The 57,671-nt window shown below is 73.1% G+C and carries 43 protein-coding genes and 3 pseudogenes (1 of these 46 running past the window's edge); 18 read left to right on the top strand and 28 right to left on the bottom strand.

Features of this window, described 5'->3' with window-relative positions; translation table 11 throughout:
• Positions 1-15, bottom strand: the start of a protein-coding gene (locus QMZ92_RS22955) for a dihydrofolate reductase family protein (protein ID WP_283299306.1). The gene continues 582 nt to the left of window position 1, outside the view; 15 of the gene's 597 nt are visible here — the first part of the coding sequence; it begins with the start codon at positions 13-15; its stop codon lies beyond the left edge, outside the window.
• A gap of 179 nt (positions 16-194) precedes the next feature.
• Complete coding sequence (locus tag QMZ92_RS22950; RefSeq protein WP_093660046.1) at positions 195-428, bottom strand: metallothionein; 234 nt, start codon at positions 426-428, stop codon at positions 195-197.
• Positions 429-791: 363 nt separating this feature from the next.
• Between QMZ92_RS22950 and QMZ92_RS22945 the strand changes: the two genes are divergently transcribed.
• Both QMZ92_RS22945 and QMZ92_RS22940 read left to right on the top strand, forming a co-directional pair.
• Entirely contained in the window at positions 792-2,234 is a 1,443-nt protein-coding gene (locus QMZ92_RS22945) for an RCC1 domain-containing protein (RefSeq protein WP_283299305.1), read from the top strand.
• A 163-nt stretch (positions 2,235-2,397) separates the two neighbouring features.
• Positions 2,398-2,643: a hypothetical protein gene (locus QMZ92_RS22940; RefSeq protein ID WP_283299304.1), complete on the top strand. Its 246-nt coding sequence runs from the start codon at positions 2,398-2,400 to the stop codon at positions 2,641-2,643.
• A 178-nt stretch (positions 2,644-2,821) separates the two neighbouring features.
• Here the strand turns inward: QMZ92_RS22940 and QMZ92_RS22935 are convergent, their stop codons facing one another.
• On the bottom strand, positions 2,822-4,471 hold the full coding sequence (locus tag QMZ92_RS22935; protein WP_283299303.1) for an FAD-binding oxidoreductase: 1,650 nt from the start codon (positions 4,469-4,471) through the stop codon (positions 2,822-2,824).
• A 58-nt stretch (positions 4,472-4,529) separates the two neighbouring features.
• On the opposite strand from QMZ92_RS22935, the gene QMZ92_RS22930 reads away from it, so the two are divergent.
• Positions 4,530-5,192 (top strand): TetR/AcrR family transcriptional regulator, encoded by a 663-nt coding sequence (locus QMZ92_RS22930; protein ID WP_283299302.1) that lies wholly within the window; start codon positions 4,530-4,532, stop codon positions 5,190-5,192.
• 202 nt (positions 5,193-5,394) lie between these two features.
• Here the strand turns inward: QMZ92_RS22930 and QMZ92_RS22925 are convergent, their stop codons facing one another.
• The 4 genes from QMZ92_RS22925 to QMZ92_RS22910 form a co-directional block, all read right to left on the bottom strand.
• Positions 5,395-7,008: an FAD-binding oxidoreductase gene (locus tag QMZ92_RS22925; RefSeq protein ID WP_283299301.1), complete on the bottom strand. Its 1,614-nt coding sequence runs from the start codon at positions 7,006-7,008 to the stop codon at positions 5,395-5,397.
• Between the two features lie 169 nt (positions 7,009-7,177).
• On the bottom strand, positions 7,178-8,140 hold the full coding sequence (locus QMZ92_RS22920; RefSeq protein WP_283299300.1) for a GNAT family N-acetyltransferase: 963 nt from the start codon (positions 8,138-8,140) through the stop codon (positions 7,178-7,180).
• Positions 8,141-8,210: 70 nt separating this feature from the next.
• Complete coding sequence (locus QMZ92_RS22915; protein ID WP_283299298.1) at positions 8,211-11,048, bottom strand: SpoIIE family protein phosphatase; 2,838 nt, start codon at positions 11,046-11,048, stop codon at positions 8,211-8,213.
• Positions 11,049-11,272: 224 nt separating this feature from the next.
• Positions 11,273-12,391: a PP2C family protein-serine/threonine phosphatase gene (locus QMZ92_RS22910; protein ID WP_502962116.1), complete on the bottom strand. Its 1,119-nt coding sequence runs from the start codon at positions 12,389-12,391 to the stop codon at positions 11,273-11,275.
• 234 nt (positions 12,392-12,625) lie between these two features.
• Between QMZ92_RS22910 and QMZ92_RS22905 the strand changes: the two genes are divergently transcribed.
• Positions 12,626-13,084 carry a GNAT family N-acetyltransferase gene (locus QMZ92_RS22905; RefSeq protein WP_283299297.1) on the top strand — a complete coding sequence of 153 codons (459 nt, stop codon included), beginning with the start codon at positions 12,626-12,628 and terminating at the stop codon, positions 13,082-13,084.
• 106 nt (positions 13,085-13,190) lie between these two features.
• Here the strand turns inward: QMZ92_RS22905 and QMZ92_RS22900 are convergent, their stop codons facing one another.
• From QMZ92_RS22900 to QMZ92_RS22860, 9 genes are all read right to left on the bottom strand, one after another.
• Positions 13,191-14,273: a class I SAM-dependent methyltransferase gene (locus QMZ92_RS22900; RefSeq protein WP_283299296.1), complete on the bottom strand. Its 1,083-nt coding sequence runs from the start codon at positions 14,271-14,273 to the stop codon at positions 13,191-13,193.
• Complete coding sequence (locus QMZ92_RS22895; RefSeq protein ID WP_283299295.1) at positions 14,270-15,523, bottom strand: glycosyltransferase; 1,254 nt, start codon at positions 15,521-15,523, stop codon at positions 14,270-14,272. The genes QMZ92_RS22900 and QMZ92_RS22895 overlap by 4 nt, the downstream gene beginning before the upstream one ends.
• Positions 15,520-16,374 carry an alpha/beta fold hydrolase gene (locus QMZ92_RS22890; RefSeq protein WP_283299294.1) on the bottom strand — a complete coding sequence of 285 codons (855 nt, stop codon included), beginning with the start codon at positions 16,372-16,374 and terminating at the stop codon, positions 15,520-15,522. Before QMZ92_RS22890 ends, QMZ92_RS22895 begins: the two co-directional genes overlap by 4 nt.
• A gap of 3 nt (positions 16,375-16,377) precedes the next feature.
• Positions 16,378-16,701 (bottom strand): acyl carrier protein, encoded by a 324-nt coding sequence (locus tag QMZ92_RS22885; protein WP_283299293.1) that lies wholly within the window; start codon positions 16,699-16,701, stop codon positions 16,378-16,380.
• A complete protein-coding gene (locus QMZ92_RS22880) occupies positions 16,698-21,734 on the bottom strand; it encodes a type I polyketide synthase (RefSeq protein WP_283299292.1) in 5,037 nt (1,678 codons plus the stop codon). The genes QMZ92_RS22885 and QMZ92_RS22880 overlap by 4 nt, the downstream gene beginning before the upstream one ends.
• A 1-nt stretch (position 21,735) precedes the next feature.
• Complete coding sequence (locus QMZ92_RS22875) at positions 21,736-29,103, bottom strand: SDR family NAD(P)-dependent oxidoreductase (protein ID WP_502962117.1); 7,368 nt, start codon at positions 29,101-29,103, stop codon at positions 21,736-21,738.
• A gap of 814 nt (positions 29,104-29,917) precedes the next feature.
• On the bottom strand, positions 29,918-30,388 hold the full coding sequence (locus QMZ92_RS22870) for a GNAT family N-acetyltransferase (protein ID WP_283299290.1): 471 nt from the start codon (positions 30,386-30,388) through the stop codon (positions 29,918-29,920).
• A 307-nt stretch (positions 30,389-30,695) separates the two neighbouring features.
• A complete protein-coding gene (locus QMZ92_RS22865; protein ID WP_283299289.1) occupies positions 30,696-30,932 on the bottom strand; it encodes a chaplin in 237 nt (78 codons plus the stop codon).
• 150 nt (positions 30,933-31,082) lie between these two features.
• On the bottom strand, positions 31,083-31,586 hold the full coding sequence (locus tag QMZ92_RS22860; protein WP_283299287.1) for an NUDIX domain-containing protein: 504 nt from the start codon (positions 31,584-31,586) through the stop codon (positions 31,083-31,085).
• A gap of 603 nt (positions 31,587-32,189) precedes the next feature.
• Here QMZ92_RS22860 and QMZ92_RS22850 point away from each other — a divergent pair.
• Positions 32,190-32,780 (top strand): annotated as a pseudogene (locus QMZ92_RS22850) (VWA-like domain-containing protein); the annotation flags it as partial.
• A 36-nt stretch (positions 32,781-32,816) separates the two neighbouring features.
• Here the strand turns inward: QMZ92_RS22850 and QMZ92_RS22845 are convergent.
• Complete coding sequence (locus QMZ92_RS22845; protein ID WP_283299286.1) at positions 32,817-33,869, bottom strand: phosphotransferase; 1,053 nt, start codon at positions 33,867-33,869, stop codon at positions 32,817-32,819.
• Positions 33,870-34,185: 316 nt separating this feature from the next.
• Between QMZ92_RS22845 and QMZ92_RS22840 the strand changes: the two genes are divergently transcribed.
• The gene (locus tag QMZ92_RS22840) at positions 34,186-34,365 is read left to right on the top strand and encodes a hypothetical protein (RefSeq protein ID WP_283299285.1); all 180 of its coding nucleotides are present in this window, start codon (positions 34,186-34,188) and stop codon (positions 34,363-34,365) included.
• Positions 34,366-34,579: 214 nt separating this feature from the next.
• Here the strand turns inward: QMZ92_RS22840 and QMZ92_RS22835 are convergent, their stop codons facing one another.
• From QMZ92_RS22835 to QMZ92_RS22825, 3 genes are all read right to left on the bottom strand, one after another.
• On the bottom strand, positions 34,580-34,738 hold the full coding sequence (locus QMZ92_RS22835) for a hypothetical protein (RefSeq protein WP_283299284.1): 159 nt from the start codon (positions 34,736-34,738) through the stop codon (positions 34,580-34,582).
• A gap of 6 nt (positions 34,739-34,744) precedes the next feature.
• Positions 34,745-34,924: a hypothetical protein gene (locus QMZ92_RS22830; RefSeq protein WP_283299283.1), complete on the bottom strand. Its 180-nt coding sequence runs from the start codon at positions 34,922-34,924 to the stop codon at positions 34,745-34,747.
• A 150-nt stretch (positions 34,925-35,074) separates the two neighbouring features.
• On the bottom strand, positions 35,075-35,755 hold the full coding sequence (locus QMZ92_RS22825) for an adenosylcobinamide amidohydrolase (protein ID WP_283299282.1): 681 nt from the start codon (positions 35,753-35,755) through the stop codon (positions 35,075-35,077).
• A gap of 618 nt (positions 35,756-36,373) precedes the next feature.
• On the opposite strand from QMZ92_RS22825, the gene QMZ92_RS22820 reads away from it, so the two are divergent.
• Positions 36,374-36,787 carry a hypothetical protein gene (locus tag QMZ92_RS22820; RefSeq protein ID WP_283299281.1) on the top strand — a complete coding sequence of 138 codons (414 nt, stop codon included), beginning with the start codon at positions 36,374-36,376 and terminating at the stop codon, positions 36,785-36,787.
• A gap of 387 nt (positions 36,788-37,174) precedes the next feature.
• Positions 37,175-37,375 carry a DUF4236 domain-containing protein gene (locus QMZ92_RS22815; protein ID WP_283299280.1) on the top strand — a complete coding sequence of 67 codons (201 nt, stop codon included), beginning with the start codon at positions 37,175-37,177 and terminating at the stop codon, positions 37,373-37,375.
• A gap of 100 nt (positions 37,376-37,475) precedes the next feature.
• On the opposite strand, the gene QMZ92_RS22810 is transcribed toward QMZ92_RS22815, so the two are convergent.
• On the bottom strand, positions 37,476-38,063 hold the full coding sequence (locus QMZ92_RS22810; RefSeq protein WP_283299279.1) for a tellurite resistance TerB family protein: 588 nt from the start codon (positions 38,061-38,063) through the stop codon (positions 37,476-37,478).
• 310 nt (positions 38,064-38,373) lie between these two features.
• Here QMZ92_RS22810 and nhaA point away from each other — a divergent pair, with 310 nt between their 5' ends.
• Entirely contained in the window at positions 38,374-40,260 is a 1,887-nt protein-coding gene (gene nhaA, locus QMZ92_RS22805) for a Na+/H+ antiporter NhaA (protein ID WP_502962115.1), read from the top strand.
• A 106-nt stretch (positions 40,261-40,366) separates the two neighbouring features.
• Here nhaA and QMZ92_RS22800 read toward each other — a convergent pair whose 3' ends face one another.
• Positions 40,367-40,948 (bottom strand): fasciclin domain-containing protein, encoded by a 582-nt coding sequence (locus QMZ92_RS22800; protein WP_283299278.1) that lies wholly within the window; start codon positions 40,946-40,948, stop codon positions 40,367-40,369.
• Positions 40,949-41,294: 346 nt separating this feature from the next.
• Here QMZ92_RS22800 and QMZ92_RS22795 point away from each other — a divergent pair, with 346 nt between their 5' ends.
• Positions 41,295-41,498, top strand: coding sequence for a hypothetical protein (locus QMZ92_RS22795; protein ID WP_283299277.1), 204 nt, complete (start codon positions 41,295-41,297; stop codon positions 41,496-41,498).
• Between the two features lie 116 nt (positions 41,499-41,614).
• Here QMZ92_RS22795 and QMZ92_RS22790 read toward each other — a convergent pair whose 3' ends face one another.
• Complete coding sequence (locus QMZ92_RS22790; RefSeq protein ID WP_283299327.1) at positions 41,615-44,989, bottom strand: pyruvate carboxylase; 3,375 nt, start codon at positions 44,987-44,989, stop codon at positions 41,615-41,617.
• A 513-nt stretch (positions 44,990-45,502) separates the two neighbouring features.
• The gene (gene katG, locus QMZ92_RS22785; RefSeq protein ID WP_283299276.1) at positions 45,503-47,734 is read right to left on the bottom strand and encodes a catalase/peroxidase HPI; all 2,232 of its coding nucleotides are present in this window, start codon (positions 47,732-47,734) and stop codon (positions 45,503-45,505) included.
• Positions 47,735-48,208: 474 nt separating this feature from the next.
• Here katG and QMZ92_RS22780 point away from each other — a divergent pair, with 474 nt between their 5' ends.
• Positions 48,209-48,619 carry a Fur family transcriptional regulator gene (locus QMZ92_RS22780; protein ID WP_283299275.1) on the top strand — a complete coding sequence of 137 codons (411 nt, stop codon included), beginning with the start codon at positions 48,209-48,211 and terminating at the stop codon, positions 48,617-48,619.
• A 244-nt stretch (positions 48,620-48,863) separates the two neighbouring features.
• Here the strand turns inward: QMZ92_RS22780 and cpt are convergent, their stop codons facing one another.
• Entirely contained in the window at positions 48,864-49,397 is a 534-nt protein-coding gene (cpt, locus tag QMZ92_RS22775; RefSeq protein WP_283299274.1) for a chloramphenicol phosphotransferase CPT, read from the bottom strand.
• A gap of 188 nt (positions 49,398-49,585) precedes the next feature.
• Here cpt and QMZ92_RS22770 point away from each other — a divergent pair, with 188 nt between their 5' ends.
• Positions 49,586-50,182 (top strand): HD domain-containing protein, encoded by a 597-nt coding sequence (locus tag QMZ92_RS22770; RefSeq protein WP_283299273.1) that lies wholly within the window; start codon positions 49,586-49,588, stop codon positions 50,180-50,182.
• 268 nt (positions 50,183-50,450) lie between these two features.
• On the opposite strand, the gene QMZ92_RS22765 is transcribed toward QMZ92_RS22770, so the two are convergent.
• Both QMZ92_RS22765 and QMZ92_RS22760 read right to left on the bottom strand, forming a co-directional pair.
• A complete protein-coding gene (locus QMZ92_RS22765) occupies positions 50,451-50,915 on the bottom strand; it encodes a winged helix DNA-binding protein (protein WP_283299272.1) in 465 nt (154 codons plus the stop codon).
• A complete protein-coding gene (locus QMZ92_RS22760; RefSeq protein WP_283299271.1) occupies positions 50,912-51,403 on the bottom strand; it encodes a MarR family winged helix-turn-helix transcriptional regulator in 492 nt (163 codons plus the stop codon). The genes QMZ92_RS22765 and QMZ92_RS22760 overlap by 4 nt, the downstream gene beginning before the upstream one ends.
• Positions 51,404-51,967: 564 nt before the next feature.
• Between QMZ92_RS22760 and melC1 the strand changes: the two genes are divergently transcribed.
• The 6 genes and pseudogenes from melC1 to QMZ92_RS22730 all read left to right on the top strand — a co-directional run bounded on the left by melC1 (position 51,968) and on the right by QMZ92_RS22730 (position 57,150).
• Positions 51,968-52,438 carry an apotyrosinase chaperone MelC1 gene (melC1, locus tag QMZ92_RS22755; protein ID WP_283299270.1) on the top strand — a complete coding sequence of 157 codons (471 nt, stop codon included), beginning with the start codon at positions 51,968-51,970 and terminating at the stop codon, positions 52,436-52,438.
• 37 nt (positions 52,439-52,475) lie between these two features.
• Positions 52,476-52,855 (top strand): annotated as a pseudogene (locus QMZ92_RS22750) (tyrosinase family protein); the annotation flags it as partial.
• A gap of 101 nt (positions 52,856-52,956) precedes the next feature.
• Entirely contained in the window at positions 52,957-53,532 is a 576-nt protein-coding gene (locus QMZ92_RS22745) for an AMIN-like domain-containing (lipo)protein (protein ID WP_283299269.1), read from the top strand.
• A gap of 172 nt (positions 53,533-53,704) precedes the next feature.
• Positions 53,705-55,933 (top strand): telomere-associated protein Tap, encoded by a 2,229-nt coding sequence (tap, locus tag QMZ92_RS22740; RefSeq protein ID WP_283299268.1) that lies wholly within the window; start codon positions 53,705-53,707, stop codon positions 55,931-55,933.
• 98 nt (positions 55,934-56,031) lie between these two features.
• On the top strand, positions 56,032-56,892 hold the full coding sequence (locus tag QMZ92_RS22735; protein WP_502962114.1) for a Mu transposase C-terminal domain-containing protein: 861 nt from the start codon (positions 56,032-56,034) through the stop codon (positions 56,890-56,892).
• 75 nt (positions 56,893-56,967) lie between these two features.
• The gene (locus QMZ92_RS22730) at positions 56,968-57,150 is read left to right on the top strand and encodes a hypothetical protein (RefSeq protein ID WP_283299267.1); all 183 of its coding nucleotides are present in this window, start codon (positions 56,968-56,970) and stop codon (positions 57,148-57,150) included.
• Positions 57,151-57,261: 111 nt separating this feature from the next.
• On the opposite strand, the pseudogene QMZ92_RS22725 reads toward QMZ92_RS22730, so the two are convergent.
• Positions 57,262-57,555, bottom strand: a pseudogene (locus tag QMZ92_RS22725) (transposase); the annotation flags it as partial.
• Between the last annotated feature and the right edge of the window lie 116 nt (positions 57,556-57,671).

The raw sequence follows: 57,671 nt of genomic DNA, 5'->3' as shown, positions 1-57,671 counted from the left end.
GATCACGATGCGCATGGGAGTGACTCCTCTTCCTGCTCCGACGGACTGCTTCAAAGGAGACGGTGCGCAGCGCGAAAAGTCATCGCACGCCCTCGGCCCCACGGGTATGACATGGAGCACAGTAGGCGCGTGGAGCGCGGCGTACGGGTCCCTGCGCCGCCGGCGCAACTCCCGCCGCGGCCGCGCGGTGCGGCTCAGGCGTGGTCGGCGAGCTCCGCGACGCCCTTCTGTCGGGCGCAGTGCGCACAGCAGTAGAACTGCCCGTCGGCCTGCAGTCCGTGGCCGAGGATCCGGCACTGGCAGTTCTCGCAGATCGGTGCCATCCGCTGGGCCGCACACTCGATGCTGTCGAACGTGTGCACCGCTCCGGCGGCGTGCACCTCGAACGACATCTCGTAGTCGTTGCCGCAGACTTCGCACTTGGCCATGGCTGTGCCCTTCGAGCTCTGGGGTGTATGTGCCTGGAACGTAGCGAGCGGCCCGTACCGGACGCCGCCGACACGGACGAGCGCACGGCCGACGGGCCTAAACGCACCACCCGCCCGGCCCCACCCCGCGCGAGCGGTCCGCGCCCACCGCCACGAGCGCGCGTGCCCACGACCCGGAGGCCGCCCGCCCCCGCCTCGCCGCTCGCCCCGACGGGTGCCCGGCCCGACCGGGCACCGGGAGACGGGTTCCGCACGTGTCGTGCCGGACGGTACGGGGGTGACTGGTATGCCTGTGGCTGGTTTCTTCAGATTTCGTACCGCAGGGGAGGCGGTGGGGCGGGACCGGACGAGAGGGAGAGTGTCATGGGTGAAGCGCATCCGCCGGCCCGCGGTGCCGCAGGACGTAACCGTACGGTGCTGGCCGCCGCGCTGGTGGCGACGCTGGTCTGGACGCCCGGCGCCTTCGCGGCCGACCCGTTCGGCGGTGGCGCCGCGCCGTTCGCGCAGGCGTGGGGCGACAACGAGGACGGCCAGCTCGGCACCGGTGACAACGCCGACAGCACCGTGCCCGTCGCCGTTCCGGAACTGACCGGAATCGGGAGTCTCGCCGCCGGCTTCGGGCACAGCCTGGCCCTGCTGCGGGACGGCACGGTGTGGGCGTGGGGGGACAACGACAACGGCCAGCTGGGCAACGGCACCGAGACCGACAGCAACGTTCCCGTCCGGGTCCCGGGCCTCACCGGCGTGAAGGCCGTCGCGGCCGGCGACGACTTCAGCCTGGCCCTGCTGCGGGACGGCACGGTCCGGGCGTGGGGGGACAACGACAACGGCCAGCTGGGCAACGGCACCGAGACCGACAGCAACGTTCCCGTCCGGGTCCCGGGCCTCACCGGCGTGAAGGCCGTCGCGGCCGGCGACGACTTCAGCCTGGCCCTGCTGCGGGACGGCACGGTCCGGGCGTGGGGGGACAACGACAACGGCCAGCTGGGCAACGGCACCCTCGCCGACCGCTCCCTCCCCGTCGAGGTGCAGAACCTCTCCGGCGTGAAGGCCCTCGCCGGCGGCGACAACCACGCCGCCGTCCTGCTGCGGGACGGCACGGTGTGGGCGTGGGGGGACAACGACAACGGCCAGCTGGGCAACGGCACCCTCGACGACAGCACCATCCCCGTCCAGGTGCAGGGCATCACCCGGGCCAGGGCCGTCGCCGCGGGCGGCAACCACAGCCTCGCGGTGGTCAGGGACGGCCGGGTGCTGTCCTGGGGCGACAACTTCTCCGGCCAGCTGGGCAACGGCACCAACATCGACAGCACGACCCCGGTGGAGGTCCGGACACTCACCGGGGTCAGGGCCGTCGCGGCAGGTCTCGGCCACAGCGTCGCACTGGCGGGCGACGGCACCGTGTGGGCCTGGGGGGACAACGCCTCCGGGCAGCTGGGCAACGGCACCCTCGACGACAGCACCATCCCCGTCCAGGTGCGGGGCCTGCGCGGGGTGACGGGCATCTCCACCACGGAGGACCACAACCTCGCGCTGACGTCCTCCTGCCGCTGCGGCGGTGCCGGTCTGCCGAGCCCGCCGTCCTGCCGCTGCGACGACTGGCTCGGAGGGCTCCCGGGCAGTGGCGAGGACGACCCCGGCGACGAGCCCGGCCCCCGGAGCGTCGTCCACGCCTGGGGCGAGAACGGAGAGGGCCGGCTCGGCAACGGCGGTACCGCCGACAGCAGCGTTCCCCTCGCGGTGACCACCACGATCGGGAAGGCCGGACTCATCGCGGCAGGCGGTGAGCACAGCCTGGCGGGCTGAGCAGCCACCGGCACCGGGGCGTACGGGCGGCCGTGCCGGCCTCCCCGGGGAGGCCGGCACGATCCCACTCCGGGCACTGCCGGACTTCGGGCACCGCCGGATCTCCGGCACGTCCCGGGGCCCCGGCCCGCGGCGGACGGTGACCCCGGGTAACCTCCCCCGTATGAGCAGGCGTCCCCGTGGTCGTGAATGGCCCCCGCAGGTCGAGGAACTACCGCCTCCCGCCGACCTGGTGCATCACGGAGCGCTGCAGATCACCGAGACCGACTGCGAACGCTGCGGGACGCGTCTGTCCGGCCTCAACGGCCGCTACGCGTGCGGGGTGTGCGGGTGGACGAACCCGTGGAACGACGGGCACCGCGATCTGCCGAGCGCCGAGGAGGACCCCGACCACCCGCGCCGGCGGTAGCCCGCGGGGCGGGCGGCGCAGCCCTCCACCGCTCCCGGGCCGCGGCACCAGCGTGCGGCTCGCACAGCGGCCTCGTCCGCGCAGTCGTCGTCGGCCCGCCCCGGGTCGCCTGCCCGGTCCGGCACGGGGCGGGCCGGCCTCTGCAGGGCCTGCCGATGCCGCATCGACCGAGGGGCCGTCAGGCCGGCGCGTTCTCGTCGCGCACCGCGCCGGGCCGATCGGCGGGGTCGAGCAGAACGCCGGGGTTGAGGATCCCCGCCGGGTCCAGGACCTGCTTCGCGGCGCGCAGGGCGAGCGCGAACGGCTCCGGACGCTGGCGGTCGTAGCCGGGGCGATGGTCGCGTCCCACGGCGTGGTGGTGGGTGACGGTCGCGCCGAGATCGCCGAGCACCTCGATCGCGGCCGCCTTGATGTCGTCCCACACGGCGACCTCGCTCCCGCGCCGCGCCGCGGCGATGACGGTGAAGTACGGTGCGGCGCCGTCCGGATAGACGTGCGTCAGACGGCAGTTGACCATGGCCTCGGCGCCCGTCGCCTTCCGTACGGTGGCGCCGAGTGCGCGGCGTGCGGTGTCGACGAGCAACGGGAGCCGGTCCCAGGTGCACGCCGTCTCGAAGGTCTCGCTGATCACGCTCATCCGGGCGAGCGCGTCGCGCAGATACGGCATGCGCAGGAACGCGGACCGCCAGGTGCCCGCCGCCGCGTCGCCGCCGTCCCCGCCGGTGGGACCCGGTAGGCCACCGTGCTCCCGGGCGAGCTCGACGAGCTCCGCGAGCCGTCCGTCCACGGGCCGGTCGGCTGCTTCGACTCCGAGGACGAGCGCGCTCCGGCCGTCGTCGGAGACCTGGGCGAGGGCCGCCTCCGCCGGGTCGAGCAGCCGGCAGTTGGCCGGATACAGCCCGGACTGGGAGATCGCGCGCACCGCGCTCAGCGCCGCGTCGAAGCTTTCGAAGAACACCGTGGCAGACGCCCTGTGCCGAGGGCGGTCCTGCAGGCGCATCCATGCCTCGGTGATCACTCCCAGGGTGCCCTCGGAGCCCAGGAACAGGCGGTCCGGCGACGGACCGGCGCCGGAACCGGGCACTCTCAGCGACTCGTTGACGCCCGCCGGCGTCACCACCCGCAGCGACTCCACGAGATCGTCGATGTGGGTGTGGAGCGTGGCGTAGTGGCCGCCCGCGCGGGTGGCCAGCCAGCCGCCGAGCGTGGAGAACTCGAAGCTCTGCGGGAAGTGGCGCAACGTCAGTCCGTGCGGCCGGAGCCGGTCCTCCAGGGCGGGGCCGAGGACTCCGGCCTGGATCCGTGCCGCACGGCTCACCCGGTCGATCTCCAGCACCCGGTCCAGCCCGGTCAGGTCCATCGACACGACACCCCGGTGCATACCGGCCCGGTACTCGACGCCGCCGACGACCGAACTCCCCGCCCCGTAGGGAACGACGGCCACGTCCGCGCCCGACGCCCAGTCCAGGACGTCCGTCACTTCCCGCTCCGACCGGGGACGGGCCACCAGGTCGGGCGCGGGCCGCAGGTCGCGGTACAGGGCACGGACGACATCGCGGTACGCCTTGCCGTACGTGTGGCCCGCCCGTTCCTCCGGCGCGTCCGACATGAGGTGTCCGAGCGCGGCCGGAGCCGCGACGCGGGACGCGGGCAGGTCGAGGTCGGCGACGCCGGGCACCGGCAGCGGGGTCTCCGCCGCGCCGGGCACCAGGGCTCCGAGGGCCGTGCACTCACTGTCCGGCAGGGCCTCTTCTTCGGCGCCCCATCCCCACCAGGAGCGACGGGGACGGGGACCGGCGAACGGGGAGGGGGAGCTGAGGAGATCCATCGATCTTCCCTCTCAAGAATTTACCGTCTGGTAATTTACCGTAACGTATAGTCCTGTCATGGGTACTGCAAGGGGTCAGGCGACACCCGGTTCCGATGAGGGGCGCGACGGGCGCGGCGCGGGCACGAAGGGCGTACCGCGCGCCCGCCGGGAGGAACAGATCATCGCCGCGGCGATGGAGGAGTTCGGCCGCAGCGGGCATGCCGGCGCGTCCATGGCGGCGATCGCCCGGCAGGTGGGCGTCACCAAACCGATGCTCTACACCTACTTCGGCTCCAAGGACGGCCTCTACCTGGCGTGCCTGGAACGTGTCGCCGCACGGCTGCTCACGGCGATCGAGGACACGATGACCGCCGGCCGGCCGCCGTCGGCCACGCCGCTGGCCCACGCGGTCCTCACGGCGCTCTTCACCGCCCTGGAGGACGAACGCCATGCATGGTTCGTGCTCTACGACCGGACGCTCCCGCCCGGATCGGATCTCCGCTCGGCCGCGCAGCGGCACCGAGCGGCCGTCGACGGCCTCGCGGCGGAGGGCACGGCCGCGCTGCTGGGACGCAGGGGCAACAAGGACCCGCTCGACGCGGACGCCCTCAAGCACGTGTGGACGGGCACGGTCAGCGCACTGGTCGGCTGGTGGATCTCCCACCCGGAACAGTCCGCGGGGGACATGAGCGCCCGCTGCGCGCGTCTGCTCTCCGCGATCCGTGACGACGCGTACTGATGCTCCTGTCCGAACGCCGCGGGGAGGCGTCGCGTTCGGACGCGACGGCAGCGGACCCCGGCGCCCCTGGCCGGCCGGCTTACCGTCCTCGGGCGGCCCCGTCGGCGCGGACTTTCCCCCCGACGGTGCGTCCGGCCCCACTCCGACGGCGTGGCTCGGGAAGCGCCCCCGGGCCGCTTCCCGGATCGGCGGCGGGCTCGGCTCAGAACGACTGCGGGTGACGGAACAGCCGCCCAGGGTCGTACGCCGCCTTCACGCGGGCCAGCCGCTCGGCGTTGGCCCCGAAGTACGAACGGCGCCAGTCGCGCAGCTTGGGATCGGTGTAGTTCTGGTACGCCCGGCCGCTCGCCCACGGCCGCATCGCCGTGTGCGTGCCGTCGAGCCACGCCTGGTGGCGTTCGACCGTGGCGGCGGCCGCGTCGTCCGGCCAGGACACGATGTACTGCGCCAGGAAGAGCGCGTCGCGGTGGACGAAGGCCGTGGCGTCCGGCCTGACCCGTCCCACCGCGCCGCCCAGCGCGTCGAGGGCGACGCTGCCCGCGCCGCCCCCGGTGAGAGCGGCCAGCCGCTCCACCCGGTCGAGCAGCGCCTTGACCCCGTCCGCCGGGATGCGCCTGGTGTAGAAGTCCGAGCGTGCGGCGTACGATTCGCGCGCCACGCGTCCCTGCGGGTTGCGGCCGGGCAGTGTGCCCTTCTGATGGGACTGGGCGATGGTGAACCCCGACACGCCGCCCATCACCTTCATGGCGTCCATGAAAGGGCGGGTGCGCACCGACACCGACCGCGCCGGCGCGCCGACGGCGTCGGCCAGCCGGTCGAGCCGGTTTTCCAGGTCGCCGCGGTCCGTGAGCGCCAGGCCCCCGACCCGTACCGACCCGGGCCTGCCGCCCACCGGAGCGGAGAGATGCAGATTCGCCCAGACACCGTCCGGCGCGGTGGGCGCCCACTCCTGCCACTCGCGCACCGCGGCGGCGGCCTGCGGCCACGGCCAGCTCAGGAAGAACGTGGTGCACGGCGGCGCCGCGTGGGTGCGCATCCGCAACTCGGTGACCACGCCGAACTGGGCGTTGCCACCCCCGCGCAGGGCCCAGAACAGGTCAGGGTCGTGCGCGGCGTCCACCATGCGTATCCGCCCGTCGGCGGTGACGATCCGGGCGCCGACGACGCTGTCGCTGGTCAGACCGTACGCACGGCTGACCACACCGATACCGCCGCCCAGCGCCAACCCCGACACCCCCACGGTGGGACAGGACCCCGCGGGCACGGTCCGCCCGCGAGCCGTCAACCGGGCGTACACGTCGATGAGTTTGGCCCCGGCGCCGATCGTCGCGGTCGTCCCCGACAGCGAGACGCCCGCCATCCGCTGGACGTCCACGACGAGACCCGGCCCCGAGGACCATCCCGCGTAGGAGTGGCCGCCGCTGCGTACCGCGACCGGCACCTGGTGACGCTTCGCGAACTCCAGGCAGCTGCGGACGTCCTCCGGCCTGGCGCAGTACGCGACCGCTGCCGGCCGCAACCCGTCGAAGCGCGGGTTGAAGAGCTTGCGGGCGGAGTCGTAGTCACGGCTGCCGGGCCGTACGAGAGACCCGTCGAGCCCACGGGCCAGTGCCGTCCAGTCCCCGGCGCGAGGCGCCCCGGCCGCCCGGGGAGCGGGGACCGCGCGCGGGGGGCCGGCGGACGCCCCCGCCGCCCCACTGCCCGCCGCCACACCCAGCCCGGCGGCGATCCCCGCCCCGAGGACGCCGCGCCGACTCAGCGCCCGCGCCCTCGCGCCGTCGGAACCCGTCCGCTCCCCGTCGCCCCACCGCACCACGCCGCGCCCCTCGCCCTTGCCGTCGTTCGCCGTCCGGTGGGGAGGATGACGAGCGTGCCGCGGAGGTTCCCTGCGGCGGTGACGTTTGCCGGCGTTCGGCCCGGGGGCGGTCGCCGCAGCCCACTTCCCCGCGGTGGGTGCTCCTGGCGGCCCGCTGCGGAACCGTGCCTCAGGACGCCACGGGCAGGGTCAACTCCCAGGTGTCGACGGCGAAGTCGAGCGTCATGCCGTGGCCTTCGTAGAGGGCCAGGGCCCCGCTGCTGTTGTCGGTGTCCACACCGAGGCCGATCCGGTCCCGCCCCATCGCCGCGTAGTGCCCGAAGGAGTGCCGCAGCAGATGCCCCCCGAGTCCCCGGCCCCGGGCCTCGCGCAGGACACCGAGGTTGCCGATCCAGCCCGAGGAGGCGCGGTTGTCGTGCGTCCGCACCACCGCCGCGTCGCCGATGCCGTCGACGTGCGCGATCCAGACCAGCGACCAGTCGGCCAGGTCGGCGCCGATGTCGTCCAGCCACTGCCCGTACGTGCGCGGCTGGAAGTCGAAGTGGTCGGCGAACGACGCCTGGAGCAGGGCGTGGGCGCGTCTGCGGTCCTCCTCCGCCGCGCAGGCGCGCAGCGTCACACCGGGAGGAGGCGCGGGCACCGGGTCGGCGGTTGCCGACAGCGGCCGGGTCAGCACGTTGTACCGGCGAACCGGATGCCAGCCCCGTCCGCGCAGGGCGTCCACGTCCGTCGTGGGCTTGGAGTTGAGGTGCATGTGCACCACCGCTCGCGACGCCCCGTTGAGCGCCGCCCGCTCCACGGCGCGGGACTCCATCAGGTCGAACAGGTGGCTTGAGGCCCGCTGCCAGTCCGGGAGCGTGTACTGGTCCATGTCGATCCGCTCGTGGCCGGAGTCGTCCCACAGCAGCCCGTACCCGACCAGCCGGTCCCCGTCGAACAGCAGCCAGGAGTCGCGCTCCAGGTTCACTTCCGGATGCTTCAGATCGGCTTCGAGCTCCGTCAACGAGGTGTCGGGACGGCCGATTTCCAGCACGTCGATCTCATTGAGGAGGGCGCACACGGCCTCCGCGTCGTCGAGCTTCACCGGACGCACGGTGGTACCGGGCGGCGGCGGGGTGGGGTGCGTGGTCATGGAGGCAACTGTCGGCCGCCCCGGGCCCGCACCGCAACGGAGATTCCGGCGGCTCCCCGCCCCGGACGGCTCACATCAGCGTCTGCTCGGTCCAGATGGTCTTGCTGGTCGGAGTGTGCCGGGTGCCCCAGCGCTGGGTGAGCTGGGCGATGAGATAGAGCCCGCGGCCGTTCTCGTCGTACGTGTGGGCGTGCCGCAGATGCGGACTGGTGCTGCTGTAGTCGGTGACCTCGGTGGTGAGTGTGGTGTCGGTGTGGATCAGACGCAGCTGGATCGGGGGCTTCCCGTAGCGGATGGCGTTGGTGACGAGCTCGCTGACGATCAGCTCCGTGATGAAGCTGGCGTCCACGAGTCCCCAGACGGCGAGCTGCTCGGCCGTGCGGTGACGGGTATCGATGACGACCGCGGGGTCGTGCGGGAGCGTCCATGTGGCGACGTGCTGGGGGTGGAGCGTCTTGGTGCGGGCGATGAGGAGGGCGATGTCGTCGGTGGGAGGGTGGGTGAGCAGCGTCGTCAGAATGCGGTCGCACGTGGTCTCGAGGCCGGACGACGGGTGGGCGAGTGCCGTGAAGAGCGTGTCCAGGGTCTGGTCGATGTCGGTCTCGCGCGGGTTGAGCAGGCCGTTGGTGTAGAAGGCGAGCAACGTGCCCTCGTCGAGCGTGGTGGTGGTGGTCTCGAAGGGGAGGCCGCCGAGCCCCAGGGGAGGACCCGCGGGGGTGTCGAGGAAGTACACGTCGCCGTCGGGGGTGGCGGCGGCCGGTGGCGGGTGGCCGGCGCGGGCGTGTGTCAGGTCCCGGGAGATCGGATCGTAGATCGCGTACAGACAGGTGGTGCCGATGCCCGTCGTGGTGTCGGCGGTGGCCGAGGACTCGTCGGTGGACAGATGCAGTACGAGGTCGTCGAGCCGGGTGAGCAGTTCGTCGGGCGGGAGGTCCACATCGGCGAGCGTGCGGACCGCGGTACGCAGTCGGCCCATGGTGGCGGAGGCCCGGATGCCGTGGCCGACGACGTCGCCGACGACGAGGGCGACGCGCGCGCCGGACAGCGGGATGACGTCGAACCAGTCGCCTCCCACGCCCGCTTCGGCACCGGCGGGCAGATAACGCGTGGCGATGTCGAGGGCGGGCTGGTCGGGCAGTGTGTGCGGGAGCAGGCTGCGCTGCAGGGTCATGGTGGTGGTGCGTTCGCGGGTGAAGCGGCGGGCGTTGTGGATGCCGGTGGCGGCGCGGTGGGTCAGTTGCTCGGCCAGCTGGAGGTCGTCCGGTGTGAACGGCTGCGGGTTGCGGTTGCGGGTGAACAGCGCCACCCCGAGCGTGGATCCCGCCGTGAGCATCGGCACGGCCATCAGCGTGCGCGTACCGGCCTCGTCCAGCCGTGCGGCCTCGGGATCGGTGGCCCTCCACTGGACGAGGGAGGGGTCGTCCATCCGGTACACGGCGCTGCGGCCCGTCGTCAGGCACCGGGTCAGCGGGGAGTGGGCGGGGTGGGTGACGGGCTCCGGGTCCGCCGCCGGCACAGTGCCCGGCGGATGTGAGCGGTAGGCGGTCCGGCGCAGTGGCAGGGGGCCGGTCGGACGGCTGTGACGAGGGGTTTCGTACAACTCGACGGCAGCGGTGTCGGCGAGCCGGGGCACGGCGGCGTCGGTGAGTTCCTGCGCGGTGCGCTCCAGGTCGAGAGTGGTGCCGATCCCGGCGCCCGGGTCCTCCAGCAGCATCCGCTGCCGGGTGAGGTGGTGTTCGGGCTCCTCGGTACGGGTGTGGGCGGTCAGACACACGGCCCGGACGCCGCCGTCGTCCGTGAGCGGTGTGACGGTGGCCGGGCTGCCGGCCTCCGAGCTGTTGTCCGTGGGACGCAGCACGGTGGGGGTGTGCTGGGGCCTGCCGGTCCGGAGCGCCAGGCCCATGGAGCGCTCGGTCTCCTCGCTCACCGGGCCGGGAACGATCTCCGTGAGCCGCAGCCCGCGGATCCGCGCCTCGGGCAGGGACAGCGCGCGCTCCATTGCGGAATTGGCGCGCAGCAGCCGCAGGTCGGTGTCGAAGACCGCGAGCATGCACGGGGACTGGGCGAAGGCCCAGGCCCCCAGCGCCTCGTCGGTGACCGGGCCGGGGGGCGGTGTCCCCCCGGCGGAGGTGCCGGGGTGCGGTGCGGCGGAGGGTGTGCCGGCGTACGGCGTCTCACCGGCGGTGGTGCCGGGGTGCGGTGCACCGGGACGGGGGCCCGCGTGCGACGGCGTCGCATCGGGCGGAGGCTCGCCCGCCGGATGTTTCCGGGCCCCGGGCCCGGCGGCCGGCGCGTCGACGGCAGGCGCTCCGGGAGCCGGTCCCTCGGCAACGGGCGCGCCGCGGCCCGGCACCGCGCCGGCCTCGGAGCCAGCGGCCTCGGCGGCCGGGGCAGTCGAGTCCGACCGCCCCGCAGGTCCGGGCGCCGGCTCCTGCGGGGCCGGGGCGGTGGAGCCGTCGTCCGCCGTCGCGGTGCTGGTCACGAGCCACTCGGTGATGCCGCTGGTGGTGGTCCGGCGGGTGGCGCTCAGCGGGAGCGCGAGTTCGTGGCCGTCCCGATGGCGCAGGGGCAGGGTGCCACCGAGGTCCGTGGGCCACGGGGGGCCGGGCGGTGCGACCGGAGCGGCGCCGTGCGCGAGGAGACGGGCGGCGGGCCGTCCCATGATCTCGGCGGGCGCGTACCCCAGCAGCCGGCGGGCTCCTTCGCTCCATCCCGTCACGACACCCTGCTCGCTGATGACCGCCGTGGCGGTGGGCGGCGGACGCCCGGGGACCGGCCCGGCCGTGTCGGGGCGGTCCCCGGGGACGGTGGGGGGCGGCTGGGTCGGGTCGGGCCGGTCGCCGGCCGGGACGGGAGGTGGCTGCGCGGTGCCGGGAGGTTCGCCCGGTGAGGTGGGAAGTCGTTCCATCGCCGCTCATCTCGCCCCTTTGCCCATTGCGCGGCTCCCGCTGCCCGCCAGGGGGAGCTCGTGGCCAGGGCTCTCGTCACCAGCATGATCCTGGGCGGGGCGGAACACCAACGCGGACGGCCCCGGGACGTCTCGGCCCGCACGGTCCCCCGGGCGCGGGGCCCGGGGCGGCCGTGGCGTGCGGGGCCGTCCGCGTGGGTGACGGTGCCATGGCGCCCGGATGCCTACGCCGCCGTCCCCGGCCCTCGGCTGTTGGGGCACCTCACGGCGAGGGCGGCGATGTCGTCGTCGAGCCGCCCGCCGCTGTAGCGGAGCAGGTCCTGGTGGAGCCGGTCGAGAAGCTCCCTCGGCGCGGCGGGGCCGTTGTGCCGCATCCACTCCGGCAGCGGGAAGAACTCCCCGGCGCGGTCCCGGGTCTCCGTCACACCGTCCGTGTAGAGCAGAAGGTGGTCGCCGGGGTCGAAGGGGACGGTGTCCACGTAGTAGTGGTCCCCGATGAGCGCCGCCAGGTTCAGGGGCGGTGAGGGGGTGGACGGCTCCAGGACGCGGATCTCGCCGCGGTGCACGAGCATGGGCGGGGGATGCCCGCAGTTCAGGATCCGGATCGCGCCGCCGTCGTGGGGGATCTCGACGAGTATGGCGGTGGCGAAGCGCTCGGGCAGTTCCTGGGTGGGGAACGCGGCGCTGTAGCGGGTGATGCTGGTCTCGAGTCGCCGGGTGATGCCACGGAGATCGGGCTGGTCGTACGCGTTCTCCCGAAAGCAGTTGATCACCGCCGATGCCGCGCCCACCGCCGACAGGCCCTTGCCCCGCACATCGCCGATGAGCAGGCGCACGCCGTACGGGGTGTCTGCCACCTCGTAGAAGTCGCCGCCGATCCGGGCCTGCTCCTGGGCCGCCAGGTACAGCGACTCGATCTCGACGTCGTCGATACGGCTCGGCAGCGGGCGCAGCAGCACCTTCTGGGCGGCGTCGGCGACGAGCCGTACGTGGAACAGCGCCTCCTCGCGCTGGATCCTGACGTGGCTGGCGTACGCGGCCGCCAGCGTCACCAGGATGATCGCGGCGGCCGTGTACGGCGTTCCCAGATCGGTGTACAAGAAGCTGAGGCTGATCATGACCAGCAGGCAGAAGGTCCCCAGCAGGACCGTGGCGAGGACCGGCCACAACGCCGCGGCGAGAGCGGGTGCGGCGGGCAGGAGACGGCTGAAGGCCTTCTCCCTCGGGGTGGAGAAGGCCAGGGAGGAGATGAGGATCGTGAGAATGGCCGGCGACAGCAGGACAGCCGTCCACCGGCCTCCGTAGAAACGACGAGGGCGCCGCAGCCGACCGAACATGATCACAAAATGCATCATATCCGGGCATAGGACTCGCCGATATGTGGTCGTGACGAGCCGATGTCCACCGAACGCGAACACTTGCGGCCGAAGGCGTGCGGCCGGTCGGCGGGGCCTGACCCACCGGCCCCGGTACGCACGCCCATGGAATCCGTGCACGTGCGGCGTGGGAAACGGCCCTACGGCCCGCGTGGCATCCTGTGCCTACCTGCAGACCGTGCGAGTGCGAGGAAACCCACCGTGACGTCCGACCCGGGTCTCGAAGTACGCCCCCTCGCTCCCGGTGACCGGGAGGCCTGGGAGCCGCTGTGGCGGGCGTACCTGGATTTCTACGAGCACGCCCTTCCGCCGGAGGTCACCGATCTGACGTGGGCCCGGTTCGCCGACCCGGCCGAGCCGGTGCGGGGACTCGGGGCGTGGACCGGCGCCGGACTGGCCGGCATCTGCCACTACGTGCTGCACCGCTCCACCTGGGCCGCCGGCACGTACTGCTGTCTGGAGGACCTGTTCACCGCACCCGCCGCGCGCGGCCGGGGCGTGGGCCGGACCCTCATCGAGGCCACGGCCGCGGCGGCGCGCGAGGCCGGCGCGGAGAGGATCCACTGGCAGACACACCGGGACAACGCCACCGCACGAGCCCTCTACGACCGTGTGGCCCGGCACGAGGGATTCCTCGTCTACGAGCGCCCGCTCGACTGACCGGTCGAGCCTCCGTCGGGGCCGTACCCCCCCCACGGCACGATCCCCACGACACGTCGCTGACCCGCAGGGGTGGCGGGATCCGCGAGCCGGCGGCAGCGACGTGTCAGTCCTTGCGGGCCACCACGCGGTACGCGTTGCACAGCCCGAGACGTCCGGTGAACGGTGCGACCGCCTGATCGAGGAGCGCCGCCGCCACCAGCGCCGGGACGCCCGCCAGCAGCGCCGCGCCGCGCAGTGCCCGGTGCAGTGGGCCGACGGGCGGAAGCCACGGGAGGTCGTCCCGCGGCGCGGCTCCCTCCAGGGCCAGCCACACCGCCGCCACGAGGTCGACCGGCTCGTGTGCCGACCGGTGCTGCTCGGCCACCACCGTGAACCCCAGTTCCGCCAGCGCGCCGCGGAGATTGCCCACCGGCATGAGATGGAGGTGCTGGGGCTGGAGCCAGGGAAGCCACCAGCGGCCGAGCAGTCGCGCGTACCCGCTCTCCGGGTCCGGCACCTCCACCACCAGGTGTCCGCCCGGGCGCAGCGACGTCCGGGCCGCTTCCAGTTCGTGCAGCGGTTCCGTACTGTGCTCGAGGTAGTGGAACAGGCTGACGACGTCGTACTCCCCGGCGAGGTCCGGCGCCAGTTCGGTGAAACCGCCCCGGAACCCCCGCTCGACCCGCCCCCGCCGTTCGGCCAGTTCCGCCCCCTCGGAGCGGTCGAGCCCGTCGAACACCACATCCGGCAGGACCGTCCGGGCCACCTCGCAGAAGTGCCCGTGCCCGGTGCCCACGTCCAGCCACCGTTTCGCGCCGCCGACACAGGGCCGTACGGACTCCGCGCGGCGCCGGTAGGACGCGGTGCGCCCGCCGAACATCCCGTCCAGCTGCTGCTCGCCGAGGCCGTCGTAGAAGTCGCGGTAGTAGAAGGCGAGCCCGCGGGCGTTCAGCCGGGGGTTCTGGAAGAGGTGGCCGCAGGAGTGGCAGCGGTCGACCCGGAACCGGCCGGGCTTGTGCTGGAGCAGGTCCGGCGTCCGCAGATGCCCGCCGATCCGGACCGACCCGCACCACGGGCAGCCGTGGCGCAGCGGTTCGAAGAACGCCTCGGGCCCCTCGGCCAGCTCGGCCTCGTACTCCGGCCGGAGTGCGGTCACCGTCTCCCGCCTGGTCCGGCGTCTGCGGGACCGCACCTCGCGCGACGTCATCCCTCCTCCTTGTCCCGGAACTCGTCATCGAGCAGCTTCTCGAGATGGTCCGCCGCGGCCGCGGCTCCGCCCGCCGCGCGCAGTGCCGACCCGACGGCACGGGCGGCGGCCCGGTGGCCGGGACCTTGCAGCACGGCATCCACAGCCGCTCCGATACGGGCGGCGCCGGCCCGGCCGAACCGGACGCGGACCCCGGCCCCCGCGTCGCACACCTGCGCGGCGACGACCGGCTGGTCGTCGCGGATCGGCGCCACGACGAGGGGAACGCCGTGCCACAGCGCCTCGACCACCGTGTTGTGGCCGGCATGGCACACGACGGCGTCCACGTGCCCGAGCAGCGCGAGCTGCGGTACGACGGGGAGGGCGAGCAGATCGCGGTCCGGTCGGGCGGCGGCCGTCCCCTCGCTCGTACCCGGGGCGGCACCGCCCGGGAGGGTGATGCCGGGACCGCCGAGGACGCCCTCCGGGTCGACGACGACGGCCTGCAGCCGGTCCGCCCGCGCCCGCAGGGCCTCGGCGCATGCGGTGAGGAATCGCCCTCCCGCGTCGGTGTTCGCCGTGCCGAGCGTGACCAGGACCGTCGCCCGCCCGGGGTCCAGCCACTCCCACGGGAAGTCGGCTGCCGAGGGACGGGCGGCCAGCGAAGGGCCCACCCAGCGGATCCCCTCGCCACCGCGGGCGGGCCGCCCGGCCAGCTCCGGAGCGGAGAAGGCCAGCACCAGACGGGGGGAGAACCGCGGATCCGCCGTGCCCTCCGGGTCCCCGATGCGCAGCCGCAGCTCCCGCAGCAGCGCGTCGTTCCAGGCGGCGACCTTCGGCATGGCCGCCAGCGCGTCCGTGAACTCGGCCGGCGTCGTCGCCGACGTCGCCCACGGCACCCCGAGCCGCTCCGCGACCAGCGCACCCGCCGGTGCCTGCTGGTCCGCCACGACCACATCGGGCCGGAAGGCCAGCACCGCGTCCCGTACGCCGTCGGCCATCGCGTCCGCGAGCGGCACCAGGAACCGCTCCCACAGGAACCTGAGGGCCTCGGGGCCCCGGATGTCCGGCGGCCGGACGGGACGGTCCGCTTCGGCCCACGACACCGGCGACGGGAAGACGTGAGCGTCCGGCCCGGCGAGACGGCGGACGATCCCGGGCACCCCCGCCCAGGCCACCCGATGGCCCCGGGAGACCAACTCCGCGGCCACCCCCACCAGCGGATTGATGTGCCCCACGAGTGGCGGGACGACGAACAGGCAGCGGCTCACGGGACGTTCACCTCCACGGGTACGGCAGCCGCCCTGCCGGCCCCGTCGCGGCGTTCGGCGGACCCGTTCTCCTCGATCCAGCCGAGGACGAGGTCGCGCACCCGGCCCGGCGCCTCCACCAGCACCGAGTGCTCATGGCCGGGGACCAGCACCGTCCGGCTGCGCGGCATCAACGACCGCAGCCACGGGGCCTGTTCGCTGAGATCGGAGTCGCCCCCGTAGACGGCGAGCACCGGGCGGTCCAGGGAGCGGAGGGCGTCCTCGGAGACGAGGTCGCAGACGGTGACCTCCGCGGCGATCGAGGTATCGCGCACCAGGCGGCCCGCGGCCCTCGCCAGCCGGGCCGTGTGGTGGCCGCGGTGGCTCGCGATCCAGTCGATCGCCTCGCTCTCGTTGACGGTCATCTCGTGCCGTACCCGCTCCAGCAGTCCGGCGATCTTGCGCGCCCAGGAGGCCGTGGCCGGCTCGGACTCGACGACCGAGATGCTGGCGACCCGGTCCGGGCGGCGCAGGGCGTAGCCGAACGACACCGTGCCGCCGAAGGAGTTGCCGACCAGATGGACCGGACCGGGGACCTCCAACCGGTCCAGCAGCGCGCCGAGATCGTCCACGAACCTCCCGAGTCCGTAGCCGCCTGCCGGTCTTCCACTGCGGCCGTGCCCCCTGTGGTCGTACATGACGACGTCCAGCCCGGCCGCCGCGAACGCGGGCGCGACGGTGAAGTAGTAGCTGGCCAGACTGTCGGTGAGCAACCCGTGCAGCAGGACGACGGTCTCCCGGCCCGGTCGTCCGTCGCCGGGACCGAGGCGCTGGACGTGCAGACGGACACCGGCGACATCGATGAGCGCCATGGGTCAGGCCGCTCCCGCGCTCTTCAGGCACCTCGCCACGTGTTCGACGAGCCGGCCGACGGTGAGCTCGATGATGTCGTCGAGCTCCATCGAGGCCACGAACTCGGCGAAGTTGACGTCACGCCCGTACCGGGCCTCCAGATGACCGGCCAGGGTCACCAGGTCGATGCTCTCGAACTCCAGGTCCCTGCTGAACCGGGTCTCCATCCCGACCTCGGTGCCGTCGAGACCGTCGTCCTCGAGGACGAGCGCGATCATGGCCGTGATGTCGGCGAGTATCGCGTCCTCGTCCGCCCCTGACGGACCGGTCCCCTGAGTCGTGGTCACGTTCTGTTCCCCTCCTCGTGCCTGTCCCCGTCCCGTTCCGGTCCTTCGGTCCACGCCACGACGTATGAGCGCGGGGGAAGACCCGGCGGATTGGCCACTTCTTCGCACCGGATCCGGTACACGCGGACCGGGGTGCCCGGAGCGCCGCGCACCTCGACCGTCAGCCGGTCCCCGGACGCCGCCACCACGGCGAAGCCCTTGGGGCGGCCGCCGAATCCGGTTCCCTCCGCCTTCGCCGCCGCCTCCTTCGCCGCCCAGAAGCGGGTGAACCACAGCGCGTCGCAGGCTCCTGCCGCCGTCCCCGTACCGGCGCTGCGGTCCGCCAGCAGTTCGCGTTCGGTCGGAGCAAGGGCGGCGGCCAGCGTCGCCCCGGACGGCTCGGCGATCTCCTCGATGTCGATACCGGGTCCGGTCACCGCACCGCTGCCCGGGACCGGCGGGCACGGGCGCACGATCGCCACCGCCGCCTCGGCCCGGTGGGCGAGGGAGACGGCCAGCGGCGGGAGCGTCCGCCCGTGGGTCCCGGTCACCCGGGGCCGTCCCCGGTCGTCGTTGTCGACGCGCAGTTCCGCGGGGAAGACCGGTCCCTCGCCCCGCTGCCACAGCCACTGCCGCACGGCGTCCTTGGCGGCGATGCGGCCCAGCAGCCACTGCCGGCGGCCGCGCGGCGTGTGCTCCTCGTACCGGGCGCGTTCGGCGCCGCCGAGCATGTTGCGCATGATCAGGTCGCGTGACGCCAGGTCCGGCCAGCGCTCGTGGACCAGGGCCCAGCCGCCGGGGCGGGCCGTCGACAGCGTGTGGCGCTCGGGAAAGCGCTCGACCGGGCGCGTGTGCGGATCGTTGTCGAACCGGCGGTCCTGCCAGCCTCCGAGCTCCGCCCAGACCCGGCCTCCGGATGTGAGCAGGGCGTCCGCCTCCAGGAGGTCGGAGGTGAGCGAGGTGACGCGGACCAGGCACTCCACCTCGCTGCCGGGCCGCGGGGCCGGGCCGAAGAACCGCATGTGCCGCATCCGGACGGGGAACACGACCGTACGTTCGGCGGCGGTCGCCATGATCCAGTAGCCGAGGACCTGCCCCACGTTGTCCAGCAGCGCACCCGGCGCCGGTGGCGTGGTCAGCACCGCGCGGACGTGCCGCTCGCCGATGCCCCGAAGCGCCGTGACCCCCTGGTACGCGGGGCCGTGGAACATCCAGCGCTCGTCGTACAACTGGGCCGCGGAGTGGCCGGGAGTGCGTTCGTCCCGGAACGCCGCCGGATCCCAGGGAGGCGGCGGCGGGGGATGGCTCGCGGCGAGCTCGACCACAGCGCGTGCGTGCGGTCCGAACGACACCGCCAGGCGCCCGGGGCCCGCGGGGGCCGTGGTGACCTTCACGTCCGCGGGCTCGGCGGCGGTCAGCCACCGGTCGAACCGGGCGTCGTGCACGGCGACGGCGCGCATACCGGGGGCGCAGCGCTCGGCCGCCTCCATCACATGGTCGACGATCGTCGTGGCCGGCACGACGGGCCAGCGGTCGGCCACTTCGGGCCAGTCCGCACGTTGCCGGAAGAAGCAGTGGTCGAGCAGGTACGGCATCGCGTCGGTGCCCACCCGGACCGTGTACTCCGAGCGGGCGGAAGGCGTTGCGCCCGGGGTGGTACCCGTGCGGGGCAGGACCGGGCGCGCCGCGGGAGGCGTGCGGCGGGCCGGGACGGCGGCAGGGACATGCGGTGTGTCGCCCCGACGGTGCGCCGGTGAGGGCCGGCGGGCGGCGGCCTCGATGAGCTCGGCCGCGGTGGCCGCCGTCTCCCGCATCAGCGCGTTGAGCTCCGCGAGAGCCGGGAACCGTTCCGGTCCTCCGGCCCCGGGGACGGACTCCCCGGGCCGGTGCATGCCACCGCGGGCCGAGGAACTCCCCGCCGAGCCGTCGGCCATGGCGTGTTCCGCCGCGCCTCCGCGCGTCGTCCCGGCGCCTGTCGCACCGACACCCGCCGTACCCGCACCCGCCGGGCCGCGCGGGGTGTACGCGGACGCCGCGGCCGCCGAGGTGACCGGGCCGGCCGTGGAACCCTCCCGTCCGGTCGGCAGCGACAGCCGCAGCGCGGCGAGCGTCCCCGGATCCAGGGAGACCAGTCCGCCGCTCAGGTCGAGACGCACCGGAGGCCGAGGAGTGACGCCGCCGCCCCAGGCCGCACGGGAGGCGGGCCGGGACGTCGTGGCGTCGGCATCGGCACGCGACGAGGAGGCCGGGCGCCCCGGCGCCCCGGCCGGAGCGGTGGCATGGCGGTCGATCACGTCCGGGTCGACCGCCGCGCCCTCCGCCCACAGCGCCACGGCCACGCGTCGCAGCTGCGAAAGGCCCGGACGGTGCGGAGTGTTGGCGGCGACGACGAGATGCTCCCGCCCCGACAGCGTGTCGCCGATGAGCGACCCGAGTGCTCCCGTACCGACCTGGACGAAGGCCCGGAACCCCGACGCGTACAGTGACTCGGTCAACTGGCGGAAGCGCACGGGCTCCAGCAGATGGCGGACGAACAGTTCCCTCACGGCGGCCTCGTCACGGGGGAACGGGGCTGCCGTCGTGCCGGACCAGACCGGCACGGTGGGCGTGTGCAGCGCGAAGCGCTCGGCCGCGGCGCGGAACGGGCCCAGGGACGGCTCCAGCATGGGCGTGTGGAATCCCGAACGGAACGGCAGCACCCTGCACAGCACGCCTTCCGCCCGGAAGGCGCGGACGAACTCCTCCACCGCGTCCGGCGGTCCGCACACCATCGACTGGCTCGGCGCGTTGTCGTGGGACAGGGTGACCGGCAGACCGAGGGCCGCCAGTTCCGCCCGTACCCGGTCCGCGGACGCCCCCACGGCGGCGAAGGCGAGGTCCGGCACCGCCACCGAGTCGGGGTCGAGCGAGGCCATGAAGTCGTCCACGGCGCGCTCGGAGTACAGACCCGCGACCGCCATCGCCGTCCACTCGCCGATGCTGTGCCCGGCCACCGCCTCCGGCACCACGCCCATCCGGCGCAGGGCGGTGTCCAGGAGCCTGCCCACCGCCACCACGCCCAGCCCGTGCCGGCCGATGTCCCCGACGCGGGCCGCCGTCGCACCGCCGGCCGGCCCCGGCCGCGCCGGCCCGAACCGGGCGGCGACGTCGTCGACGCGCGGCTCGAACTCGCTTTCAAGCCCCGGGAAGACGAAGGCGATCCTGCCCGGCCGCTCGCCGCCGAGCAGCGGGTACGGGGAGAACCACACATCGCCGCGGCCGTGCCACGCCCGGCCCTTGGCGGTGACCCGGCGGGCGAGCGCCAGCCGTTTCGGTGTCGGATCGACGACGCCGAGGCGGGCCGAGTCCCCTCCCGGGTTCACCGGGGCGGCGGGCCCCGAGGCCAGCAGCGTCGAGTCGTCGGTGTCCAGCACGGCAGCGAGGGCCTCCGGCGTCCCGGCGGTGAGCAGCAGCACGCGCTCCCGTTCGATCACGGCGGTGGCCGCGGCCGCCCGGCCGGTGCCGCCCCGCCCCTCGTCGGCGGTTGCCGGGAGCCCGGCGGCCCCCGGTTCCGGCGGGGCCGTGAACGCCGTTGCCTCCGGCGCCTGTTCGAGGACGACATGGGCGTTCACCCCGCCGAACCCGAAGGCGTTCACCGCCGCCCGGCGCGGCGTCCCCCCGGGGCCGGGATCCCAGGGCGCCGCCCCGGCCAGTGGACGGAAACGGGTGTCGGCCAGCGCGGGATGGGGATCGTCGCAGTGCAGGGTCGGCAGCAGCACCGCGTGGTGCACGGCGAGAGCCGCCTTGACCAGGCCGGCGACCCCCGCGGCGGGCATCGCGTGGCCGATCATCGACTTCACCGACCCGATCACCGCGGTCCGCCCGCCTCCGGGGTCGTCCGGTGGCCCGAAGACCTCGGCCAGCGTGCGCAGTTCGGCCGTGTCCCCGGCGGGAGTGGCCGTGCCGTGCGCCTCCAGCAGTCCGATCGACCCCGGCTCGGCGGGGTCCAGCCCGGCCGCCTCCCAAGCCCGTCGCACGGCGCGGATCTGCCCGCCCGGATCGGGGCTGACCAGTCCGGCCGTACGCCCGTCGCTGCCGACCGCCGTCCCCCGGACGACCGCGTAGATCCGGTCTCCGTCCCGTACGGCGTCCGCCAGCCGCTTCAGCACGACCACGCCCGTGCCCTCGCCGATGAGGATGCCGTCCGCGTCCCGGTGGAAGGGGCGGATGCGCTGGCTCGGGGACAGGGCGCGGAGTTGGGAGAAGACGCTCCACAGGGTGATGTCGTGGCAGTGGTGCACGCCTCCGGCGAGCATCAGGTCGCACCGGCCGGACGCCAGCTCGCCCACCGCCTGGTCCACGGCGACGAGCGAGGAGGCGCACGCGGCGTCAACGGTGTAGGCGGGACCGCGCAGATCGAGCCGGTTGGCCAGCCGGGAGGCCGCCAGATTGGGGACGAGGCCGATGGCGTTCTCCGGCCGGTCGGGACCGAGCCGTTCGGTGAACGCCTCCCGTACCCGGGCCAGCTGGTCGGTGCCGAGATGCGGCAGCAACTCCCCGAGTGTGCGGACCAACTGGGCCGCGGTGCGGACCCGCTGGTCGAGGCGGACCAGCCCCGGTGTCAGATAGCCGCCCCGGCCCAGCACGACACCGACCCGTTCCCGGGCCGGCAGCCGGTCCTCGCCGCCGGCGTCCGCGATCGCGGACGCCGCCACCTGGAGTGCGATCAGCTGGTCGGGCTCCGCTCCCGGCACCGAACTCGGCATGATGCCGAAGCGTGTCACGTCCACGTCCGCCAGCGCGTCCACGAAGCCGCCGCGCCGGCAGTACACCTGGTCCGCCGCGGCCGGCCCGTCCGCAGCTGAGGGCCGGTAGTAGGCGGCGTCCCAGCGGCCCTCCGGCACGTCACCGACGGCGTCGAACCCGGCGGTGAGATTCCGCCAGTACGCCGTCAGGTCCCGGGCGCCCGGCAGCAGTACGGCCATCCCCGTGATGGCGACGGGAACGGCGTGGCGGCTGCCCCCGGCCCGCTCGCCGGTCCGGTCCGTGCCGGCCCTTGACCCCGCACCGGTCATGTCACCACTCCGAGGCGGTGTGGACGACCGCCCCGGCCGCCGGGTCGCCCCAGGCGAGCTCCCGCAGCAGCGCCAGCGGCCCCTCTTCGGGGTCGATCAGGGCGATTCCGCGCCGGGCGTACTCGCGGGCGAGCTCGGGGCCGACCATTCCGGTGTGGAGTCCGCCGGGAGCCCAGGGCCCCCAGTGGACCGTCAGCACGCGCTGACCGGTGCGGGCCCGCCACCGCTCGCCCAGGGCCTCCAGGGCGTCGTTGGCTGCCGCGTAGTCCGCCTGGCCCCGGTTGCCGAACACCGCGGAGACACTGCCGAACAGCACGACGAACCGCGGTCCCTCGTCGGGCAGTTCGCCGAGTGCCGAGAGCAGCGAGACGGCCCCCGCGACCTTGGTGCCGTACACCCGCTCGAAGGACTCCGGGGACTTCTCCGCGATGAGCCTGTCGTCGATGACTCCCGCGGCGTGGACGACCCCGTCGAGACGCCCGTGGTCGGCGTGGATCTCCTTCACCGCCTGCAGCACGGCGGCGGAGTCGCGGCAGTCGACGCTGCGGTAGCGGACCCGGCTCCCGGCGGCCTCGAGCGCGGTCAGGGTGGCGGCCATCTCCCGCTGGGCGAGGAGCAGTTCGGCCGCCCGGTCGATCTCGGCGGGGGAGGAGTACCCGCCCCGCACCGCGAGCACGCGCCGCAGCGCCGCCCTGTCGCCGGCCGCCGCCGTCTCCGGATCCTCCGGCCCGGCGGGGGCGGGCGTCCTGCCGATCAGTTCGACACGGCACCGGGAGGCTCGGGCGAGTGCGACGGCGAACGCCGCCGTGATGCCCCGGGCCCCTCCGGTGAGCAGGACGACCGAGTCCTGGTCGAGTCCGAGCGCCGCCGCCTCCGCGGCCCCGTCCCCGGCGGGTCCCGCACCGGTCGCCGCCGTCATCCCGAAGGGCGCCTCGACGGGCTCCCACGTGTGCACGCCGTCCGCGTCGCGCACCACGGCCGGTGCCCCGCAGGCCGCGGACAGCTCCTCGACCACCGCGTCCGCGACGCCCTCCGGCGTCCGCGGCATGCGCGCCCCGCTGCCCGGATCGAGGTCGATCACGGTGGGACCGGTGTCCGGGCACTCCCGGGCGATGGTGCGGAAGAGCCCGCGCAGCCCGGCCGAACGCTCCGTCACCAGGCCCTCGTCGGTGAGCCGTACGGCGAGAAGCCGTGCGGGGCGGCAGGCCAGCGCTGCCTTGACGACCGGGAAGGCCGAGGGCAGGACCGGCGGCCCGGAGGCGGCCAGCGGGTCGAGCAGGACCACGCCGTCGAGCGGCCCGTGGCCGTTCTGCGGCGGCAAGCCTTGTTCGGCGTCGAGGACGGCGGACACGGCACCGTGCCGTTCCAGCGCCGCGGCGAGCGCCCGTGCCGTGCCCGCGAGCTCACCGTCCCCGTCGCCCAGCAGCACGAACCTCCGTCCCCGCAGAGCGGCGGGCGTCGCGGCACCAGGACTGCCGTTCAGCGGCACCTTGCGCAGTTCCAGTCGTTTGGGTGCGGCGACGAGAGGGATGTCCGCTCCGGGCGCCGCGGCACCGCCGTCGTTCCCGGAAGGGAACCGTGGAGTCTGCGTCGTCGGTGCCGCTGACATCGCCGCCTCAGAGCCCGTTCCGGTACCGGTGGCCGCAACCTGGTACTTGCCGTTGCCGTTGCCGTTGCCGTTGCCGTTGCCGTTCCGCTCCGGGGCCGGGGCGGCCGGCGTTCCCGGTACGGCGACGGGAGCCGCCGGACCAGCGTCCGGTTCGGTTCCGGCACCGGGCAGAAGGGCGCAGATCCCGGCGGCCAGGGCCTCGGCGGTTCTGGCCCGGGAGAGCTCCTCCATCGCGGCGTCGTCCAGCGAGCCGGCGTCGGCGGGCGCCGCTCCGGCCCGGATCAGCCGTCCTGCCAGTTCGCCGACGATCTCGGTTCGCTTGATCGAGTCGATGCTCAGATCCGCTTCCAGGTCGAGGCCCGGCTCGACCATGTCGGCCGGATAGCCCGTGCGCTCACTGATGATGTCCACGATCAGGCGCAGGACGTCGTCACCGGACGGCGGCCCGGCCGGATCCGCGCCGCCAACGGGGGCGCCCGTCCGCTCCTGCCCCGCGAGGCGGCCGGGTCCGGTCGCGGCGGCTCCGGCCTCCGGGGACGTGCCGACGGACTCCGGCTCCCACGCCTCCGGGCGTCCCGTCTGCAGCGCGGGAGCGAGCGGAGGGCCGGCCGGGGCGGGCAGGGGGTCACCGGGCACCCGCCCGCCGAAGTACGTCAGCAGGACGTCGCGCTGGGCCGCCACCATCTCCCGGCTCGTTCGCAGGAATTCGGCTATCAGCGCGTCCTGGCCGGTCGCGGCGCCCTCGGGCGTCCGGTCCCCGTGATGGTCCGTCACAGTCGTCTCCACGACACGTCGGGCCGGTGCCAGCGCACCGGGCAGGAGTTCGCCGGACGAGGTGCGGACGAGATGCCCGTCGACCGTCCAGCCGGGCTTTCGGCCGTTCTCGGCCCGGCCCGGGTCCACCGCGTCACGGCCCCGGAACATCCAGTCCGTGGCCACCGGCACCCCGGCCACCGCGAGCCGGGCCAGGGCGTCGAGGAGTTCGGGCAGTCCGCTTCCCGGCCGTGGCGCGCACGCGACGGTGCGGTGCGGCCGGTCACCGAGGATCTCGGCCACCAGCCCGGTCAGCACCCGGCCCGGGCCGCACTCGACGAAGACCCGCGCGCCCGCCTCGTACATCGCCTCGATCTGCTCGGCGAAACGCACCGGCGCACCGATCTGCGCGGCCAGCTCCGCACGGATTTCCTCGGGGCCGTCGCCGTAGGGCCGGGCGGTACGGTTCGACCACACCGGGAACTCCGGTGGCCTTACGGGGTGTTCGGCCAGCACGCGCGTGAATCGCTCCCCGGCTCCCGCGACCAGCGGGCTGTGGAACGCGCACGCCACCGGCAGGCGCTTCGCGCCGAGACCTGCTTCGCGCAGCAGCCCCAGCGCGGCCTCCACCTCGGCGGTTGGACCGGAGATCACCGACTGCCGTGGAGTGTTGTGGTTGGCCACGACGAGCCCGGGGCCCAGGAGCCCGCCCGCCGCGCGGTCGCCGTTGCTCTCGCTGTCGCCGCTGTCGCCGCTGTCGCCGCTGTCGCCGCTGTCGGCGTCGTGGTGACTGCCGTCGGCCCTCGGCGCACCCAGGACCCGCTCGACGTCCGCCGCGGACGCGCGCACCGCCGCCATGGCCCCGGGATCGTCCCCGGCGGTCGCGAGGATCGCAGCCGCGCGCTCGGAGCTCAGCGTCAGCAGCGTCTCCGGGTCGAGGGCGCCGGCGGCGCCGAGGGCGACCAGTTCGCCGTAGCTGTGGCCCGCCGCCATGTCGGGCACGACCCCGGCCCGCGTCAGCAGCGCGTGGGCGGCGAGGTCCACCATGCCGAGCGCGGGCTGGGCGGCCCGGGTGTCGGTGAGTGCGGCGGTGGCGCGCCCGCGCGCGGCGTCCGTGAACGCGGCCGGGGGATGCAGCGCGGTGGCCGTGCCGCGGTCGAGCGCGAGGAGGTGCTGCAGTTCGGGGAAGGCCGTGAAGAGGCCGGCGAACATGCCCGTCCGCTGGCTGCCCTGCCCGGGGAACAGGAAGGCGACCTTGCCGCCGCTGCCCCCGCCCCGGGGCACGCAGTCCGGCGCGCCGGCGGTGTCCGGGGCGCCCGCCGCCGCCTCGTCGCCGGCGAGGTGGACCCCCGCACCCGGATCGTGCTCGCCGTCGAGGGCTCGGCGCAGCCGCAGGCACAGTTCGCCGGGATCCTTCGCGACGACGGCGATCCGCACCGGACCCCGGTCCGTCGCGGCGCGCCGCGAGGCGGCGAGCGCCAGGTCCCGCAGTCGCCACCGACTCGCCCCTTCCGCGGCCGGTGACGCCGTCTCCAGCAGGTCCTCCGCGGCCCGGCGCGCGGCCGCCCGGTCCGCCCCGCGGAACAGGAACAGCTCGGCGGGCCACGCGTCACGCCCGTGCGAGGGCGGCAGCTCCCCGCCGTGCGCGCCCAGCACCACATGGAAGTTGGTGCCTCCGAAGCCGAACGCGCTCAGGCCCGCCACGCGCCGCTCGGCCGGTGCGCCCCACGGCAGTGCCTCGCGGTGGAAGACGAACGGGCTGCGGTCCTCGTGCCAGGCCGCGTTGGGCTGTTCCAGATGCAGGGTGGGCGGCCGGACGCCGGTGTGCAGGGCCATCACGGTCTTGATCAGCCCGGCCAGGCCGGCGGCGCACTTGGTGTGTCCGATCTGCGACTTGACCGATCCGAGGACACAGCCGCCCGGCTTCGCGCCTGCGGCCCCGAACACCTCCGTGAGGACGCCGAGTTCGGCCCTGTCGCCGACGACCGTGCCCGTGCCGTGCGCCTCCACCAGTCCTACGTCCGCAGGCGACGTACCGGCGTTGCGGTGCGCACGTTCCAGTGCCCTGCGCTGACCCTCCGGGCGCGGCGCAGTCAGCCCGAGGGACCGGCCGTCGCTGGAACTGCCGATGCCCTTGACGACACCGTAGATGCGGTCGCCGTCCCGCTCGGCGTCGGCCAGCCTCTTCAGCACCACGCACGCCACGCCCTCGCCGAGTGCGATCCCGTCGGCCGAGCCGTCGAAGGCCCGGCAGCGGCCGGTGGGGGAGAGGGCGTGCACCGAGGAGAACAGCACGTAGTCGTTGACGCCGTTGTGCAGATCGGCGCCTCCGCACAGCATGATGTCGCTGGTACCCGCGACCAGTTCCTTGCAGGCGACGTCCATCGCCGCGAGGGAGGAGGCGCAGGCCGCGTCGACGGTGAAGTTCGGACCGCCCAGATCGAGCCGGTTCGCGATCCGCCCGGAGACCACGTTCGCGAGCATTCCGGGGAAGGAGTCCTCGGTCAGCGGCGGAAGCTGTTCCTCCAGTCCCTTCGGCACCTCGCCGAAGTACGACGGGAGCACCGCGCGCAGCGTCGTCGCGTTCGAGAGGTCGCTGCCCGGTTCGGCACCGAACACCACGCCGGTCCGCGTCCGGTCGAACACCCGGCCGCCCTCGCCGAGCCCCGCGTCGTCCAGCGCCCGCCGGGCGGCTTCGAGGGCCAGGAGCTGCACGGGCTCGATGCTGCCCAGGGAGGCGGGAGGAATGCCGTAGCGCAGGGCGTCGAAGGGAATCGGCGGCAGGAACCCGCCCCAGCGTGAGGTGACCGTACCGCCCGCCTCGACGCCGTGCACACCGGGATCCCACCGGTCACGGGGGACTTCCCCCACCGAGTCGACCCCGTCGAGGACGTTGGCCCAGAAGGAGGCCAGATCGGGAGCGCCGGGGAACATGCAGGCCATGCCGACCACCGCCACGTCCAGCGGCTGCGGGGGCTCCGGTTCGGCCGTCGCTGCGCTGTCCGGGCCGGGTCCGGGCCGGGCCGCCGGGTCGGCGGCCCGTTCGGTGAGCAGGCGCGCCGCTCCGTCGGTCACGGCGGAGTGCAGCCGGGCGACGGTGGTCGTGGCCGTGCGCAGCACCGCCACCTCGCCGGCCATGAACATGCCCTCCGCCAGCTGGCGTTCCTCGTCGACGGGCCCGAGGGCCCCGCCGTCGGCGCGTTCCACGCCCTTGGCGGCGATCCGCAGCCTCCCGACGTTCAGCCGCTCCAGCCGTTCCCAGACCTCCCGCTCGGCCAGTCCCTCCTCGCGCATGCCGGCGGCCAGCGTGCCGAAGTCGTCGCTGAACGGGCTCGGCACACAGCGCGTGGCGTGACCGGGTGCCGTCTCCAGCAGCGCCGTGCGCTCCGCCGCGAGCACCCGGCGCTGGAACAACGGCCGGACCGCACCGTGTGCGACCGCCTCCTCGGTGAAGAGATATGCCGTGCCCATGAGAGTGCCCACGGCGCAGCCGCGCGCCGTCAGCGGCGCGGCGAGCGCGGCGGCCATCGCGGCGGAGCGCTCGTCGTGGATCCCGCCCGCGAGGAACACCTCGATCCGTTCGGCGGCGGCCCGTGCCGTGGTCTCGTCCGACTGCCGGGCGAGACCGTCGAGGAAGTCCTCCAGCACCGCCATCTGGGCCTCCCAGAGCGGGAAGCTGTTCCGGGGACCGACGTGACCGCCGCACTCTGCGCCCTCGAAGACGAACCGGCGGGCCCCGGCGTCCAGGAACTGCCGCAGCAGACCCGGTGAGGGGACGTGGAGGAACGTCCTGATCCCGGCCTCCTCCAGCACCCGTGCCTGCGAAGGCCGGCCGCCGGCCACGATCGCGTGGGTGGGCCCCGCCGCCCGGACCGCCGCCAGTTGTGCGCTCCTCGTCTCCTCGGGGGCGAAGCCCAGGATCCCGACCCCCCATGGTCTGCCGTCGAGGGCCCGCCGTGCCTCCTCCAGCATCGTCCGGGACCGGTCCGCCCCGGCGAGCGCGAGGGCGATGAAGGGAAGGGCCCCGTCGTCGGCGACGGCGGCGGCGAACGCGGCCCCGTCGCTCACCCGGGTCATGGGGCCCTGGGCGACCGGCAGCCGGGTTCCCAGGGCCCGGCTCATCGCCGAGTCCGTCCCCAGCGCCCTTGCGGCGGCCTCGCGTTCGCCGTCCCGTACGGCGCACCGCACGGCACCGAGCACCGCCCGGACCGCGCGGCCGGTGTCGCCCCACCGCTCGGCGAACCGGGTGGCCAGAAAGGCGTCCTGTCCGACCGGCAGGCGGTGTACGGGAGAAGCGTCGTCGGCGGAGGACCGGGCCGCTGGCCTCCGCCGGCGCAGCGTACGCCGGCCGCCGGACACCGCGGTCTCCGTGCCGTCGCAGGTCCGCAGCACGGCCGCGACCGGTTCGGGCAGCTGTGACTCGGCCAGCAGCGCGAGCTGGGTGTCGAGCACCACCCCGGCGGCGCCGCCCACGACGGCGGCGGCGGCGGTCCGCGGCGCGATTCCTCCGCAGGCCCACACCGGGACCCCCGGCTCCGCCGCGAGCAGCTGCTGGAGGAGTACGAAGGTGCTGAGCTCCCCGACGGGGCCTCCGCACTCGCTGCCGCGGGCGATCAGCCCGCCGGCCCCCGACTCCACGGCCCGGCGTGCTGCCTCCAGCCCGGTGACCTCCACGAGTACTCGGAGTCGGGGGTCCCGGGGGAGCGCGGACAGGTCCCAGGCGGAGTCGGGCGCGAGCACCACCGTGTCCGGCCCGCCGGGGGATCCGCAGTCCCCAAGGAGGTCATATGGGCCCGGTTCGCAGCGCGGGCCGATCCGTACCCCCCAGCGTCCGGGGGGCCATCGGCGCAGTGCCGCCAGGGCCTCTCTCGCTTTCCGGTTCCCCGAACCCAGGTCGAGCACCCCGAGTCCGCCGGCGCGGCTCACCCCGGCGGCGAGACGGGCGTCCGGTTCACCGAAGGGGGTGATTCCGATGACCAGGTCCACGTGGTGCTCTACCGAATTCATCATTCCCCGAAAAGGCTTTGGTGTTGCCCGGAGTTAAATTTCGGTCGATCGGTGGCGCGGGACGTGCAGGGTCTCGCAATGCCCGCGGAAATCAATTCGAGTCATTCGCGCAGCGGCTTGAAGATAGCGGCAAGTTACTCAAGGGTCAACCATCGGTCAATGGTGCTGACCGGCCCGTCGGTACAGTCGCGAAGAGGGGTGGAAAACGCGGACATGGCGAAATGGGGCAGCAGGCCCGGAAGGTCGGCAACCCAAGAACGCCACGGAATTTCGAGAGGGGGAAGGAGTTGAAGGCGCGGGGGAAGATGTGGGGGATTCCGGCGGCGCGGCCCGCCATACTGACGCGTCGCTCATGCGGTGTCAACATGATCGTCGGGACTTTCTGGCGGTTCACAAGTCAACATTGGCTGATTGTGAACGCCCGGCAACCGGGCGCACCGTGAACAGGGCGAGCGCTTTCCGTGAGTTCACCTGGCGGTGAGTCCTCGCGTTGGCCTCCGGGTGCCGTGGTCCCCCTTTTCCGGAAGGAATGCGTCCGGCCGAATTGCGACGACGGGCCGGCGCAGGGAGCAGGAGCCCGTCCGGCCGGAAACCGGGACGGACCGCCCTGCACGTACCCGGTGCGTCTGCGAGGGATGCGGGGACACACCGCGTCCGACGGAGCGGTGCCGGGGCGAACCGCGACACCGAGTCCGGGTCGCCCTGGATCCGGCATCACGGGGTGTGCGATTCCGGGGGAGGCGGCCGGTCCGCGGCGCACGCGGCAGCCGTGCGGGCCTGGAGGGCAGCCGTCGGCGTGCTGTGCCGTGCGGGCTCAGCGAGCGGGAAAGGCGAGCCGCAGGACGATCTCGCCGTCGTCGATCTCCCCGGTGGGCTCGAAGCCGAACTTCCGGTAGAAGGGCCACGGTTCGCCCTCGCCGGGCTCGTAGCTGGTCAGCAGTTCGGTGGCCCCGTCCGCACGGACCAGGTCGGCGATCTGTGTCAGGGCCTCCCGGCCGATGCCCCGCTTCTGGTACCGCTTGTCGACGAGGAGGCGCCAGAGGAAGTGCCGCCCCCGGTAAGGGCCGGTGGGCGGTTTCCACGCCAGCATCACGAAGCCCACCGGCTCCTCGTCCCGGTACACGGCGCGGTACCAGGGATTGGCCTCGGGCGTCTTCGCCGCCTCCTTCAGCGACTTGGACACCGAGGCGACGAACTGCTTCTGGTCGCGCCGTACGCGGAGGGAGCGGACGGCTTCCCGGTTGTCGTCTGTGATCTCCCGCAGATGCACACCTGGGGACCGCATGACGCACCCCTTTCCGCTTCCGGCGGCTCCGAGGTCCGGGCCGCTTCCGGTGCCGCCGTGGGACGGCGTTCGCTCGTGCGTGCCCGGCACCGAGGAGGCCGGGCGGGCGTTTCCGCAGCGTATGCGACGCAGGCGAGCCCGAGCGGGACTGGCACGCCGGGCTGTGACCGCCCGAGGCGGCTTCCGGAAAGCGCGAGGGCCGGACCCCCGGTACGAGGGTCCGGCCCGTACGGGTCCCGACGACTGCCGGCGGGCCGGCCGTCCCGGGGCCCGGGGCGCACCGGGTTCCCGGTGCGGCGGGGTGCGGTCAGCCGTTGAGGCAGGCGTTGCCGGCGGCCGGGTTGAGCAGGCTGATGACACCGAGTGAGTTGCCGCAGAGGTTCAGCGGCACGTGGAGCGGGACCTGGATGACGTTGCCCGACAGCACACCCGGGCTGCCCGCGGCCGCGGCCTCCGCCCCACTGTCCGCCACGGCGCTGCCGGCGCCGGCGACGACGCCGGCAACGGCGAGGGCGGCCACGGTGGACGCGATGCGCATGCGCATGATCTCTCCTAGAGGGTCTCGACGAAACGAGTCGGCCACGATCACACCGGACCGGTGCGGCCGTCTCCCGGCATTCGGCGGCCCGGGGGCGTGTCGCCACCCTCCCTCTCGCTGGATGTTCGATTGGCTTCGAACCGTTGTGTGACAGGCTCAGTCGTCCCAGTCCCAGGCGTCGAAGTACGCCGTCACGCCCGTTCGGCGCGCCTCCAGCACGGCGCGCAGCCGCGCGAAGTCCCGCTCCGGCATGTGCGCCCGCCACTCCTTCGGCGAGAGGACGCGCACGGCGTCGTGCTCGGCCGGGTCCAGGGTGATGCCCGCGATCCGTTCCGCCGTGAGCCGGCCGCCGTCGAAGACGAACCCCACCGTGCTGTACGGCCACTCCGCGCCCGGCAGGCCGTACACGGCGGCCAGGAGCCGCGTGGGTCCCTCGACGACCATGCCGGTCTCCTCCCGGCACTCCCGCACCGCCGTCTCCCACGGTCGCTCACCCGGATCCATCGTCCCGCCCGGCCACTGCCAGGGATGCGCCTGCGAGTACACCGCCCTCAACTGCACCGGCCGGTCGTCCTCGTCGGTGAAGAACAGGCAAGCGAAGGCGGTCGCCTTCATCAGCGTCTCGGCATACTGCTCCGGCGGCAGCCACGTCGCACTCACGACGTCCTCCCGCCGCACCGTGCCGGAAACCGGGCTGCCGTTGCGTGCGCCGGACCGCCCGTCGGTCCGTCGCCCGCACACCGGGACACCGCCGGGTGGGGTGCCGGGGGCTGCGGAACGGCGTTCCCGCCGGGGTCGTCTTCGGCGCGCAGTGTGGTCACGTTCGGCCTTTCTCGCGGTGTGGAGGTGCGGGGCTGCGGCGGGTTTCCGTGTCGACTCGAGCTGTCGTACGTCGTGTTCGGGACCGCCGTAGGGCATGGGACCCGAACCGTACGAGGCCGGCAAGCCGTCCCTGGAACCGCCTCGGGACCGGCGCCCGACGGGATCAACGACGGGGAGCGGCCGTTCGGACGGCCGGTTTCGGACGTAGTGGCAGCGCTGCCCGGCCCGGCAGTGGCGAGCAGGGGCACCACCACCCCTGCCGTACAGGGGACACCGCAGTGCAGCCGGATGGCCGAAACGCCGAGCACGTGGCTCCGGCTCCGGAACGCTCCCGCTGCCGGGAGCCGGAGCGGGCGTCCACCGGCGACCCCGCGGGTACCGTCCTTCCGGAGCCGGGGGACCTGCGTCAGGCCGCGCTCGACGGAGTCGTCGCGGCGGTCCGCAAGCGCCCGGGGCGCTCCCGCTGGGACGCCGCGTGGGCGCTCCTGGTCCGGGCCGTGGAACGACACCTGCGGAAGGCCGTCGCGTCGCCCGGCCGGAGTGCCCGGCGCCGTTCTGCCCGTCTGCCCGGGCTTCGGCGCACCCCGTCGCGCGTCTGCGTGGTCGTCGACGCCTCCGCATCGGTCAGCGACACCGAACCGGGCAGCGCGCTCCTGGAGGTCGCCGCCATCGCCCGGGCCGTCCGCGGCCGTTGCGACCTGGTGGGCGTGGTGCCGTGCGACGCGGCGGCCCGGTCCGTCCAACCCTTGTGCGGTGCCGATGGCATCCCCCTCGTCGGTGGGGCGGCACGGATCTCCACACGGCCTTCGCCGGGGCGCTTCCGGAGCGCCCCGGCCGGCCGTCGTCGTCGCCCTGACCGACGGGCAGACCCCCTGGCCCGGCACACGACCACCGTGCCGGACCGTCGTGGGCCTCTTCCCACGGCACCACCCGTCGGGGGCTGCGAACGAGGACGATCCCCACTACGTGCCGGACTCGCCGCCCGCCCGGGCGCGGGTGGTCACCGCCGGGGCCGGCGGCCCGGTCCGGTGAGCCCCCACGCGCGGTGGACTCCCGCCGGGCGAGGGTTCACCGCGGCCCGGACGGTGTGACACCCCGGCGCGAGCGCGCCGGAGCCCGGACAGGCGGATCGTTGCGGAGCTCCATCAGCCAGCGAACCCGCTCCGCTGCTCCTGTGTCGCCTGACGTGCCGTACGCCGCGGGGAACAGCCGGCCCCACGAACAGGCGCGTCCGAGAGCGCTCAGACGCCATGCGAGGCCCACCGCCCGTCGCAGCTCGGCTGCCGTCGACCCGGCCCCGGTCCACGGTTCCAGATAGGCGTCGCGCAACCGGGGCAGCACCTCGGGGCCAAGGCGTTCACTCGCTCTGCGGGCGGGCACGAGCAGGCTGCAGAAGGGGTGGGAGACGGCCGCGTCGCCCCAGTCGAAGAAGGTGAACCGGCCCGGCTCCCGGACGAACAACTGGGCGTCGTGCAGGTCGGAGTGGTCCAGGGAGTCGGCGACACCCACGGCCGCGAGTTCGGCGCACCAGTCCACGAGCCGCGGCCGGAGCTGCTCGAGGTCCCGGCGCTCGTCGGAGCCCGGCGCGGTGTTCTCCGCGACCAGCCGGTCGAAGAGGTCAGGCAAGGCGGCGGTACGAGCGCCGGGGACGCCCAGCTCCTCCATCTCCCGTGCGCGGGGAACGAGTGCACGCTGCATGGTCGCGTACTGGCGAAGGACCTCTTCCCAGGTGCCGGGCCCGACGGCCTCCCGTCCGAGTACGTTCCTGAACAGTTCGCCTCCGTCGGGCAGCAGCGACCACCCGCGCTCCGCGTCGACGGCCAGCGGCTCCAGCACGTGCTCCGGCACCCAGCGGGCCAGCGCCGCGCTCAGCGCGCCCTCGAAGGCACTGGCCGGAGGGTTGGCCTTGAACCAGACGGTGTTGCCTCCCCGGACCGGGATCCGCACCAGGACCGACCAGGGACGCAGTCGCACCTCCCACCGGCCCGTCGCCCGCAGACCGCGTGCGGCCAGCACCTCCGCCACCCAGCCGACGGCCGCGCCCCGCCAGGCCTCCTGCTCCCAGGGGGTCACCGCATCGTGGTACTGCCCCCGGTCCACGCTCACAGTTGCCTCATGCATCGCGCCATCCCAGCACCGGGACCGGAGCGGGGCCACCCGTTTTCCCCGGGGGCGACGGTGCGGGCTTCCCGCGCGGCCGGCCCGGAAGCCGGAACACGCCGGAGGGCCCGCGTCGGGTACATGCACCCCGAAGCCCGGCCGGACCCGGGCGACGGCCGGAAGCGGTCCCGCACGTCACGGGGCAGCGCCCGCTCCCGTGCGCCGGACCGGTACGGCCGCTTCGTCGCCGTGGCGTCACTCCGGCAACCCGGGACTGGAACCGGGAACCGGGGGGGCATACGGGCTCCACACCCCACGGAACGAGGGAGCCCACGCCATGCTCGGTACAGCCGCGGCCGTACTCTTCTTCATCGCCTACCTGATCAGCGCGGCGGACATCGCCACCCATCAGGCCTTCACCTCGGGGAACGTCATGCTGCTCGGTCTCGCGCTGCTGGCACTGCACGTCGCCGGGGTCGGCGCCGGCCGGCGGTCCGGCCGGGCCCGTCGCCGCTGACGGCACCGGCCCTCGACCGCGTCCGCAGGCGCACTCCCCGGACCGCCCCCGCGCCGTGAGAGGGCGTCACCCGGCGGTCGCGGGGTACCCGCGGGACGTGACCGAACGGCACCCCCCACGGGGCGGGGCGGCCCACCGACATACGCGCCGCACCCGGCCGTGACCACGGCGGATCCGGCGCCCCGTTCCGGGGAGCACACCGCTCCCCGGAACCTCACCACCCGCAGGCCGGGACGACCTCGATCGTGACGGCCGCGGCGGACGCCTCGACCGCCCCCGCCTGGATGCACATGACCGCCATGGCGGTGGGTTCGCTCGTCCTCGTCCGCAGTCTGGCCAGGCGCAACGGCTGCCCCGGCCGCCCGGACGACACGACTCCTCAGTCGTCGGAGTCCCCGCCTGCGCGCGTCCGTCCCGAGCGGCCCACCAACTCGGCCGCCGCCAGGGTCCCGGCCGCCACGATCCGCGCCCAGCGCGGGCCGCCCCGCGCCGCCCACACCACACAGCCGCACCCGCCCAAGGCGAGTGCGACGACTCCGCACAGAAGCAGCACGGCCATATGCGTCCCCCTACTTTCCTTCCGACTTCCCCGCGTTGTGGTCCGCTCCATCCTTCCAGTGCAGGCGCTCCGACCCGAGGCGGACGGCGGACGGTCCGTGGCCACGAGGCGGTCCTCGGGGCGGCTCGCACTGTCCGGTTGCACACGTCGCTACGGTGCGGGCGTCGCGGCCCCCACCGCCCGGTGGACCGCGCGGGCCAGACGGGCACCCCACAGGGAACGAGGGCCGGCGAAGGACTGGACCTCCTCGCCGGGACGGGGGACGCGCGCGGCGACGCACACGGCGTCGGTGGGCGTGCCCGAGCACTCGTAGCCCGCCTCGATCAGTGCCTGGACCTTTGCCTCGGTGGCCGTGGCCACCGCGTTGACCAGGGCGGCGTCGGTGAGCGCCACCGGGAGCGCCGCGACGATGTTGATCGTGCCCGGTGCCGCGAGCGCGACGCCGCCCTCGTCCGCTGCGGCGGCCCAGCCGCGCACCGCGATTCCCACCGTCGCGACGGCCTCGACACCCCCGTCGCACGCACGGCCGTTGCGCGAGACGTCGGCCGCCGTCATCAGCCCGACGCCCGGCCCCCGCATCCCGAAGTCTCCCGCCAGCCGGGCGAGATGACGGTCCGGGTCCTCGCGCCGATAGCCGTGGGCGACCTGGGCGTTGAGGACCCAGGCACGTTCGCCGACACCCCCGCCGAGCACGGCGTTGCTGATCATGCGCCACCCCGGACCGGCGCCCCACAGGAAGGCGGGCAGTTCCCCGCCGTCCTCGACGCGGACGCGGAGCCCGACGCGCAGCAGGCCTACGGCGGTTCGGGGTGGTGGTACGACGGCGGTCAACGAGCGGGCTTCCTGTGGGCGACCGGCCGATCGTACGCGGTGCCGACGTTCTCCCGACCGCGCGGGGCGGCCGAGAAGCCCGGCTCGCCGCTCCCACCACGGTGTGTGCCCCTGGCCGGGCTGCCAACGGCACCCGGCCGCAACCGTTCGGCCCGGTCCGTCCGGGCGGTCGGCGCGCTGCCGTCGCGCCCGCGCGGCCGGTCCGCGGCCGTGGGGTTAGGGTGTGGGTTCGTCTTGATCTTCTTTGTCTTCGGTTGGGTTCGGGGGAGTCGCCGGTGCCGGTCGTGACGGGTTGCCTCGGGCGTCGACACCGTATGCGCGCATCCACGTTACGCAGACCAGTCACCCGCGTTCGGCCCGCCATTGCGCCGGCCAGGTGACGGTCAGGCCTCTCATCAGCGGTCAGTCGGTGCCCTCTGGCCCGGTGACACCACCCCCCAGGTCATGCCTTCGACAGGGGGCGACAGTCATGCCGGGCCCGGAGCCCAGGGCCCACTGCAGGGCCACGAAAAAGGTAACGGGGGGGCCGCGAACGCGTGCGCGCCTGAGTACATGAGGACGTGCCGGCTGAGTACGCCACCCGATGTCCTCGGGACCGCCCGCTGCTGGACTGGTGTCATGAACCCCGACGCATCTCGCCGTCCCCGTATGCAGCAGGTCACCACCACGGGCTCCGCCCTGGCCGCTGCCCTGCTCCCGTTGATGGTGGGGATCCTGGTCGCGAAGTCCCTGGGCGCCGACCCCATGTCGCCGGTCAACGCCCTCATCGCCGGCGGCGGCCGGCGTCCGCAGGTCTGTCCGGCACAACTGCGCAGCTGTGGCCGCAGCGCACTGCGGCGCGGGCGGCCGAGGGACCGTACGGATCCCCGCGAGGGCGCCGAGCACGGGGCGTGTCCGGAGCTCGATACAGGTCCGGACCCGGCGCAGGCCCGGGGCGCGGGAAAGGGGCGCGTCTGGCGGAAGGTCCGCCGCCGGGGCAGGCCGGTGCCTGGGAGCGGGTCCGGCAACGGGAGCGGGGGAGCGCCACGGTGACGTGTGCGCTCGACGGTTCCTGCGTCGGTACGAGGCTCTGCTGCGCTTCACGAGTCGACCGTCTGTGCTGCGAACACCGGGTCGGGGACTTCGCCGTGTGCAGTGAGGGCCCCGGGCGGTGGGGCGCCCGCGCCGCTCTCGCCCTGACGTCTTCGGTCTGACGCCACCTCCGCGTATGGCCGCCGCGTGTGCGGCCCGGGCCGCCCGACGCCCCTTGCCGGCCGCGGTGCCCGACACCGCCGCCGGCGTCCTCCACGGCTTCCGCGTCCGGCGCCGCCCGGCCGGCCGGGGGCCCGTGCGGGCATCGGTACGAGAACTCACGACGGCACCACGTCGCGTAAAGGCGGGGACTCGGGGAAGACGGACGGCCTACGAAAGGAGCGCATCGTGCCCGTCACGTTCCGCAAGAGTTTCCGCATACTTCCGGGAGTCCGCCTCAACATCAACCGCAAGTCCGTGTCCATCACCCTCGCCAAGGGCGATGGCGCCAGGCGCACGTACTCCTCGACGGGCCGCCGCACCACCTCCATGGACCCGCCGGGCCCCTTCGGCTACCGCAAGACCACCGCGCGCCGCAGCCGCCACTGAGGGCGGGTGCGTGCGGGAGAGTGCCGCCGAGGCGACCGGCAGCAGCGGCCGCCGCGGCCGCCGGTTCCGTGTGGCGCAGGGCCGGCGGCCGCGGCGTCACTCAGACGCCGAACTCCGCGGGTGAGATGCCGAGTCCGGCGCAGGCCTCACGGATCGCCTGCTGCTCGGACGGCTCCACGTACCCGTCGGCACCCGCGATGACCATGCCGGTCTGAACGACGGCGCGGGCCTCCTGCGGCTTCTTGGCCGCCTTGGCGATCTCCTTCAGCGCTTCCGCCTTGCCCAGCTCGAAGTTGGCCGTGAGCCGGTCCACGTGCTGGTTGAACCGCTGGCGAAGCTGGTCTGCGGGGAAGTTCTGCAGTACCTCGTTCGAGACGATCATCTCCTCGACGCGCTGCCGCTCCGCGGGGTCGACATGCCCGTCGGCCGCGGCCACCAGAGCGCACATCGCCATGCTGGCGTCCCGGTAGGCGCCGCTCTTGAGCTCGGTCTTCACCGATGCGAGCTGGGACTTGAACAGCCCGATCAACTGCGCCTTGGAACCGCCGGACGACGAACCCCGCCCGTGGCCTCCGTGCTGTCCCTGCCCGAAGGGGCCGTGCCCCTGCCCCTGCCCGCCGCTTCCCCGAGCGCTCTGGGACTGCTGGAGGTTCTTGGCCTGCTCCTTGAGCCGGTCCCACATCGCCACTGGTGCCACCTCGGCTTCTGCTGTCGGTCTGTTGCCGGTCGTCGGCCGCGCTTCCGCGCGCCGTACCCGGTCAACGCCGTCGGACGGGTCCAGGTTCCCGGATGGCAAAGTAAACGCAAAATAGGATCGCCCGGGGGTGGCCCCGGGGTCGGCGCAAGCCCGGGCCGCGGCAGCATGGCCGGGCCGACCGCTCCTGCGGCTCCTGCAGTCCTGCTCAGCACTCGGGCACCCCTGCCGCCGACCGGCCCCGCGCGCCTCACCGGCACCTCGTGCAGAGGCCGGATCGACTTCGTCACCCGATGATGGCGTGGTGGGCGCAGGACCGGCACCCCGGGCGTTCCCGGGGCTGACCAGGTGGAGCCGCGACACGAGGTCGCCGCTCCGGGACTTCCTGCGCACGGAGACCGCAAGCGCCGCAGCCCTCGTGACGGCGGCCCTGGCCGCCCTGGTGTGGGCCAACCTGGCACCGGCGGCGTACGAGGCACTGTGGCGGACGGAGCTCTCCGTGCAGCTCGGAGCCTACGGAGTGGGCCTCGGTCTGAGGGAGTGGGTCAACAGCGGCCTGATGGCGCTGTTCTTCTTCGTGGTCGGCCTCGAGGCCCGCCGCGAGTTCGACCTGGGTGAGCTCCGCGAACGCCGGCGCACGGCCCTGCCCCTGGTCGCCGGACTCAGCGGCATGCTCCTCCCCGTTCTCGTGTACCTCGCCGCCAACGCGGGAGAGCCGTCCGCGGCGGGCTGGGGAGTGGCGATGTCCACGGACACGGCGTTCGCGCTCGGCATGCTCGCCCTCCTGGGAAGGCGCATGCCTCCCGGCCTCCGCGTGTTCATCCTGAGCATCTCGGTCGTGGACGACTTCGTCGCCCTTACCGTCGTCGCCGTCGTCTACAGCGAGCGCCTGTCGGTACCGTCCCTGCTGCTCGCCCTCGCGGTGTTCGCGGTGGCCCGGCTGGTGTACGCCGCCGGAGTACGCCGGGGAGCGGTGTTCGCGCTGCTGGCGGCGGTTCTGTGGGTCGCGCTGCTCGAGTCCGGGATCGACCCGGTCGTCACCGGTCTGGCGATGGGCCTCATCTTCGCCGCCTACCCGGCGGCGCGCGGAGAACTGGAGCGGGCGAGCGACCTGTTCCGCTTCTTCCGCGAGCAGCCCACTCCCGAGCTCGAGGTGACCGTACGACGCGGTCTGGCATCGGCGGTCTCCCCGAACGAGCGTCTGCAGCGGCTCTACCACCCCTGGGCCGGCTTCGTCATCGCACCTTTGTTCGCCCTGGCCAACGCCGGGATCGAGCTCGGCGCCGAACGGCTTTCCCGAGCCGTCACGTCCCCCGTCACCCTGGGAGTCCTGCTCGCCTTCGTGATCGGGAAGCCGCTGGGGATCCTGGGCGGATCACTGCTCACCACGCTGATCAGCGCGGGCCGGCTGCGCCCGCCCGCGGGCTGGGGCGCGGTCGCCGTGGGAGGCACCCTCGCCGGCGCGCCCTTCACGGTGTCCCTGCTGATCGCGACGTTCGCCTTCGAGGGGACACGACTGACCGAGGCGAAGCTCGGCGTCCTGACAGCGGTCCTGTGCTCGTTCGTCCTGGGCCGGCTGCTGACGGGCGTCCTGTCCCTCCTTCCCCCGAAACTGCGGCTGAGAGCGCTGCTGGGCCGTGCCGAGACCATCGTGGACCTCGCCGTCCCCGTCGATCCGGAGCGGGACCACGTGCGGGGGCCCCCGACCGCCCCGGTCACGCTCGTCGAGTACGGCGACTTCGAGTGCCCGTACTGCGGCCAGGCCGAAGCAGTGGTGCGCGGACTCCTGCGGGACTCGGGCGACGTCCGCTACGTGTGGCGGCACCTGCCTCTCGACGACGTCCATCCCCATGCGCGGTCGGCCGCGGAGGCGACTGAGGCGGCCGCCGGGCAGGACCGCTTCTGGGACATGCACGACCTCCTGATGGACCACCAGGGCGCCCTGAACACGCCCGACCTCGTCCGGTACGCGGAAGGGCTGGGACTGGACACCGAGCGGTTCCGGCGTGATCTGCGCAAGCGCAAGGGCGCCGCGCGGGTGGCGGAGGACGTGGAATCGGCCGATCTGAGCGGGGTCTCCGGTACTCCGTCGTTCTTCGTCAACGGCCGCCGGTACCACGGCGCGTACGACGCCGACGGGCTCAAGGCCGCCGTTGAGGAAGCACGGGCCAGGGCAGCGCTGACGTCCTGACCCGCGACGCGCACGACGACGGGCCGCCCGCCAAGGCGCCTCCTCCGCACCCGGACCCCCGGGCCCCGGGGCCCGGATACGCTCTCCCCGGCGGGACGGGGCCGCCTCAGGACGGTGGCTGGAGCACCTGGTCGACGATGTGGACGACGGCATTGCTCGTGGGCACGTCGCCGCAGAGGATGGCCGCCGAGCCGTTCACCTTGAAGGAGTCCCCGGACCCGGACGTGGCCAGTTCGGCTCCTTCGAGAGTCTTGAACCTGCCGTCGGGCAACCGGTCCACGGTGACCTCCGTACCGACGACGTGGTAGGTCAGGAGCTTCTTCAACTGCTCCTGGTCGTTGAGTACCGCGTCGAGCTGAGCCTTGGGGATCTTGGCGAAGGCGTCGTTGGTCGGCGCGAAGAGCGTGATCCCGTCGGCGCTGTTCAACGTCTCGACCAGCCCGGCCTTCTGAACGGCGCTGACGAGGGTGGACAGCTCCGGCTGGTGCGAGGCGGCCGTGGCGACCGGGTCGTCCGCCATCTCGGCCGGGCTGCCCTCGCCACTCGTCGGCAGCGCGGCGCAGCCGGGTCCGAACGGCTCCACCGCGGGACCCGCCTGTGCTGTGGGAGCGGCCGCGAAGAGCGGAAGCGGTACGAGGAGCGCACCGGCTGCGGCGACGGCGGCGCCCTTGAGGCGATCGATGGTCATGAGCTTCCCCTTTGCTGGGACGAGCCGGGAGGCGGCGGGTCCTCGGGCTGCCCGCCACATCTCACTCTTCGCCCGAACCCCGCTCCCCGGATGCCGTCGGGGGATGCGTCTTCTCCGCACCGGGCACCGATGCCGTTCCCCTGCGCCCTCCCGGCCCCATGCGGGACCGGCGGCTGCCGCCGGCGGACCACCGCGTTCCCTCGCACCGGCCAGGGTGCGCTTCCGTTCGGGACTTGCGCCTCGACGTCCGCCGCCGGCTCGGGAAACTCGACGGCAACGGACGGGCCTCCTTCGGGCACGCCCCTCCCCGCTCGCGGAACGCCTCGGCGACACCGTCCGGTTGACGGTGGACTCCGACACCGACGGCAGCCCGGTGATCGAGCTGTCCGTCACCGAGCTGCGGCGGCTGCCGGCGGGCGCCGAACGCGAGCTGACCGGCCTCCACCAGCTGGCCACCGACCGGGCCACTCGGTACCGTCCCGACCACGTCGCCGCGGTGTCCTCCGCCCTCGCCCGAGCCCTGGACCTGACGGCGCCGCCGGGGCCGTAGGGCGCCCGCGGGGGCCGCCCCGTTCCGTCCACCCGTGTCGGGCGGACGAACGGGGCGACCGTCCTGGCCGCGTCTGCCCGGCAGACCCTCGCCGGCGGCCCGTGGGCGATCGGGGTTCACGCGATCTCCAGCAGGAGATCGCCCCCCTCCACCTGCTGGATCCGGTTGATGGCCAGCCGCCCGACCTGCCCGGCCTTCGGGGCGGTGATCGTGGCCTCCATCTTCATCGCCTCGATGGTCGCCACCGTGGCACCGGCCTCCACCCGGTCCCCCTCGGAGACGGTCAGTGTCACGACCCCGGCGAACGGAGCGGCGACATGACCCGGATCGGAGCGGTCGGCCTTCTCGGTGACCGGCACGTCCGAGGCCGCAGCCTCGTCGCGCACCTGGATCGGCCGCAGCTGACCGTTCAGCGTGGCCATCACGGTCCGCATGCCGCGTTCGTCGGCCTCACCGACGGCCTGCAGCCCGATGAGGAGCCGGACTCCGGGTTCGAGGTCGACCCCGTACTCCTTGGACGGCCGCAGCCCGTAGAAGAAGTCCTTGCTGTCCAGCACACTCGTGTCGCCGTACGCCTGGCGGTGGGTGTCGAAGTCGCGCGTCGGCCCGGGGAACAGCAGCCGGTTGAGCGTGGCCCGGCGGCTCTTCTCGAGCCCCGCACGGTCCTCGGGCGTGAGCTCCTGCACCGGCTTGGCCTCGGCACGGCCCTGCAGCGCCTTGCTGCGGAACGGCTCCGGCCAGCCTCCCGGCGGGGTGCCGAGCTCGCCGCGGAGGAATCCGACGACGGAGTCGGGGATGTCGAACCGGTCGGGTGTGGCCTCGAACTCCGCCGGTGAGACCCCGGCACCGACCAGGTGCAGGGCCAGGTCACCGACCACCTTCGAGGACGGCGTGACCTTCACCAGCCTGCCGAGGATCCGGTCGGCGGCCGCGTACATCGCCTCGATGTCCTCGAAGCGGTCGCCGAGGCCGAGGGCGACGGCCTGAGTGCGCAGATTGGACAGCTGTCCGCCCGGGATCTCGTGGTGGTAGACGCGGCCCGTCGGCGAGGCCAGGCCGGCCTCGAACGGCGCGTAGATCCTGCGCACACCCTCCCAGTAGGGCTCGAGGTCGCCGACGGCCTGCAGATCCAGTCCCGTGGGGCGGGGGGAGTGGTCGGTGGCGGCCACGATGGCCGACAGCGACGGCTGCGAGGTCGTGCCCGCCATGGACGCGACCGCGCCGTCCACCGCGTCCGCCCCCGCCTGGATCGCGGCCAGGTACGTGGCGAGCTGGCCGCCCGCGGTGTCGTGGGTGTGCAGATGCACCGGCAGGTCGAACTCGCGGCGCAGCGCCGACACCAGCGTGGCCGCCGCCGGAGCGCGCAGCAGACCGGCCATGTCCTTGACGGCCAGGACGTGGGCGCCCGCGGCGACGATCTCCTCCGCGAGGCGGAGGTAGTAGTCCAGCGTGTACAGCCGCTCAGAGGGGTCGGAGAGGTCGGAGGTGTAGCAGAGGGCGACCTCCGCCACGGCCGTACCGGTCTCCCGCACGGCCTCGATCGCGGGCCGCATCTGGCCGACGTCGTTGAGCGCGTCGAAGATCCGGAAGATGTCGATACCGGTGGCCGCCGCCTCCTGGACGAAGGCGTCCGTCACCTCGGTCGGGTACGGCGTGTAGCCCACGGTGTTGCGGCCGCGCAGCAGCATCTGCAGACAGATGTTCGGGACGGCCTCGCGCAGTGCCGCCAGACGCTCCCAGGGGTCCTCGGCGAGGAAGCGCAGGGCCACGTCGTAGGTGGCACCGCCCCAGCACTCCAGCGACAGCAGCTGCGGCAGCGTCCGCGCGACCGTCGGCGCGACGGCGAGCAGGTCCTTGGTGCGGACCCGGGTGGCGAGCAGCGACTGGTGCGCGTCGCGGAAGGTGGTGTCGGTGACGCCGATCGTCGGCGACTCGCGCAACCACCGCGAGAAGCCCTCCGGGCCCAGTTCGACGAGCCGCTGCCGGGAACCGGCGGGCGGCTCCCCGGCGGGCAGGGGCGGCAGCTTGGTTCCCGGGTCGACCAGATCGGGCCGTTCCCCGTGGGGCTTGTTCACCGTCACGTCCGCCAGGTACGTGAGCAGCTTCGTGCCGCGGTCGGCGGAGTGACGCGCGGTGAGCAGATGCGGCCGATCCTCGATGAACGAGGTCGTGACCCGCCCCGCCTGGAAGTCCGGGTCGTCCAGCACGGCCTGGAGGAACGGGATGTTCGTGGCCACGCCGCGGATGCGGAACTCGGCCACCGCACGCCGGGCCCGGCCGATCGCGGCCTTGAAGTCCCGGCCCCGGCAGGTCAGCTTGACCAGCATCGAGTCGAAGTGGGCGCTGATCTCCGTGCCCGCGTGGGTCGTGCCGCCGTCGAGGCGGATTCCCGAGCCGCCCGGCGAGCGGTAGGCACTGATCCGGCCCGTGTCCGGGCGGAAGCCGTTCGCCGGGTCCTCGGTGGTGATGCGGCACTGCAGAGCGGCACCGCGCAGCGTGATGGTCTCCTGGGCCAGCCCGAGGTCCGCCAGCGTCTCACCGGCCGCGATGCGCATCTGCGCCTGGACCAGGTCGACGTCGGTGACCTCCTCCGTCACCGTGTGCTCGACCTGGATGCGCGGGTTCATCTCGATGAAGACGTGGTTGCCGTCGCGGTCGAGCAGGAACTCCACCGTGCCGGCGTTGCGGTAACCGATCTCGCGGGCGAAGCGCACCGCGTCCGCGCAGATGCGGTCCCTCAGCGCCGGGTCGAGGTTCGGCGCCGGCGCCAGCTCGATCACCTTCTGGTGCCGGCGCTGGAGCGAGCAGTCCCGCTCGAAGAGATGGATGACCTCGCCGTCTCCGTCGGCGAGGATCTGCACCTCGATGTGGCGCGGATCGATGACGGCCTTCTCCAGGAAGACCGTGGGATCGCCGAACGCGGACGCCGCCTCCCGGGACGCCGCCTCGATCGACTCACGGAGTGCGGACGGGTCGTCCACGCGGCGCATGCCGCGCCCTCCGCCGCCCGCGACCGCCTTGACGAACACCGGAAAGCCGATGCCCTCCGCGGCCCCGACCAGCTCGTCCACGTCGGTGGAAGGCTGGGAGGAGCCGAGCACCGGTACCCCGGCGGCGCGGGCCGCGGCCACGGCGCGGGCCTTGTTCCCGGTCAGTTCGAGGGTGTCGGCGCTCGGACCGACGAAGGTGATGCCCGCCTCCTCGCAGGCGCGGGCCAGCTCCGGATTCTCGGACAGGAACCCGTATCCGGGGTAGACCGCGTCGGCCCCGGCCCGGCGCGCGGCACCGACGACCTCCTCGACGGAGAGGTAGGCCCGCACCGGGTGCCCCTGCTCACCGATCTCGTAGGCCTCGTCGGCCTTCAGCCGGTGCAGCGAGTTGCGGTCCTCGTAGGGGAAGACGGCGACGGTACGCGCCCCCAGCTCGTAGCCGGCGCGAAACGCGCGAATCGCAATCTCGCCGCGGTTGGCGACCAGCACCTTGCGGAACATCCTGGATCCCTTCAGCCTGGTGGCGACACACCCCATGGTCTCAGCCACCCCAGCCCCTACCCAGCGGTAACGTCAAGAGTCCCGTGGCGATCAGCACATCCGTGCGGCGTTGCGTTGATCACGTCCCCCGGCCCCCGCCGCGCGCACGCCCACCCGTCGGAGCGGGCGCGGAAGCACGTCCGGCGGGGGAGGGCCACTGCGCGGCGGTCCTGCCGGCCTCCGCCCGCCGGGGCTCCTCGTCCGGCCCGCCGACCGTGGGCTCACCGGGCTTCGGGGCCCGCGCCGCGGCGTCGTCGAGGAGGTCTGCACGGCACCCAGGAGCAGCAGCGGGATGTGCCGCACCGGGACCGCGACGGGAAAGGCGGCCGGCCGAAACGCCGGGGCCGAGACGGATGCGACCGGTGGGTTTCCGCAGTGGGAAGCGGAAGGCGCACCCCAGGGGTGTGGGGTGCGCCCTTCCGCAGCCGCGAGAACGTCCGGGCCTGCCGGCGCGGGCCGGCCCGGACGCCGGGATCACACGAGGTCGAACCGGTCCAGGTTCATGACCTTGTCCCACGCCGCGACGAAGTCCCTCACGAACTTCTCCTTCGCGTCGTCGCTCGCGTAGACCTCCGCGAGCGCACGCAGCTCGGAGTTCGACCCGAAGACCAGGTCGGCTCGGGTGCCGGTCCACTTGACCTCGCCCGTGACGTCGTCACGGCCCTCGAAGGTGTTCGCGTCACCCGACGTCGCCTGCCACGTCGTCCCCAGGTCGAGCAGGTTGACGAAGAAGTCGTTCGTCAGCCTCCCCGGGGTCGCCGTGAGAACGCCCAGCTGCGACTGCTGGTGGTTCGCGCCGAGGACGCGCAGCCCGCCGACGAGGACCGTCAGCTCGGGCGCGCTCAGGGTCAGCAGGTTCGCCCGGTCGATCAGCAGGTACTCGGCCGGCAGCCGGTTGCCCTTGCCGAGGTAGTTGCGGAAACCGTCGGCGGTCGGCTCGAGCGCGGCGAACGACTCCGTGTCGGTCTGCTCCTGCGACGCGTCCGCGCGGCCCGGGACGAAGGGGACCTCGACGGCGACGCCGGCGTCCGCGGCCGCCTTCTCCACGGCCGCACCGCCCGCGAGGACGATCAGGTCGGCGAGCGAGATCCGCTTGCCGCCGTCCTGGGCGGAGTTGAAGGACTGCTGGATCCCCTCGAGGGTCCGCAGCACGCCCGCCAGCCGGTCGGGGTCGTTGACCTCCCAGCCGCTCTGCGGCTGCAGCCGGATGCGGGCACCGTTGGCGCCGCCGCGCTTGTCGCTGCCGCGGAACGACGAGGCCGACGCCCACGCCGTCGACACCAGCTCGGACACCGAGAGGCCCGAGTCGAGGATCCGCGCCTTGAGGGCGGCGACGTCCCCGGTGTCGACCAACTCGTGCGTCACCTCGGGGAGCGGGTCCTGCCACAGCAGCACCTCTGACGGGACCTCCGGACCGAGGTACCGCTGGATCGGGCCCATGTCCCGGTGCGTCAGCTTGTACCAGGCCCGGGCGAAGGCGTCGGCGAACGCGCCGGGGTTCTCGAGGAACCGCCGTGAGATCTGCTCGTAGACCGGGTCGACGCGCAGCGACAGGTCGGTCGTGAGCATCGTCGGGGCGTGGCTCTTCGACGGGTCGTGGGCGTCGGGGACGGTGTCCGAGCCGGCACCGTCCTTCGGTCGCCACTGGTGCGCGCCGGCAGGGCTCTTGAACAACTCCCACTCGTAGCCGAACAGGATCTCGAAGAAGCTGTTGTCCCAGGTGATCGGGGTGTTCGTCCAGATGCCCTCGAGACCGCTGGTGATCGCGTCGGCGCCCTTGCCGGTGCCGTGGCTGTTCCGCCAGCCGAAGCCCTGCTGCTCCATCGGGGCGGCCTCGGGGTCCGGGCCCACGGCGTCCGCCGGGCCGGCGCCGTGGGTCTTGCCGAAGGTGTGGCCGCCGGCGATGAGGGCGACCGTCTCCTCGTCGTTCATCGCCATGCGGCGGAACGTCTCGCGGATGTCGCGGGCGGCGGCCAGCGGGTCCGGGTTCCCGTTGGGGCCCTCGGGGTTGACGTAGATCAGGCCCATCTGGACCGCGCCCAGCGGGTTCTCGAGCTCCCGGTCGCCGGTGTAGCGCTCGTCACCCAGCCAGGTGGTCTCCGGACCCCAGTAGACGTCCTCGTCGGGCTCCCAGACGTCCTCACGGCCGCCGGCGAAGCCGAAGGTCTCGAAGCCCATCGACTCCAGGGCGACGTTGCCGGCGAGGATCATCAGGTCGGCCCACGAGAGGTTCTGGCCGTACTTCTTCTTGACCGGCCACAGCAGCCGGCGGGCCTTGTCGAGGTTGCCGTTGTCCGGCCAGCTGTTGAGCGGTGCGAAACGCTGCTGGCCGGCCCCGGCGCCGCCGCGGCCGTCACTGATGCGGTACGTGCCCGCGCTGTGCCACGCCATGCGGATGATGAACGGGCCGTAGTGACCGAAGTCGGCCGGCCACCAGTCCTGGGAGGTCGTCAGCACCTCGGCGATGTCCCGTTTCACGGCCGGCAGGTCGAGGCTCTCGAACGCCGCGGCGTAGTCGAAGTCCTCGCCGAGCGGGTTGGCCACGGCGGGGTTCTTGGCGAGGATCCTCAGATTGAGCCGCTCCGGCCACCACTGCCGGTTGCCGCCGCCCTGCGTCGGGTGCGGTGCGCGCCCGTGCGCGACGGGGCAGCCACCCCCGCCCTCGGCCTTCGCGTCGGCGACGATTGCATCATGGTTCTCGGACATGGGAATCCTTCCGGGCTGGGCGGATCACGTGCTCAGGAACTGCGGGCTGTCGAACTGTGGGGGTGCGGGCCCCGTGAGTCGGCCTTGCCGCCGGGGCGACCGCGCGGGGCGACGGCCGGTCCCACGGGGGACGGGCCGACATGGTGAAGTGAGGCGCGCCTCGCGGGCCGGCGGGACGAACAGCCGCCCGCGCGACAGGTGCTGCCGGAGGCCACCGTCCCGGCACGGTGCCGGTCACCGCCCCTTGCGGTCCCGGGCGGCGCCACGCCGCCGGACGGCGCGGCTCGTCGGCGGTGGTCCGGTCATGTCTTCGTCTCCTGCCGTGCTGGAGTCTGCACCCTTGGCTGTCGCCGGAACCGATCCTACGATGGACTCAGTCCAGGTCAAGAAGCTCGCCTAGTCCATATCCGATCAGGATCCGGACATCCGCCGGTAAACTTCGGCCATCCGCCACGTACGAATAGGTGAACCGACATGAGTGACCTGCTGGAACGGCTGCGAGGGCGTGGCTGGCGGGTGACCGCCCAGCGGCGTGTCGTCGCGGAGGTCCTCGACGGCGACCACGTACATCTCACGGCTGACGAGGTGCACGCCCGCGCGGTGGAGCGGCTGCCCGAGATCTCCCGGGCGACCGTCTACAACACGCTCGGCGAATTGGTCGCCCTCGGCGAGGTCGCGGAGGTCTCCACGGACGGCCGTGCCAAGCGCTACGACCCCAACGCACACCACCCGCACCAGCACCTGGTGTGCTCCGGCTGCGGCACCATCCGCGACGTACACCCGGTCGGCGATCCGGTGGCGGCCCTTCCGGCCGCGGAGCGGTTCGGCTTCACGGTATCCGGAGCCGAGGTCACCTACCGCGGGCTGTGTCCGTCCTGCCGCTGAATCCCGCCCGGACGCGACTGCTTCCAACCATCCGGCGGTCGGTGACCTGACCTGACCTCGAGCTTCGAGGCCCTTGCGGCCATCCGGACCCGCCGTCGTCGGCCGCACCGCCGAACGGGGCTCGACCTCGCGCCGGGCACCTGTGCCGCCTCCCAGTCGTGTCGCGGCCGGGCAGGGACACCCGCTCTCGACCGGCCGCGACACGCCGTGTTTCTCGTGCGGGTTCGGGGCGTGCCCGGCGCCGTCAGCGGACGCGGGCAGCGATCGTTCGCGCGCACACCAGGGACTCGGTGTGCGTCGTGTCCACCTCCAGGTCGTAGCGCACCCCCTCGTGGACCGCGTCCGCCTGCAACGCGGCCATGCCCTGGACGCGATCGCCTCGGGCGAGCTCACGGCCCGCGGCGACCGCGCTCTCACACCTGACGCCGACCCACAACGCCTCCAGCCCGCCCAGGGCCTTCTGCCACCGACGCTGGGACGCCGCGCCGCCGAGGAAGACATCGTCGACGACGACCCTGGCGCCTGCACGAGCCATTGCCACGACGCCCTCTGTCCAGGCGGCTTCGAGCTCGCGGAACTCGGCCCCTACAGCCACCGCGCCGTCTGCGGCGAACGTGATCCCCTCGTCCGACGCCCGCGTCCTCGCGGGCAAGGCGTCGACGAACTTGTCGCACCCGAACGCCAGCCACGGACTCGGCAGGACGGCCTGCAAGCACCGGACGATCCCCGACTTACCCGAGCTGGAACCACCGTTGAGAATGATCATGTGAGTCGTCACCGCGCCACAGTAGGGCGCTGTCCGCACAGCGCGAAACCGATGTCGTCAGGCGCTGCTCCGCTGCGACGCCAGGCGAGCGCCCCCGTTCCCGGTCACTCCGCAGCCGTTCGGCCCCCGCAGAGGCGGCACTGCTCTCCGGGATATCCGGTACGCCCCTTCGAGGTCCCCGCGCTTGTTAGCCTCGCGGAGTGCAGATCCCCGACGTCGGCGAGATTCGCGACCTTCATGTGAAGTATGCGCCGTCCGAAGAGGCTCTTGACCTCGTGCTGACGCACTGTGAGATTGTTTGGAGCATTGCCGAGCAGCTCGTTTCCGTGTCGGGAGTGGATGTCGACGCGGATGTGGTCCGGGCGGGCTCCCTGGTGCACGACATCGGCGTTTATCGCCTCTACGACCACACCGGGCGAGTGGACCAGGCGCACTACGTGCGGCACGGGGTGCTCGGGCACGAGATCCTGGCGGCGGAAGGGTTCTCCGAGGAACTGTGCCGGTTCTGCTCCTGCCATACGGGGGTGGGCTTGACCAGGTCCGACGTGGTCGGGCAGGGCCTGCCGTTGCCGCCAGGCGACTATGTTGCGGTGACGAACGAGGAGAGGCTGGTGATGTATGCGGACAAGTTCCACAGCAAGACCACCCCGCCGAAGTTCGTCACCGCGGATTCCTACGCCGCCTACGTAGCGCGGTTCGGTGAGGACAAGCGCACCGCCTTCCACGGGATGCGGGGGCTGTTCGGTGTACCCGACCTGGGCGAACTGGTCGCCGTGTACAGCCACGCTGTGACCTGAACATGGCTGTGGCCTGAACATGAGAGTGCTCGGTCGGTGACACGGAATGGGCGACGGCCGGCGCCGCTCTCGGGGCCCGTTGCCGTCCTCCGCCCGCCGAACGGGGCGACCACCGCGACGAGTCCCGGCGCGTTGCCGGTAGTGGTACCCGGCATGGCGCCTTCGGGTGCCGGTGGTCATCTCGCGGTCCGTGCGTACTTGCCCAAGGCCGCTGCGAGGCCACCCAGCGCGCAGGGCATCGCAGCGGCGGGAGCTCGGTTGTCGTCCGTCAACTGCTCAGCGCGGCGAGTTCCGCGTTGGCGCGCTGGGTGACGAGGGCGAGAACACGGCCCGCGGCGGCGAGGTCCTCGGCGGGTATACCACTCCAGATGCGATTGCTGACGGGGGTGGTCTCCGCCGCCACGGCGGCGAGCAGTTCGTGTCCTGCCTCGGTGGGGCGGAGGTGTGCCCCCTCCGCGGCGAGCAGCTGGCCGGTCAGCAGTTCGTCGAGTGTGGTGCGGATGTCGGCCGGGTCGGCCTTCAGCGACGCGTGGACTCGGGCGACGAGCTCGTCCGGGGTCTGCGGGGACGAGGCGTTGATGGCGGTGCGCAGGGCGATCTGCTGCTGGAAGGTGATGCCGTGCCGTGCCAGGACGCGTTCCAGTACGCCGCGAGCGGCGTGGTGGGCGAGGCCGAGGGCGCGGGCGTCGGCGACGGGGGAAGGGTGGGTGCTGGTGGACGAGGTGGTTGTCATGGTGTCCCCTGGGTGCTCTCGTCGTTCGATACGGATGGTGCGAGAGGTGCGTTGAGCAGGGTTGTCAGTTGCTCGGTGAACGCGTGTGTGTGGGGGGAGTCGATGCCGCCGAGCGGCTGCAGCAGTTGCTGGAGCAGGTCCTGGACCACGGCCATGGCGTGGCGGGTGACGGCCTGGCCGTGCTCCGTGAGCGCGAGCTGTACGGCGCGGGGATCGCGGGGGTCGCGGGAGCGTTCGATCAGACCGGTCGACTCCAGGGTGCGTGCCAGTTTCGAGACGTACAGCGCCTCCAGTCCGGTGTGGTCGGCGAGTCGACGCTGACTCGGTCGTTCGCCGCACCGCTGCATGCCGTGCAGTGATGCGACCAGTGAGTACTGCGCGTGGGTGAGACCCAACGGTGCCACCGCGCGATCGACCGCGACCCGCCATTTGTTGGCGAGCCGCCACACCAGGAAACCGGGCGTGGGGCCCGGCGAGCTCTCTCTCATGCATATAGAATACATGGATATTATGTCCATGGCATCTATGTTGTCGGCAGGCTCCGAGCCGACAGCCGGCCCTTGCAGTCGGAGGCCGGGGGCAGTGCCCCCGCGTCATGTCGAGACGCCCTCAACCCGTACCCCGTACGCGGCGGTTGGCCCGCGAGGCCGGCCGTCCGCGAGTGGCCGCAGCGTCCGAGGGGTCGAGGCAACCGGACCGTGTACCCAGGAACGCGGCCGGTGCCTGTGGATTCCCGCCGAGTTGTCGGCTTCCGTCCGGCCGTCTCCCGATGGACGCCGTAGCAGGATTTGCGGAAGCGGATGTCGAGTCGGACCGGATTTCCGTCCCTCCCTTGGGGCTGCGCAGGCGCACTGGGAAGATCTGCGCCGTTGAACGGCGCACCTTCCATGCAATGTTGTCTGGTTCGTGACGATCCGCCTGCCGCCCTCCTTCGCGCCACGCGCCTCGCTGCGAGCATGTGGCGGCACGGGGCATTCGCCGTCCCGTCGTAGGGGGAAGGTCTCCCGCCCTCAGGCTTTCCCGGCTGGGCGGCCCGACGAGAGGAGCAGATCGTGCAGAGTCCCACACGCCGCGCAGTGGTCCGTACGTCCACACTGGCGTTGACCGGTGCCGCACTCGCAGGACCCGTCACCATCGCGGCAGCGAACGCGTTGAGGCCCGGACCGCCCGCGGGCGGTCATGCCGCCGCTCGAGGAAGTCGCGCAGCGGAGTCGTCCGCCGCCCCCGAGCCGGAGGCCTTCGACGAGATGTACCTGGGCCGGCACATGGAGGGCCGGCCTGCCGCCGGCCGGCACGGCGGTCACTCCGGCCACGGCGCCAGTGGGCCGCCCGCCGACGAGCCCGGAGGCCACGTCGAATACGTCGTCCGGGTGGACGACGACGATCTCCACGTCATGCAGAACGCGGACGGGACATGGATCAGCGTCGTCAATCACTACGAGAAGTACCGGACGCCGCGGGATGCGGCCCGCGCCGCGGTCCGCGAACTGCGCGGAGCCTCCCTGGTGCCCGTCACTGTCTGACATCGCGCTCGAACCCCCACCGCAAAGGATCGTCGCCATGGCAGACCGAAAGAAACAGGCAGACCTGTCCGCCACCGAGAGGCGGGACTTCGTCGACGCCGTCCTCGAACTCAAGCGCCGGGGCCGATACGACGAGTTCATCACCACCCACAACGCCTTCGTCCTCAGCGACACCGACACCGGGAGCGGACGGGATACCGGTCACCGTCCTTCCTCCCCTGGCACCGCAGGTTCCTGCTGCAGTTCGAGCAGGTGCTGCAGAGCATCACCCCCACCGTCACCCTCCCGTACCGGGACTGGACCGCCGACCGCACGCCTCGAAGCTCCCTGTGGGCGGACAACTTCCTTGGCGGTGACGGCCGCAGTGGGGACGGCAGGGTCACCACGGGCCCCTTCGCCTTCTCCGGCGGCAACTGGCCGTTTCGTGGCTGAAAGCCGGGAGCGGAGCAACCCGCCGGTTGCTCATCCGTCTCACTGCGCGTGCACCCGCACGTCATCAACGATTCTGAGGAGCGAACATGCGACGTTCATTGGCCATCGGCGCGGCGTTCCTGCTCGCGGGAGCAGGACTTGCGGCGTCGGCAGGACAGGCGGCAGCGAAACCGCACCGCGCCGACGCGGCGACTCCCGCCGACACCTGTTCGACCCCCTGGGGCAGCAGTGTCAAGTCAGCCGCAGGCGGGAACGTCGAACCCCTGACGGGCATCAGGGTGGGACGGCACACGTGCTTCGACCGCATGGTCTTCGACGTCGGCGGAGCGACGGACCCGGTGGGCTACCACGTCAGCTACGTCGACGCGTTCCACCAGGACGGATCCGGTGACCCGATACCCGTGGGCGGGGGAGCCGTACTCCAGATCTTCGTCTCCGCACCCAGCTACGACCCCGCGACGATGCGCCGGGTGTACCCGGGGCGGGCGGGGGAGCCGCTGCCCGGTGTGGACCTCGCCGGCTTCGCGACGTTCAGGGACACGAAGTTCGGGGCGAGCTTCGAAGGCCAGACCCAGGTCGGGCTCGGTGTCCGGGCCAGGCTGCCGTTCCGGGTGCTCCAGTCCGAGGGGAAACTGATCGTGGACGTCGCCCACAAGTGGTGACCGGGCGCCCCGGCACTCGTCACGGGCCAGGGCCCGTGACGAGCGAGCCGGAACAAGGGGGGTGAGGAGGGCCGACCACCTCATACCGGGAGCAAGCTTCCCCAAGCCGTGCGATCCGTGCGCGATGTGTCATGTGATCGGTGTAGCGTTCCGGGGTGGAGGTGGTGACGACGTGTCGAGCGATGAGGAAACGCTGTTCGGTGCGGTCGACGCACTGCTGGAGGAAGTCGCGTCGAGGGAGTCGCTTCCGGACCCGGCGGAGCGGAAGCGGCTGCGGGAGGCTGCCGGCCTGAGCCAGGAGCAGGTGGCCAAGGTCCTTCAGGTCCGTCGTGAGGCGGTCAGTGGCTGGGAGGCGGGTCGGACGGAGCCGCGGCCGCCGAAACGCGCTGCCTACGCACGGCTCCTGGAGGGACTTGCGGCCCGGTACCCGGCGCCGGATGCGGCGGGGTCCGCCGCGACGAGGCGGGGCGTCCCTTTCCCCGGGGCAGGTGACGTGGAGCCGGCGCCCCAGTTCCGGCCGCCGTCCGTGCCCGCTGCGCCGGACCCGGTGCGCGAGCGGACAGCTCCCACGGCTCCCACGCGACCCGGCTCCGCGAGCACCGAGGCGCCCGGTGCGGCACCTCGTCGCACCGACCCTGCGAAGACGACGGCGGAGCGCGCCCCCCTTCCGGCCGCCGTCACGACCGATGCGCGTTTCGTGCACGGTCCGCTGGGTGTGCTCGACGGGGACGGGTCCGTGTACTGCCCGGGCGGTCTGGTGCTGGACTGCCCGGCTGGGAACCTCGTAGGGCTGGTGGAGTGGGCGCTGGGCGAGGCGAAGCTCGGCGCGGAGCGGCTGCACCGTTCGGGGAAGGACGCCGATCCTCTCGTCGTGGTCACGGCTGCCGCCGCCGAACGCCTGGGTCTGCCGCCGGTGTTGGAGGACCGGCGAGGCCTGCGGCTGCCGGAGAGCCATCCGGTGGTGAAGCAGATCGCGAAGGCGGGCTGGAAGCTCACCAGGCGCGGCTTCGGCCCGTGGGCGCGTGTCTACCGGTCTGCCGCGGGGGACCGGCGGCAGTGTGTGCAGTTCGCGATCCTGCCGTGGGACGCGCTCGACACACGTGCCTGGGGCGACACCGCCCGGCTTCCCGCGCCGGACGTCGCCGCCGTGCTCGGCACGTACGCGTCCCGCGTGATCACGCCGCGCGGGTCGACGGCCGTGTGCGGGCTTGAGTTGATGACGGCGCTGCGCCCGCCGACCCGTGCCGTGCGGGACGAGGCGTCGGGGACGTGGGTGTCCGGCGCGCTGCCCGGCTCGCTGTCCGGGCCGGTGGACCCGGCACCGCCTGAGGCGCCGGCCGAGCATCCGATCGTCTCGGGCCTGTACCCGCGTCACCACCAGCGCACTCCCGACCAGGTCCTCGACGAGGAGGCGTTCGACTGGATCCGCGGACCGGAGCTGCTGACCGGTGCCGAGTGCGCGCGCCGGTTCGCGGTGGGGATCGACGTGAACACCGCGTTCCTCGCCGCCGCGAACCGGCTCGTCGTCGGCCTGTCGGCCCCTGTCCACGTGAAGGAACCGGCCTTCGACAAGAGGGTCCCCGGCTCCTGGCTCGTCGACCTGTCCGGCATCGAGCTCGATCCCCGGCTGCCGAACCCGTTCACACCTGACGGTTCGCGACCGGACGGCCCCGCCTGGTACGCGACCCCGACCGTCGCCTACGCCGCCGAACTCGTCGCGACCTACGGGCTGCCCGTCGCCGTCGAGCCGGTCGAGGCGTGGCTGCGGCCGGAGTCGGGACCCTACCTGGACCCCTGGTACAAGCGGCTCAGCGAGGCGTACAAGGCCACGATGGCCGACCTCGGTGTGGTGGCCGGGATGGACGAGAGCGACTTCCTCGCCGTGATGGAGACGCACCGACAGGCCGATCCGGGCACGGCCGCCGTCCTGTCCGCGATCAAGGCGACCGTCAAGGGCGGGATCGGCAAGCTCCGGGAGCGCCCGCAGGGCGCCGGATACCGGGCGGGGGAGCGGTGGCCCGCACTGGAACGCCCCACCTGGCGCCCGGACATCCGGGCAGCCGTCATCTCCACCGCGCGCGTCAACATGCACCGCAAGCTGCTCAGGACGGCGCTCGCCACACAGCAGGCACCCCCGCCCACCGGGCATCTTGTCCTGGAGGACGACGCACTCGTCCCGGTCGCGCTCCTGTCGGACTGCGCCGTATACCTCTCCGACGGGCCTTCGCCGCTGGACGTCCTGCCGCACACGCCGGACGGCAAGCCCGCGCCCGGTACGTTCCGGCTGGGGGTGAGTCCCGGCATGGTCAAGCACGAGGGCACGCAGGACCTGATGTGGGCGGTCCAGCTGCTCGAAGCGGGACACAATCCCGCTCAGCACATCAAGGGCACCGACGTGTAGGTACTCAGAATCCGCGTCATGTTCTCGCGAGCGATGACCCCTGAATAGCACTTATGACGCGGTGCTGAGAATACCCAGCTCGGAATGATCACCCCTCGGTGCAGCCGGCTCGTTTGCGGACGGGCCGGGACAAGGGCCCGCTGGAGAGATTTTTTCTGACCCTGCGTGAGGACGTGCTGCAGGGCCTGCCCGGCTACAAGGGCCCCGATCTGCACTCGCGCGGGGAGAGACCAGAGGGGGAGGCGTTCTTCTTCCTCCACGAACTTGAGGCGATCATCCGTGAATGGGTGGCCTGCGTGTATCACGTGAGGCCGCACACGAGTCTGGTCGATCCCAGGGTGCCGGGGCTGCGGATGTCGCCTGCGGCGATGTTCGAGCACGGGCTGAACCTGGCCGGCTACATCGAGGTCCCGCGCGATCCGGATCTGGCGTTTGAGTTCCTGCGGGTCCAGCGGCGGAAGATCCAGCACTACGGCATCGACCTGGACGCGCGCCGTTACAACGGCGCCGCCCTGGACCCCTACCGCGGTCTGCTCAGCGACGAGCGGGACGGCAGGTGGGCGGTCGCGGTGAACCCGGACGACATCAACTCGGTCTACTTCCGCGATCCCGCGAGCCGCCGGTGGCACGCGCTGGCCTGGGAGCATGCGCCGGGCCGGGACATGCCGGTGAGCGAGGAGGCCCTGCAGTTCGCCCGCCGCCTGGCCGCGGCCCGTGACCGGTTCCCGGACGACAAGGCCGCGGTCCGCGATCTGTTCGAGCGATGGAACCTCGGCCTGGGCACCACGCTGGTCGAGCGCCGCATGGCGCTGCGGCTCGCCCGGGAACAGGCCGCCCTGGATCTGCCCGAGCCCGAGGAGGGCGTCGCCGCGCTGCCGAGCGTGAGGCGCCTGATGGATCTGCCGGACGCGGCGGAAACCGCTGCTCGCGCCCGAGGCTGCGCAGGAGATGGGCGATGACGACGTGGCCGAGGATGCCGAGGTCGTGGAGCTGGAAGACGACAGCGACTTCTACGCCGATGCGCTGGAGGATGCGTGAACAGCGAAAACATGTGGACGCCCGGGGACGCGCACCGGCTCGACGCGCTGACGCTGTCACGCAAGGAAGGCTGGGCGGCGTTCGCGGAAGCGGAAGCGCGCGTCCAGCCCGAACTGCTGTCCCGGGGTCGTGCGCCGGCCCGTCTGGGCCAGGACTGCTTGCCTTGGAGAAGCGCCTAGTAGTGCTTGGTCAGGTCGGTATCGGTTCTGGCATGTTGCGGTGACAGGTGGGGCAGGCGCCGGTCCAGACCGCGAGGAGTAGCTGCAGTTCGCGGGCGACCTGGTAGAGGCTCAGGCCGGCGCCGTCTCTTTTGGGGACCGGGTGATGCGCTGAAGGGTGCAAAAGGCGTGGGCGACGGAGACGAGGGTGACGTGGTGGTGCCAGCCTCTCCAGGTGCGGCCTTCGAAGTGGGCCAGGCCCAGGGTCTGCTTCATCTCGCGGTAGTCGTGCTCGATGCGCCAGCGTAGTTTCGCGGTGCGCACGAGTGTGGCCAGCGCCGTGTCGGCGGGCAGGTTGGACAGCCAGAACTGGACGGGTTCGGGCTGGTCGGCGGGCCATTCGGCCAGCAGCCAGCAGACGGGCAGGTGAGGTTGATCCCCGGGAGTGGACACCGAGTTTCATGCGACGAGTGACAGCGTACGTGACGTGATCAGTTGCTGTTCGAACTCGACCGGTGTGAGGTAGCCGAGGGCGGAATGCC

Source organism: Streptomyces sp. HNM0645, assembly GCF_030056615.1.
GTDB classification, from domain to species: Bacteria; Actinomycetota; Actinomycetes; order Streptomycetales; family Streptomycetaceae; genus Streptomyces; species Streptomyces marianii.
This window is presented reverse-complemented; position numbering and strand designations above follow the sequence as displayed.

Excerpts from the sequence above, each read along its gene's own strand:
- QMZ92_RS22950 (WP_093660046.1), bottom strand. The coding sequence starts at position 428 with ATGGCCAAGTGCGAAGTCTGCGGCAACGACTACGAGATGTCGTTCGAG.
- QMZ92_RS22945 (WP_283299305.1), top strand. The coding sequence starts at position 792 with ATGGGTGAAGCGCATCCGCCGGCCCGCGGTGCCGCAGGACGTAACCGT.
- QMZ92_RS22940 (WP_283299304.1), top strand. The coding sequence starts at position 2,398 with ATGAGCAGGCGTCCCCGTGGTCGTGAATGGCCCCCGCAGGTCGAGGAA.
- QMZ92_RS22935 (WP_283299303.1), bottom strand. The coding sequence starts at position 4,471 with ATGGATCTCCTCAGCTCCCCCTCCCCGTTCGCCGGTCCCCGTCCCCGT.
- QMZ92_RS22930 (WP_283299302.1), top strand. The coding sequence starts at position 4,530 with ATGGGTACTGCAAGGGGTCAGGCGACACCCGGTTCCGATGAGGGGCGC.
- QMZ92_RS22920 (WP_283299300.1), bottom strand. The coding sequence starts at position 8,140 with ATGACCACGCACCCCACCCCGCCGCCGCCCGGTACCACCGTGCGTCCG.
- QMZ92_RS22915 (WP_283299298.1), bottom strand. The coding sequence starts at position 11,048 with ATGGAACGACTTCCCACCTCACCGGGCGAACCTCCCGGCACCGCGCAG.
- QMZ92_RS22900 (WP_283299296.1), bottom strand. The coding sequence starts at position 14,273 with ATGACGTCGCGCGAGGTGCGGTCCCGCAGACGCCGGACCAGGCGGGAG.
- QMZ92_RS22890 (WP_283299294.1), bottom strand. The coding sequence starts at position 16,374 with ATGGCGCTCATCGATGTCGCCGGTGTCCGTCTGCACGTCCAGCGCCTC.
- QMZ92_RS22880 (WP_283299292.1), bottom strand. The coding sequence starts at position 21,734 with ATGACCGGTGCGGGGTCAAGGGCCGGCACGGACCGGACCGGCGAGCGG.
- QMZ92_RS22875 (WP_502962117.1), bottom strand. The coding sequence starts at position 29,103 with ATGAATTCGGTAGAGCACCACGTGGACCTGGTCATCGGAATCACCCCC.
- QMZ92_RS22870 (WP_283299290.1), bottom strand. The coding sequence starts at position 30,388 with ATGCGGTCCCCAGGTGTGCATCTGCGGGAGATCACAGACGACAACCGG.
- QMZ92_RS22865 (WP_283299289.1), bottom strand. The coding sequence starts at position 30,932 with ATGCGCATGCGCATCGCGTCCACCGTGGCCGCCCTCGCCGTTGCCGGC.
- QMZ92_RS22845 (WP_283299286.1), bottom strand. The coding sequence starts at position 33,869 with ATGCATGAGGCAACTGTGAGCGTGGACCGGGGGCAGTACCACGATGCG.
- QMZ92_RS22840 (WP_283299285.1), top strand. The coding sequence starts at position 34,186 with ATGCTCGGTACAGCCGCGGCCGTACTCTTCTTCATCGCCTACCTGATC.
- QMZ92_RS22830 (WP_283299283.1), bottom strand. The coding sequence starts at position 34,924 with ATGGCCGTGCTGCTTCTGTGCGGAGTCGTCGCACTCGCCTTGGGCGGG.
- QMZ92_RS22820 (WP_283299281.1), top strand. The coding sequence starts at position 36,374 with ATGAACCCCGACGCATCTCGCCGTCCCCGTATGCAGCAGGTCACCACC.
- QMZ92_RS22800 (WP_283299278.1), bottom strand. The coding sequence starts at position 40,948 with ATGACCATCGATCGCCTCAAGGGCGCCGCCGTCGCCGCAGCCGGTGCG.
- QMZ92_RS22790 (WP_283299327.1), bottom strand. The coding sequence starts at position 44,989 with ATGTTCCGCAAGGTGCTGGTCGCCAACCGCGGCGAGATTGCGATTCGC.
- katG (WP_283299276.1), bottom strand. The coding sequence starts at position 47,734 with ATGTCCGAGAACCATGATGCAATCGTCGCCGACGCGAAGGCCGAGGGC.
- QMZ92_RS22780 (WP_283299275.1), top strand. The coding sequence starts at position 48,209 with ATGAGTGACCTGCTGGAACGGCTGCGAGGGCGTGGCTGGCGGGTGACC.
- QMZ92_RS22765 (WP_283299272.1), bottom strand. The coding sequence starts at position 50,915 with ATGACAACCACCTCGTCCACCAGCACCCACCCTTCCCCCGTCGCCGAC.
- QMZ92_RS22760 (WP_283299271.1), bottom strand. The coding sequence starts at position 51,403 with ATGAGAGAGAGCTCGCCGGGCCCCACGCCCGGTTTCCTGGTGTGGCGG.
- QMZ92_RS22745 (WP_283299269.1), top strand. The coding sequence starts at position 52,957 with ATGCGACGTTCATTGGCCATCGGCGCGGCGTTCCTGCTCGCGGGAGCA.